This is a genomic window from Pseudomonas sp. P9_2 (assembly GCF_034008255.1).
GTDB lineage: Bacteria > Pseudomonadota > Gammaproteobacteria > Pseudomonadales > Pseudomonadaceae > Aquipseudomonas > Aquipseudomonas synxantha_A.
The window spans coordinates 2411244-2466692 of sequence record NZ_CP125376.1; the positions used below are offsets into that span (position 1 = coordinate 2411244).

Consider the following 55449-nt stretch of genomic DNA (forward strand, 5'->3'; position numbering starts at 1 on the left):
TACCGCGCGAAGCACCGTATTCGAGTATTCACCTGGAACACATGCTCAAGTTGTCGAACATGGGCGTGACCATCTTGCCGGCGTCGCCAGGTTTCTATCACCAGCCGCAGACCATCGATGACCTGGTGGACTTCGTGGTGGCGCGCATTCTCAACCTGCTGAACATTCCCCAGGACATGCTGCCGCGTTGGGGCGAGCACCATTCGGGCGGTGATGAATAAAACGCTGCTGCTATTACTGGCGCTGCAACTGACGGGCTGCGCCACGGCGCGCACCCTGGACGCCGCGCAACCTGGCGCGCCTGTGGTGTATGCCGGTACGCGCCTGGATTTGTATGCGATCAATGGCGGCTGCTGTGCCAAGGACAGGTTTGGGGCCGAGGCGCCGGGCTATCCCCATCTCGACCTGCCGGCCAGCGCGCTGCTCGATACGCTGCTGTTGCCACTGTCGTTGTTGACCGTGCTGGGTGTGGGCTTCAACGCCACTGGCGGACTCTGAGAACTACACGAACCCAGTGTGGGAGGGGGCTTGCTCCCGATGGCGCCGTGTCAGGCAACTACCTTGTTGCTGACCCACCGTCATCGGGAGCAAGCCCCCTCCCACATTTGGATTGGTGTTCTTACTTGCCGAGCTTGCGCAGCTCATCCGACTCCACCACCCGCACGCCATCCTGTTCTTCCAGCGCCAGGCGCCACATGGCGCGAGCCAGTTCGCAGACTTCGATGCCGTGGTACTTGCCCGGAATCAAGCGCGACAACGGCCCGGCAAGCTGTTCGGCCAGACGCGGTTCCAGCCGGTCCCCCAGCAGCAAGGAAGGTCGCACGATGGTCAGTTGCGGCCAGTCCTGGGCTTTGAGTGCCTGCTCCATTTCGCCCTTGACTCGGTTGTAGAACACTGAGGATTTCGGGTCGGCGCCGATCGCACTGATCACGATCAGATGCCGCGCACCCAGTTCCCGAGCGCGCTTGGCGAAGGCCACCACCATGTCCAGATCGACCGCACGGAACGCCGCTTCCGAGCCGGCTTTCTTGATCGTGGTGCCCAGGCAGCAAAAGGCAATGTCCACCCGGCCGCTCAGTTGCGGCAGGAACACCGCAGGGTCGCCCACCGGGTTTTCCAGGCGTGGGTGTTCAGCCAGCGGCTTGCGGCTCGGCGCCAGTACACGGGTCACGGTGGGTTCGTTGAGCAGACGATCAAGCAGGTGTTCGCCGGTGAGGCCGGAGGCCCCCGCCAGCAGGATATGCTGAGGTGTCAGGTACATGATGTTTCCCCCTTGTTACACGTTACAGCTTAGTTGCCTTTGGCTTCCTTGCTATTCATTGAGACGCTTTCGAGCGCCTTTCGTGCCTGCTGTTTGCGTAATAGTTGCCAATGGGCGATCACGCCTTTGGGCGCCCAGATCTGCGGTTCTGAGGCTTCGAAGTTGTCCGCCTGCTCGCGTTCGGCCACATGCAGTTGTGCCAGTTTGAACGCGTGTTGCAAATCGTCCGTTTGGTTGAAGGCTTGTGCGAAAAGGGCATCGCCAAAGTAGGTAAAGTCCGCCTCTTCTGAACAGCCAAAGGACACGCGATCTGCACGGGAAGCCGTCATGATCAGCGTGCGCTCATCTTTCAGGGCCGGAATGAAACCGCCGGAGTAGCAGGCGGAAATCACGATGATCTTGTCGCGGTTTTTCAACGGCGTCAGCACGGCGGCCAGTTCATCGGCGGGCAGGTCGGCCAGTTCCATGCGCGGCTGGTCGAGCACCAACTCATGTTCATGGGTGCCGTGGCTGGTCAAGTAGATAAATACCAGGTCTTCGGGCCCGGTACGTTCGGCCAGGGTTTGCACGGAACGCCGCAGGCTTTCACGGGTGGCCAGTGGACGGTCGGCGATGTGGTCACGATGGTTGACCAGGCGGACCTGCCCGCGTGCGCCGAAGCGTGTGGTGAGCAGGTTGCTGACGTAATCGGCTTCGCGCAGGAACACGCTTTGCTTGCCGTCACCTGCCAACGCCAACGTATAAAGCTCGACGGCAGGTGTCGAGGCCGGCACGGCGGCCAGGGCCTCGTCGAGCAAGCGGCCTTGGGCCAATAGGCCGGTTTCCAGTGGGTCGGGCAGTAACTTGCCATCGGCATCGCGCACGCGCAGGCCATTGACCCAGGTGCCGGCCTGCACGGTGCCGTCGGTGAGCACGAGGGTGCCACGCCCCTGATAGTTGTCGCTGTCGAAGCCACCGATATAGAAGCTGCCATCGGTGAGGTTCAGGCGCCCCTCACCGGTAAAGCGCCAGTCACTGAACTGACCGACGTAGTGGCTGCCATCGGCGCCAATCAACTCGCCTTTGCCACTGAGGGCGCCTTCCTTGAACTGGCCGATCCATACGTCGCCGTCGGCGTTTTCATAGCGGCCTTTGCCGTTGAGTTGGTTCTGCTTGAATTGGCCGATATAGATATCGCCCTCAGCGCTATTGAAGGTGCCATTGCCCTCCAGTTGGCCATCGACAAAGTGGCCGCTGAACTGATTGCCGCTGTCGTCATTGCGCTGGCCTTCGCCATTGGGCTTGCCGTGGGCAAATTGGCCCTGGTACTGGCTGCCATCGGCCAATTCCAGGCGACCGAGGCCTGCATACTGGTCGTCCTTGAACTCGCCGCGATAGGTCATCTGCCCTTCTTTGAGGGTGCCTTCGCCATTGCGTCGACCGTTCTTGAAGCTGCCGACATAGCTGCTGCCCGTGGTAGTCAAGCTGCCCTGGCCATCAAACAGGCCCTGCTGGAACTGGCCTTTATAGACTTCGCCATTGCTGCCATGCCATTCGCCCTGGCCGTGCCACTGGCCTTTATCGAACTGGCCGGCGTACCAACTGCCGTTGGGGTAGTCCACGCGGCCCTGGCCTTGCAGCAGGCCGTTGACCACATCGCCACGGTAGCGGCCGCCATCGGGCAGGCGCGCATCGGGCGGCAACAGCGATTCGCCGTCTCCGCAAGCGGTCAGCAACAGGGCAAGGGCAAGGGGAGCGAGTGGGCGCATAGCGGGATCCGGATAATTGAGCGCCGAGTATGCCGCAGCCGCGAGATTCATACATAAATTTACATACACTGTGGCAAGGTTTATTGCCTCGCCACAGGGTCGGCCTTACACGAAGCAGAGTGACAGCGACTCGGCAATATAGGCAGGTTTCTCCTGGCCTTCGATTTCCAGGGTGGCGGTGGCCTTGAACAGCCATTGGCCGGGTTTTTTCTCGGTGACGTCGGTGAGCGTGACGTTCAGGCGTACCTTGGAGTCGACCTTCACCGGCTGGATGAAGCGCACACTGTCCAGGCCGTAGTTGACGGCCATTTTCAAGCCCTCGGGCATGATCAGGATGTCTTCCATCAGCTTGGGCATCAGTGACAGCGACAGGAAACCGTGGGCGATGGTGCTGCCGAACGGGGTTTGTGCGGCCTTGACCGGGTCGACGTGGATGAACTGATGATCGCCGGTGGCCTCTGCGAACAGGTTGATGCGCGCCTGGTCGATGGTGAGCCATTCGGAACGTCCCAGTTCCTTGCCGACATAATCTTTGAGCTGCGCTACGGGTACATAGGGCATTGCGTCTCTCCTGGGTTCATCATTTTTATCCCCCGTTGATAAGGGGTTTTATATGGGATACAGAGAACCAATGTAGATCATCATGGGCAAATGGCCCGGTCAACCCAACATGCTTTTGGCGAATGCCTGGGCATAGGGCGGGCGTGCTTATAATGTGCATGGGCTTTGAGGGGGGAGAGAGCGGGATGCTGTTACGTGGCCTGACTTGGCTGGTGCTGTTTCAATTGATCGGTACGGCGATCAATCATTTGCTGTTGCCGGTACTGCCGGGGCCGATCATCGGGCTGCTGCTGATGCTGGGCTTTCTGGTCTGGCGCGGTGAAGTCGGCGAGCCGCTGAGCCTGGCGGCTGGCAGCCTGTTGCGTTATCTGCCGTTGCTGTTGGTGCCGCCTGCCGTGGGAGTGATGGTCTACGCCAAGGACATTGTCGCGGACTTCTGGGCTATCGTCGGGGCGCTGGTGTTGTCGCTGGTGATCGCCATGGGCTTTGTCGGTGTGCTGATGCAGCAGATGGTCAGGCGCAAGGAGAAGGACCAATGATGCTTGACTGGCAGGGCGCCTGGACGGCGGTCATTCATCACCCGTTGTTTGGCATCGGTATCACCCTGGGCGCCTATCAGTTGGTGCTGGCGGGGTACGAGAAAACCCGCTGGATCTTCCTGCAGCCGGTGCTGGTGTCGATGTTGCTGGTGATCGGTGTGTTGCTTGCCTGTGGCCTGAGTTACGCCGAGTACCGCGAAAGCACCGAGATCATGGGGATCCTGCTGGGGCCTGCAACGGTGGCATTGGCGGTACCGCTTTATCTTAACCTGCGGCGGATTCGCCAATTGTTCTGGCCGATTTTTACTACGCTGGTGGTAGGCGGGGTGTTGGCTACCGGCTTGTGTGTGCTGTTGGGGTGGTGGTTTGGTGCCGAACACAGGGTGCTGATGACCATGGCACCCAAGTCGGTAACGTCGCCGATTGCCATGCTGGTCGCCGAACAGATTGGTGGCGTGGCGGCATTGGCGGCAGTGTTTGTACTGATCACCGGGGTGGTCGGCGCGATGATCGGCCCGGCGTATCTGTCGCGGCTGGGTGTGCACAGCCCTGAAGCGCGGGGCATGGCGCTGGGCATGACCGCTCATGCGGTCGGCACCTCGGTGGCCCTGCAGGAAAGCGAAGAGTGCGGCGCTTTTGCGGCGCTGGCCATGAGCCTGATGGGCGTGGCGACGGCGGTGTTTCTGCCGTTGGCCGTGTCGGTAATTGTTTAACCCGGGTTTTAAGGAAACCGTTATGAGTCTGGCGCTGTTCCCACTCAACACTGTGCTGTTCCCAGGCTGCACCCTCGACCTGCAGATATTCGAGGCGCGCTACCTGGACATGATCAGCCGCTGCATGAAAAAGGGCGAAAGCTTTGGTGTGGTGTGCATCTTCAATGGCCTGGAAGTGGGCATAGCCCCGGACGGCTACGCGCTGATCGGCTGCGAAGCGTTTATTCGCGACTTCAAACAGCAGGACAACGGCCTGCTGGGGATTCGTGTGGAAGGTGGCCGGCGTTTCCGCGTACTAGACGTCACGGTGCAGAAAGATCAATTGCTGGTGGCCGAGGTTAAATGGTTGGAGGAGGTGCCGGATCGGCCTCTGGAAGAAGAGGACGCCGACTTGCTGGCGCTGCTGGAGGCTCTGGCGGAGCACCCGATGGTAGCTTCGCTGGAGATGAACGCCCATGCCGAAGGCCAGCAGGCCCTCGGCAACCAACTGGCGTACCTGCTGCCGTTTACCGACGCCGATAAGGTCGACTTGCTGCAAATTGACGATCCGCAGCAGCGGCTGGATGCCATTCAGATGTTGCTGGATGAATTGCAGGGTGAGTTGTTCACCTGAGATACGGAATTTTCTGCGGTTGCTTTCGGATTTTGCTACGTCATTTCAGGCGCGACGCCTGCAATATTTTCCGATCACACCATAATGATCGGGGATGACCATGATTCGTCTGACACCATCGGAACAAGTCGCCTGGGACACGTATTTTGTCAGCGTGACCACGCAATTGCTCCAGCAGGACGCCACCCGGGGCGCGGAGTACATCGCCGAGCGCGCCGCCGAGATTGCCGACGAGATGCTGCTGGAGCGACGCGAACGTTGCGTGGAGCGTCGCTCTGCTTCAGTCGACTGGATTGGCCCGGCCAAGGGTCAGTAGGCGTACCTGAGCAATGCATGGGAGGTGCCGGTGAATGCAATGAAGCCGAGCACCGCCACCACCGCCGGCAATACCAGCCACCAGGCTTTTTGCGTCATTGCCGGCAGCGGGCTGCGGTACTGGATCACGGTCAGGCTGAATGCGCATACCGTCATGGCCAGTAGCGTGCCTGCGAGGATGTCGCTGGGCCAGTGAGCGCCCAGGTACACCCGCGACAGAGCAATGAATGCGGCGGGTATGCAGCCCAGCAGCATCCAGGTCAGGCGCAACCGCGTGGGTTGGCCGCGACCGGCCAATACCGCGAGCGCCAGGAAGAACGCAAAAGCGCCGGAGGCATGGCCGCTGGGCATGCTGAAACTGGTCAACGGGTCGGTCAGAATCTCCGGGCGGCCACGGGCAAAGAACAGCTTGGTGCCGGTGTTGATCACCGCCGCGCCTGCCAGGGTCGCTCCTACAAACAGCGCGTGTCGCCATTGCCGGGCCACAAACAACAGGGCGGTGAACACCGCGCTGGCGACGAACATTTTCTTGAACTCGCCCAATTGCGTGATCCGCACCATCACCTCATCCAGCCACGGGCTGCGATGCTCCTGCACCAGGGCGCTCAGGCCCTGATCGAAGTCATTGAGATGCGGGTAGCCGATAAACAGCGCGATCAGCAGGGTCAGGCTGGCACAACCGATCCACAACGTTGCGCGACGATGGGCGCGCAGGCTGCTGTTCAAACTTAATCCCAATAGCGCCGCCAGGCACGCCGCAACAATCGCCGCTTCCGGCCAGAAACCTTCCGGCAAGGGCAGGCGGAACGCGGCACCGGCTGCCCAGCCCGGCAGCAGATACGCCACTGACCAACCGGCGGCGGCGATCACGCTGACGATCGCAAAGCGCGGGAGCGGCATGTCGCACATACCGGCGACCATCGGCAGCATGGGCCGCAATGGCCCGATGAAGCGCCCGACCAGCAAGCTGGCGATTCCGTACTTGTGGAAGTAGGTTTCTGCGCCATTCATCCATTCCGGATGATGGCGCAGGCCCGGCAAGCGCCGGATGTTCTGATGGAAGTGTCGGCCCAGGTAGTAGGAAACCCCGTCGCCCAATAGTCCGCCGAGGAAGCCCAGCAGCAGGGTTTCACTCAGTGACAACGCACCGCTGCCGGCCAGTGCGGCAATCGCAAACAGCAATACCGTGCCCGGCACGATCAGCCCGGCAATGGCCAGGCACTCCACGCACGCGACAATAAACACCGCGGCTGCCAGCCATTGCGGGTTCAGGGTCAGCCAGCCGGTGATGCTATCGAGCCATTGGCCCATACAATCCACTCCATAATGAGACGGTGAATTTCCACTGTGGGAGCTGGCTTGCCTGCGATGGCTGCGGCATGGCCAGCATGGAAGTTGCCTGGCCCACCGCTATCGCAAGCAAGCCAGCTCCCACATGGGATGTGTCGCCCGTTAGATCAAAAAATAATCGCGGCCTTCGACCTGCCCGCGACGCAGCGGGTTCCGCGTGCAGTACGGCGCATAGCCGGCATCGACGAAGCGATACATCAAGTGTTCATCGCGCCCGCTGGGAATGCCCAGCCGGGTGGTCTGGATAATCTGCGTGGGCACCTGGCCCACATCTTCGACATACAGCAGTTCCTGATCGAAGCGCTTGGCGTCCCACATCGGCACTTTCAGGCCCAGCGCCTTGCACAGCAGGGTCTGCCCGGCGCACAGCTTCTGCGCCGGGCGCGGGCTGCCGTCGGGGTTGGGGTTGTTCAACAGCATTTGCGCCAGGCTTGCCGGCCCGCAGATTTCATCGACCCACGGGTAAGCCGACTTGATCAGCACGGCATTCCCCGGGCCGTGGGCGCTGAAGTTCAGGGAATCACCGCCCCTGGCGTAGTACATATAGATATGACCGCCATCCAGAAACAAAGCCTTACGCTTTTCTGTGTAACCCAGCGACGCATGGCTGCCTTTTTCGGCCACGTAATAGGCTTCGGTTTCAATAATTCGCGCCGAAAGCCAGAGATCACCAACACGGTGGCGAATGATTTTCCCCAACAGCTCTTGCGCGAGCAGTTGTGCATCGCGGTCGAAGAAGCCGTCGGGCAGGGCGCTTGCGGGGAGTGGGGCGGTAAGTCCGGGCATGGCGTTCAGGGTTATTACGGCTAAATGTGACGGAATAATAACAACTCTCACCTTAATTACCGCTGAACCCCGGGTTTTTACAGTTCATTTCGACCATCCGCCCCTCACCGCTGTCAGTCGAGCGGCGTCACAGCTATAATCTGCCGCTTTCCTCTTTGCCAAGACTCCCTGACCATGACTGAGTCCGTTCTTGACTACATGACCCGCCTGGGTCGCGCTGCCCGTCAGGCCTCGCGGTTGATCGCCCGTGCGAGCACTGCGCAGAAGAACCGTGCGCTGCTGGCGGCTGCCGATGCTCTGGATGCTTCGCGCTCCGAGTTGACCGCTGCCAATGAACTGGACTTGGCCAATGGTCGCGCCAATGGCCTGGAACCGGCCTTGCTGGATCGCCTGGCACTGACCCCGGCACGTATCGACGACATGATCGAAGGCCTGCGTCAGGTGGCCAAGCTGCCTGACCCCATCGGTGAAATCCGCGACATGCGTTACCTGCCGTCCGGTATCCAGGTAGGCAAGATGCGCGTGCCGCTGGGTGTGATCGGCATCATCTACGAGTCGCGTCCGAACGTGACCATCGACGCCGCGAGCCTGTGCCTGAAGTCGGGCAACGCCACCATCCTGCGAGGCGGCTCCGAGGCGATCAATTCCAACCGTGCTATCGCCGCCTGCATCCAGCAAGGCCTGGCCGTGGCCGAGTTGCCAGCCGAAGTGGTGCAAGTGGTGGAAACCACCGACCGCGCGGCTGTGGGCGCGTTGATCACCATGCCGGAATTCGTCGACGTGATTGTGCCCCGTGGCGGCAAGAGCCTGATCGAGCGCGTCAGCCGCGATGCCAAGGTGCCAGTCATCAAGCACCTGGACGGCGTGTGCCACGTCTTCATCGACATCGCCGCCGACCTCGACAAGGCGATTCGCATTGCCGACAACGCCAAGACCCACCGCTACGCGCCGTGCAACACCATGGAAACCCTGCTGGTGCACGCCGGCATTGCCGAGCGCGTGCTGCCGCCGCTGGCTGCCATCTACCGTGACAAGGGCGTGGAGCTGCGTGGCTGCGAGCGTACCCGTGCACTGCTCGGCAGCGATGTGATCGAGGCGACTGAACAAGACTGGTACACCGAATACACGGCGCCGATCCTGTCGATTCGCATCGTCGACGACCTGGACCAGGCCATCGAGCACATCAATAAATACGGCTCCAAGCACACCGACGCCATTGTTTCCGAGCACTTCAGCGATGCCCGGCGTTTCCTCAATGAAGTGGACTCCGCTTCGGTGATGATCAACGCCTCGACACGTTTTGCCGACGGCTTCGAGTATGGCCTGGGGGCGGAGATCGGTATCTCCACCGACAAGCTCCATGCACGTGGCCCGGTTGGCCTTGAAGGGCTGACCAGCGAGAAGTACGTAGTGTTCGGCGACGGTCATGTGCGCACTTGATGGCTAAACGCATCGGGCTGCTCGGCGGTACTTTCGACCCCGTGCACATCGGCCATTTGCGCAGTGCCCTGGAAGTCGCCGATGCCCTGGCGCTGGACGAGGTGCGGCTGCTGCCCAATTTTCGGCCGCCGCATCGCGATACGCCGCAGGTGTCTGCGCAACAGCGCCTGGAAATGGTGCAGGTGGCCGTAGAGGGCATACAGCCGTTGATGGTGGACGACCGCGAGCTCAAGCGCGATAAACCGTCCTACACTGTCGACACCCTGGAATTGATGCGCGCCGAGATGGGCGCAGATGACCAGTTGTTTCTGCTTTTGGGCTGGGACGCATTTTGCGGCCTGCCCTCTTGGCACCGCTGGGAGGAGCTCCTCCAGCATTGCCACATCCTGGTTTTGCAACGCCCGGATGCCGACAGCGAACCGCCGGATGCCTTGCGCAACCTGCTGGCCGCGCGGTCGGTAAGTGACCCCTTGGCCCTGACCGGGCCGAACGGGAATATTGCATTCGTCTGGCAGACCCCGCTTGCGGTGTCCGCCACCCAGATCCGTCAACTGCTGGCCAGCGGTAAGTCGGTACGTTTCCTGGTGCCTGACGCGGTCCTGGCCTACATCGATGCGCACGGGCTTTACCGTGCGTCGAACTGAAAAGGCGCGCTTGAACGCACGAACCGTGCAGCAAGCGCCCGAACATACGAGCAAAACGAGTTTTATATGACGAACAAAGACGTAAGCAAAGTTAAGCGCAAAGGCACCTTCAAAAGCGCACCGCTGCCGGTTGAAGCCCACGTGGGCCCGGAATTGGCTGGCGAAGAGCTGGTGAAAGTGGCCGTGGCCGCCCTGGAAGACGTTAAGGCCCAGGACATCCAGGTGCTGGACGTACGCGACAAGCAAAGCATCACCGACTTCATGATCATCGCTACCGGTACTTCCAACCGTCAGATCGGCGCGATGCTCGACAAGGTTCGTGAAGCCGTCAAAGCCCAGGGCGTGAAGCCTCTGGGTGAAGAAGGCAAGGGCGACAGCGACTGGGTACTGCTGGACATGGACGATGTGATCGTTCACATGATGACCTCCAACGCCCGCCAGTTCTACGACCTGGAGCGTCTGTGGAAAGGCGCCGAGCAGAGCCGTGCCGCCGATGGCAAGCACCACAGCCCGGAAGTGGGCCACGCGCACTTCGACAAGCTCAACAAAGACCAGGAATAAGGAACGGCTGTGCGCCTGCGTCTGATCGCTGTCGGTTCACGCATGCCCAAGTGGGTGGAAGAAGGCTGGCACGAGTATGCCAAGCGTCTGCCCGCTGAGCTGTCGCTTGAACTGGTGGAAATACCGCTCAATACCCGGGGCAAGAACGCCGATGTGGCGCGCTTTATCCGCCAGGAAGGCGAAGCCATGCTGGCCAAGGTCGGCCCCAACGAGCGTATCGTCACTCTCGAAGTGCACGGCAAGCCCTGGAGCACCGAGCAGTTGGCGGTGGAACTGGATCGCTGGCGCCTGGATTCGCGTACGGTCAACTTCATGGTCGGTGGCCCCGAGGGGCTGGCGCCGGAAGTCTGTGCGCGAGCCGATCAGCGCTGGTCGTTGTCGGCGCTGACATTGCCGCACCCGTTGGTAAGGATTCTGATCGGTGAACAGCTGTATCGCGCCTGGACAGTCCTGTCCGGGCACCCTTACCACAAATAGTCTGCGCCGCCCCCGATGACCCAGCCGATCCGCATCAAGGACCACGAGAAAGACGCACGTCTGGTACGCGCGCGGGTGGTGTTCGGTGCGATTTTGGTGGTGGTGCTGATGTGTGTGCTGATTGCGCGTCTGTATTTCCTGCAGGTGATCCAGTACGACTATCACTCCACGCTGTCGGAAAACAACCGGGTGCATGTGCAGCCGATTCCGCCGACCCGTGGGCTGATCTTCGACCGCAATGGCGTGGTGGTCGCGGATAACCGCCCCAGCTTCAGCCTGAGCATGACCCGTGAGCGTTCCGGCGACTGGCAGCAGGTGCTCGATGTGATTGTCGAGGTGCTGCAACTGACGCCGGAAGACCGGGTGATCTTCGAGAAACGCATGAAGCAGGGGCGCCGGCCGTTCGAGCCGGTGCCGATCCTGTTCGAGCTGACCGAAGAGCAGATCGCCCGAATCGCCGTGAACCAGTTCCGTCTGCCGGGTGTGGAAGTGGTGGCGCAGTTGGTGCGCCACTATCCGCAAGGGGCGCACTTTGCCCACTCGGTCGGCTATATGGGGCGGATCAACGAGAAAGAGCTTAAAACCCTCGACCCGGTCAATTACAGCGGCACCCATCATATCGGCAAGACCGGCATCGAGCGGTTCTACGAGCCCGAGCTGCACGGCCAGGTGGGTTACGAAGAAGTCGAGACCAACGCCCGCGGCCGCGTCTTGCGCGTGCTCAAGCGTACCGACCCGATACCGGGCAAGGACATTGTGCTGAGCCTGGACATCAAGTTGCAGGAAGCTGCCGAGATGGCCCTGGGGGGCCGGCGTGGTGCCGTGGTGGCGCTGGACCCGAAGACCGGCGAAGTGCTGGCGATGGTCAGTCAGCCGAGTTTCGACCCTAACCTGTTCGTCACCGGCATCAGCTTCAAGGCCTACGCCGAGTTGCGCGACTCCATCGATCGACCGCTGTTCAACCGTGTATTGCGCGGCCTGTATCCACCGGGTTCGACCATCAAGCCGGCGGTGGCGATCGCCGGCCTGGACTCCGGTGTAGTCACGGCCTCCAGTCGGGTCTATGACCCCGGCTACTACATGCTGCCCAACTATGATCACAAATACCGCAACTGGAACCGCTCCGGTGACGGCTATGTCGACCTGGACACCGCGATCATGCGCTCCAACGACACCTATTTTTACGACCTGGCCCACAAGCTGGGGATCGATCGCCTGTCTGCCTACATGGGCAAGTTCGGCCTCGGTCAGAAAGTCTCTCTGGACATGTTCGAAGAGTCTCCCGGCCTGATGCCGTCGCGGGAATGGAAGCGTGCGACGCGCCGTCAGGCATGGTTCCCGGGTGAAACCCTGATCCTGGGGATCGGCCAGGGCTATATGCAGGCCACGCCGCTGCAACTGGCCCAGGCCACGGCGCTGGTGGCCAATAAAGGCATCTGGAACCGGCCGCACCTGGCCAGGACCATCGAAGGCGAAAAGCCGGTAGACGACAACCCGATTCCCGACATTGTGCTGCGCGACCCGTCCGACTGGGCCAAGGTCAACCACGGCATGCAGCAAGTCATGCACGGCGCACGGGGTACCGCACGCAAGGCGGCAGCCGGCGCGCAATACCGCATCGCCGGCAAGAGTGGTACGGCCCAGGTGGTCGCGATCAAGCAGGGCGAAAAATATGACCGTTCCAAGGTTCAGGAGCGTCACCGCGACCACGCCTTGTTTGTCGGCTTCGCCCCGGCTGACGACCCGAAAATCGTGGTCTCGGTGATGGTCGAGAACGGTGAGTCCGGCTCTGGCGTCGCGGCGCCCGTGGTGCGGCAGATCATGGATGCCTGGCTGTTGGCCGAGGATGGCAAGCTCAAGCCCGAGTATGGCGGCCCCCCATCAAGCCCCGAGGTTACGGCCCGTGAAGAGTAATTTTGACCGCATCCTCTCCAGCGAGGATGTGATGCGTCGCCGTGCGACGTTGCTGCAACGCATGCACATTGATGGGCCGCTGCTGATCCTGCTGCTGACCTTGGCGGCCGGCAGCCTGTTCGTGCTGTATTCGGCCAGCGGCAAGAACTGGGACCTGTTGATCAAGCAAGCGTCCTCGTTTGGCCTGGGCCTGTTGTCGATGGTGGTGATCGCCCAGCTTGAACCGCGCTTCATGGCGCGTTGGGTGCCGCTGGGGTATGTCGCCGGCGTGTTGCTGCTGGTGGTGGTGGATGTCATGGGCCATAACGCCATGGGGGCCACGCGCTGGATCAACATTCCCGGGGTGATTCGCTTCCAGCCGTCGGAATTCATGAAGATCCTGATGCCGGCTACCATCGCCTGGTACTTGTCCAAGCGCACCTTGCCGCCACAGCTCAAGCACGTGGTGATCAGCCTGCTTCTAATCGGCGTGCCGTTTATTCTGATCGTGCGCCAGCCTGACCTTGGCACCTCATTGCTGATTTTGGCCGGTGGCGCGTTCGTGCTGTTTATGGGCGGCTTGCGCTGGCGCTGGATCCTCAGCGTGCTGGCCGCTGCCGTCCCCGTGGCCGTGGCCATGTGGTTCTTCTTCATGCACGACTATCAGAAGCAACGGATCCTGACGTTCCTCGACCCGGAGAGCGACCCGCTGGGCACCGGCTGGAACATCATCCAGTCCAAGGCAGCCATCGGTTCCGGCGGCGTATTCGGCAAAGGCTGGTTGCTGGGCACCCAGTCCCATCTGGACTTCTTGCCCGAGAGTCATACCGACTTCATCATCGCGGTGATGGGCGAAGAGTTCGGCCTGGTGGGCATTTGCGCCTTGTTGTTGATCTATCTGCTGTTGATTGGTCGCGGCCTGGTGATTACCGCCCAGGCGCAGACGCTGTTCGGTAAATTGCTTGCCGGCAGCCTGACCATGACTTTTTTTGTTTACGTTTTCGTCAACATCGGTATGGTCAGTGGCCTGCTGCCGGTGGTTGGGGTGCCGTTGCCATTCATTAGCTACGGCGGAACTTCGCTGGTGACATTGCTGTCAGCGTTTGGGGTTTTGATGTCGATTCATACGCATCGCAAGTGGATCGCACAGGTTTGAATAAGGTGAAGATGTCAATGCAAGTAATGCGCGGCTGGGCGACTCGGCATGCGACCTGGATGGGCCTGATTGGGCTGCTGGGGGCAACGCAAGAGGCGCAGGCCGGTGACTACGATGGTTCACCCCAGGTCGCCGAATTTGTCGGTGAGATGACCCGCGACTACGGTTTTGCCGGCGAGCAACTGATGGGCGTGTTCCGCGAAGCCCAGAAAAAGCAGGCGATCCTCGACGCCATTTCCCGCCCCGCCGAACGCGTGAAGCAGTGGAAGGAATATCGCCCGATGTTCCTTACTGACGCACGTATTGCCCGCGGCGTGGACTTCTGGCGTCAGCATGAAGCCGTCCTGGCCCGCGCCGAGCAGGAATACGGCGTGCCGGCCCAGGTCATCGTCTCGATCATCGGCATTGAAACGTTCTACGGCCGCAATACCGGCAGCTATCGGGTGATCGACGCCTTGTCGACCCTGGGCTTCGATTACCCGCCGCGTGCCGAATTCTTCCGCAAGGAGCTGCGCGAATTCCTGCTGCTGGCCCGCGAAGAACAGGTCGACCCGATGACACTCAAGGGCTCGTACGCCGGTGCGATGGGCTTGCCGCAGTTCATGCCGAGCAGCTTTCGCGCCTATGCGGTGGACTTTGACGGCGACGGCCATATCAATATCTGGAGCAACCCCGACGATGCCATCGGCAGCGTGGCCAGCTACTTCAAGCGTCACGGCTGGGTTGGCGGCGAACCGGTGGTTATCCGCGCCGATGTCACAGGTGAGCGCGCCGATGAAGGCTTGACCCAGGGTATCGAGCCGGTCAAGACCGTCGGGGAGTTGCGAGCGCTGGGCTGGTCGAGTCAGAATGCGCCACGCGACGACATGCCGGTGACGGCATTCCGCCTGGAAGGTGCAAACGGCCCGGAATACTGGATGGGCCTGAAGAATTTCTACGCAATCACGCGTTATAACCGCAGTGTGATGTACGCCATGGCCGTGCATCAGCTGTCAGATGAGCTGGTTCAAGCACGGGGCAACAAGTAATGCGGGTATCGCCGTTCAAAAAACCGCTCAAGCTGGTGGCGTTCGCCGCGTTGTCCTTGCTGGTTGCCAGTTGCTCCACCACCCCTAACCGTGCGCCTGCCAAGAAGGCCGGCGGCGCGGTGGTGCGCGCCCAGCCGGGCCTGGACATCAACCGTGCGCACAAAGATGGCGCGCCGTGGTGGGATGTGGATGTCTCGAAAATCCCGGATGCCACGCCGACCCTGCATACCGGCCCCTACAAGGCCAACCCCTATACCGTGCTGGGCAAGAATTACTTCCCGCTGCAGGAATCCAAGACCTACGTGCAGTCCGGCACCGCGTCCTGGTACGGCACCAAGTTTCATGGCCAGAACACCGCCAACGGCGAAGTGTATGACCTGTACGGCATGAGCGCGGCCCACAAGACCCTGCCGTTGCCCAGCTATGTTCGCGTTACCAACCTCGACAACAACCGCACGGTGATCCTGCGGGTCAACGACCGCGGGCCGTTCTATTCGGACCGGATCATCGACTTGTCCTACGCTGCCGCCAAGAAGCTTGGCTACGCCGAAACCGGCACCGCACGGGTGAAAGTCGAAGGCATCGACCCGGCGCAGTACTGGGCCCAGCGCGGCAAGCCGGCGCCGTTGATGCTCAACGAACCGGCAACCCCGCAACCGCAAGTGACGGCCTCGACCGGCAAGATCGAGCAGTGGACGCCGCCGCCGGCGCAACATGCTCCGGATACCGTCGTCGTTCCTCATGCAGCACCGGGCGCCTCGATGGTGGGCGGGCAATACCTGCAGGTCGGCGCTTTCGCCAACCCGGATGCGGCAGAACTGTTAAGGTCCAAGCTCAGCGGTATGGTCAGCGCGCCGGTCTTCATCAGCTCCATCGTGCGTAACCAGCAAACGTTGCACCGTGTACGCATGGGCCCGATCGGTTCGCCAAGTGAAGTGGCGCAAGTGCAGAACAGCGTGCGCCTGGCCAACCTGGGGCAACCCAGTGTGGTCACCGCAGAATAAGTAACGGATTGATGGCTCAGGTGCGCCCGCGCGCTTGAGTCCAGGTTGTTGGCTCGTTGAACAATAAAAACCCAGGGGCAAGGGGTGAGCGGGCAACCGAACACGTGACAGTCTGGAAGCGGGCTGTCTGAATAGTTTTGCCCGCGAGGGCAAGTTTCCATAAGCAATTTCGAGAGACGGATGAACATCACCACCTTAGCCAAACGCACGTGCCTGCTTATCTCGCTGATCATCACCCCGGCCGCCTGGGCGGTTGAAATGGTGCCGGCCTCCCCGCAACTGGCCGCCAAGTCGTGGGTCCTCATGGACGCCGCCAGTGGCAACGTGCTGGTCGAAAACGGCGGTGATGTACGCCTGCCGCCAGCCAGCCTGACCAAGCTGATGACTGCCTATATCGCGACCCTGGAAATCCGTCGCGGCCAGATCGGCGAGAACGACCCGGTCACCGTCAGCGAAAACGCCTGGCGTACCGGTGGTTCGCGGATGTTCATCAAGGTCGGCTCGCAAGTCACCGTCAGTGACCTGTTGCACGGCATCATCATCCAGTCCGGCAACGACGCCAGCGTCGCCCTGGCCGAGCACATCGCCGGCAGCGAAGATGCGTTCGCCGACGTGATGAACAAGACTGCAGCCGACCTGGGCATGACCAACAGCCACTTCATGAACCCGACCGGCCTGCCGAACCCAGAGCATTATTCGTCGGCTCATGACATGGCAATCCTGGCGCGCGCGATCATCCGCGTTGACCCGGTGCACTACGCGATCTACTCCCAGAAGGAATTCTTCTGGAACAACATCAAGCAGCCTAACCGCAACCTGCTGCTGTGGCGCGACAAGACCGTCGACGGTCTGAAAACCGGCCACACCGACGAAGCCGGCTACTGCATGGTGTCGTCCGCTGTGCGTGATGGTCAGCGCCTGATCGCCGTGGTATTCGGCACCAACAGCGAGCAGGCCCGTGCGGCCGAGACGCAAAAACTTTTGACCTACGGTTTCCGCTTCTTCGAAACCCAGACCTTCTACCAGAAGGGTGCCGAGCTTGCGACCGCGCCGGTATGGAAAGGCGCCACCTCGCAAGTCAAGGCCGGCCTGGCCGACGACCTGACCCTGACCATGCCTAAAGGCCAGCTGAAAAAGCTCGCCGCCAGCATGACCCTGAACCCGCAATTGGTTGCCCCAATCGCCAAGGGCGACGTGATCGGTAAAGTCGAAGTCAAGCTGGACGACAAGGTGGTGCACAGCGCCGACCTGATCGCGCTGGACGCTGTCGAGGAAGGTGGTATCTTCCGCCGCGTATGGGATAGCATCCGTCTATTCTTCTACGGCTTGTTCAACTGATTGTGTGCACCTGCAAAGCCCCGCGTTGATCCAGCGCGGGGCTTTGCCCGTCGCCACGGCTTAGCGCTTACGAGGCTGTTCTGCCATGACCGATAAAGACGTAGAAGTAAAGGCGCCAAAGATCGAATTTCCAGTGACGGATTATCCCGTCAAGGTGATCAGCGATACCGGTGTCGGCCGCAAGGACAAGATTCTCGAAATCGTCAGGAAACACGCGACGATCAACGACAACCGCGTGGACGAGCGTCAAAGCTCCACCGGCAAGTACACCACGATTCAGTTGCACATCGTTGCGACCGATCAGGACCAGCTCTACAACATCAACAGCGAACTGCGGGCCACCGGCTTCGTGCACATGGTGCTGTGATGTCGCACGTTCTGGGCTTTCGCGAGCTCGGCCAGATGGCCTACGAGCCGGTCTGGCATGCCATGCAGCGCTTTACCAACGAGCGCGGCACCTCGGCCCCGGATGAAATCTGGCTGGTGGAACATCCGCCGGTATTCACCCAGGGGCAGGCCGGCAAGGCCGAGCATTTGTTGCTTCCGGGTGATATTCCGGTGGTGCAGGTCGACCGGGGTGGCCAAGTGACTTACCATGGCCCAGGGCAATTGGTGGCTTACCTGTTGCTGGATGTGCGCAAACTGGGTTTTGGCGTGCGCGATCTGGTCAGCCGCATGGAGGCTTGCCTGATCGAGCTGCTGGCCAGTTACGGCGTAACCGCCGCGGCCAAGCCCGATGCACCCGGTGTGTATGTAGACGGCGCGAAAATCGCCTCTCTGGGGCTGCGTATTCGCCACGGTTGTTCCTTTCACGGCCTGGCCTTGAACGTGGACATGGACCTGGCGCCGTTCCGACGGATCAACCCGTGCGGTTATGCCGGGCTGGCGATGACCCAACTGAGCGATCATGCCACACCGATTAAATTTGCCGAGGTTAGTGCCCGGCTGCGCGCGCAGCTCGTCAAACACCTCGACTATGCAGAGCAGACGACCCTGACGGGCGGAATCGATTGATATGACTACTGATGTTGTGCAAACCATGATCCCGACGCTGGACATCACTGAGCGTCCAGCCCCGGCCCCGCGTGCCAAGGTGGAAGCCGGCGTCAAGCTGCGCGGCGCCGAGAAGGTTGCACGCATCCCGGTCAAGATCATCCCGACCACCGAACTGCCGAAGAAACCCGACTGGATTCGCGTGCGCATCCCGGTTTCGCCGGAAGTCGACCGTATCAAGTCCCTGCTGCGCAAACACAAACTGCACAGCGTATGCGAAGAAGCGTCCTGCCCGAACCTGGGTGAATGCTTCTCCGGCGGCACCGCCACGTTCATGATCATGGGCGACATCTGCACCCGTCGTTGCCCGTTCTGCGACGTCGGCCACGGCCGTCCGAAACCTCTGGACGTCAACGAGCCGGAAAGCCTGGCCATCGCCATTGCCGACCTGAAACTCAAGTATGTGGTGATCACCTCGGTTGACCGTGACGACCTGCGTGACGGCGGTGCCCAGCACTTTGCCGACTGCATCCGCGAAATCCGCAAGCTGTCGCCGAACGTGATGCTCGAAACCCTGGTGCCGGACTACCGTGGCCGTATGGACGTGGCGCTGGAAATCACCGCCGCCGAGCCGCCGGATGTGTTCAACCACAACCTGGAAACCGTACCGCGCCTGTACAAGGCTGCGCGTCCGGGTTCGGACTACCAGTGGTCGCTGACCCTGCTGCAGAAATTCAAGCAGATGATGCCGCACATCCCGACCAAGTCCGGCTTGATGCTGGGCCTGGGCGAGACTGACGAAGAAGTCATCGAAGTCATGAAGCGTATGCGCGAACACGACATCGACATGCTGACCCTGGGCCAGTACCTGCAACCATCGCGCAGCCACTTGCCGGTGCAGCGTTTCGTGCACCCGGACACCTTCGCCTGGTTCGCCGAGGAAGGTTACAAGATGGGCTTCAAGAACGTGGCGTCGGGCCCGTTGGTGCGTTCTTCGTACCACGCCGATGAGCAGGCCAAGCTGGTCAAGGCGAGCCTGGTTTCGTAAGCCGCCCCCAGAATCAATGTGAAATGCTGGCTTGTGTGGGAGCTGGCTTGCCTGCGATAGCATCACCTCGGTGTCACTGATACACCGAGGCGCTTGCATCGCAGGCAAGCCAGCTCCCACATTTCGTTCTGCGTCATATAGGGAGAACCATGGATGACCGCCGCCGTACCTGCACTGCGCCCCGAAGGCACCTTCGGCCTGATCGCCCCCGCCGGCCCCGCCGCGCTGGATGTTGAAAAAGCCGGGCAATGGATGCGTGCCCGTGGCTACCAATTGCACATTTTCCCTGGTGTGTACGAGCGCGACGGCTACCTGGCCGGCAGCGATGAAGTGCGTCTGCGCGATTTGCATGCCGCCTTCGCCAACCCGGATATCGATGCCATCCTCTGCCTGCGTGGCGGCTATGGCACACCCCGCTTGCTCGACGCGCTGGACTTCGACCTGCTGCGCGCCAACCCCAAACCATTCGTGGGTTACAGCGATATCACCGCGTTGCACCTGGCGATCAACCGTTACGCCGGCTTTGTCACATTCCACGGGCCGATGCTCAATGCCGACCTGCTGGGCGACAAGCAACAGCCAACCGAATCCTCCCTGTTCAGCCTGCTGCGTGGCCAACTGGGCGCCGGCAGCCTGCTTGCGCACCCTGCGGCCTACCAATTGACCACGATCGAGCCAGGCATTGCCTGTGGGCGCTTGCTGGGCGGTAATCTGTCGATGATTGCCGCGACAATGGGCACGCCGTATGAGATAGACGCCGAAGGCATCATCCTGTTTATCGAGGACGTCAACGAGCCGCTTTATCGTATCGACCGCCTGCTGACTCACCTGCGCCTGGCCGGCAAGCTGGCCCAGGTCGCCGGTGTGCTGGTAGGGGATGTGGCGGGTGTGGATAACGGTGCGCTGGAGCGGTTGCTGAAGCAGACCTTCGAACCACTGTGCGTTCCGGTGCTGGCTGGCTGGCGCAGTGGGCATTGCGACCCCAACCTGACGTTGCCAATGGGCGCTTTGGTGCGCTTGGATGCGGGGGAGCAACGGGTGGTGTTGGAGCAGGATGTAGTGTTCAACCCCTGAGTTTTTTACAGTCTGCTAAACCGCAATCGGGGGCTTGCCCCCGATGGCGGTAGTTGCCCTAAGCAGATCTATCGGTCCTGCAGTGATTCCAGCAACTTCACCGTCGGATACCCATCCGCTGGCCAGCCCAACGCCTGCTGCGCCGAGCGAATCGCCTTGCGCGTATTGGCGCCGATAATCCCGTCCGGGTTACCGGCGTCATAGCCCTTGGCGCTGAGCGCCGTTTGCAGGTCGATACGCTGTGAGCGGCTCAGCGGCAGTTCATCTTTGGGCCAACTGCCACGAATCACACCGCCGCCGCCAAATCGCTCCGATAGCAAGCCAACCGCCAATGCATAGGACGACGAATTGTTGTACTTGAGGATGGCGCGGAAGTTATCCAGTACCAGGAATGCCGGGCCACGGTAGCCAGCCGGTAACAGCAGGGCGGCGGACAACTGGTCGACATTGGCCGGCAGGCTCACGCCAGGGGGGAGTTGGATGCCCAGTTGCAGCCATTGCGCCACGGTCTTGCGCACGCCGCCATCGGCCAGGCTGTAGTCGAAGCCCGATGGCAGCGGCTGCACTTCAACGCCCCATGGCTGGCCTTTCTGCCACCCGGAGCTTTGCAGGTAATGCGCCGTGGAGGCGAGGGCGTCGGATGGGCTGTTCCAGATATCGCGACGACCATCACCGTCAAAGTCCACTGCATGGGTGTTATAGGTGGTCGGGATAAACTGCGTCTGGCCCATCGCACCAGCCCAGGAACCTTTCATCTGGTCGGCTTGAATATCACCATGCTGGATGATCTGCAGCGCTGCCAGCAGCTGCGCCTGGGCAAAGGCCGGGCGACGGCCTTCATAGGCCAGGGTGGCCAGGGAGCGGATCACCGAATTATTGCCCTGGAACGCGCCGAAGTTGCTCTCCATGCCCCACACCGAGACCAGTGCCTGGCGGTCGACGCCATAGCGCTGTTCGATGCTTTGCAGAATATCGGCGTACTTGACCAGCAGCGCCTGACCATTGCGCACACGCACCGGTGACAGGGCGCCGTCGAGGTATTCCCACACCGGGCGGGAAAATTCCGGTTGGCTGCGGTCGGCGCGAATCACCGCCATATCAGGGGTAACGCCGGCAAAAGCGTTATCGAACACAGCCGCAGTGATCCCGGCTTGCAGCGCTTGCGCACGGAAGCCAGCCTGCCATTCGGCAAAGGTCTGGGTCGGCTGGATATCAAGATTATCCACTGCCAAGGGGGCAACCACAGCCGGTGCGATAGCCGGTGCCGTCTGGAGCTTGGGCAGGGGCTGAGCGTCCGCGGCGGTAGGTTTTTCCGCGCAGGCGACAAGCAGAATGAGGCTGGAGGCAGCGATCAATTGGCGTAGGTGCCAACGACGAGAAAGACTAGAGGGCATGCACAGGTCCAGGGGGTTACAAATCAGGTACAGACCTTATCATGCCAGAGGGGCGCTTGCCTTCAGGCAGCCAGAAAGTAAGAAGCCTCCCAGCTATTAGACTGGAAGGCTTCGCGGCGGTAGCTGCCTTTGCCCTTGCCGGCGCGTTCCTGACGGCTGCGGAACAGTGGCTGGGCGATGATGGATTTGGCCTTGTTGGGGCCATGCTTGGATGGCTTTTTGCTCATGGTGTCTAGTCTCTGTGGGTGGTGGAGCGGGCAAATAATCTGCCTAAGTTGAGCGGCTGTAAAGCCCCGCGAAGTGTAGGAAAGGTACGCAGGTCAAATGTGGGAGGCGGCTTGCTCCCGATAGCGGTACATCAGTGAAACATAAATTCCTGACACACTGCCATCGGGAGCAAGCCCCCTCCCACATTGGATCTATGGTGTTTTCAAGAGAGGGTTATTCGGCTGGCAGGGTGAGGCGCTGGCCGGCCATCAATAGCGACAAACGGCTCAGGCTCATCCACGGCGAGCCGGCGGCCTGGCCCTTGATCTGCGCATCGATGCGTTGCGCTTCCAGCAACAGTTGCGCCCAGCGTTGCGCCGAGTGCCGTTGCAGGGCTTTGCTCATCAGCGGTTTGCGCTTGTCCCACACCGGTGGCCTGGCCTGGCTGAAGCATTTGTCCAGCGGTGTGCCCTGGCTGTATTGCAAGGCGATATTCGCCAGTACTCGCAGCTCCCGGGCCAGGGCCCAGAGGATCACCGGCGGTTCCACCCCTTCGCCACGCAAGCCTTCAAGCATACGCAGCGCGTGGGCAGGCTCACCGTTGAGGATCGCATCGACCAGGCCGAACACATCAAAGCGAGCGCTATCGGCCACTGCGCCTTGTACGGTTTCGACGGTGATCTGCCCATCCTCGGCCATCAGCTTGAGCTTTTCGATCTCCTGGGCGGCGGCAAGCAGGTTGCCCTCGACCCGGGCGGCGATCAGCTCCACGGCATCTTGTGTCGCCGCCAACCCCGATTGTGACAGGCGCTGACGAATCCACTGCGGCAACTGGTTGCTGTCCACTGGCCAGATCTGGATGAACTGGGTTTGCGCACCTTCTACCAGTGCCTTGCCCCACTTGGTTTTCTGCGCGCTGCCGTCGAGCTTGGGCAGGCTGATCAGCAGTACGGTGTCTTCGGCAGGGCGCGAGCAGTACTCCATCAAGGCCGCGGCGCCTTTGTCGCCCGGCTTGCCCGAAGGCAGGCGCAGTTCCAGCAGACGCTTTTCGGCAAACAGCGACATGCTCGCGCCAGCTTGCAGCAGGGTACCCCAGTCGAAACTGGCGTCAGCACTGAACACCTGGCGTTCATCGAAACCTTGCTGGCGCGCGGCAGTGCGGATAGCGTCGGCCGCTTCCTGGCACAGCAACGGGTCATCACCGCTGACGATATAGACAGGCGCGAGGCCACCTTGCAGGTGTTTGGCGAGTTGGGCGGGGGCGAGTTTCATAGGCAGGGCGAACGGGGCGCCAGGGGCGCCCCGTCTGGCTTACTCGACAGGAACTTCAACAGGCGATTGTTTCGGCGTGTTGTCTTCATACTCTTGCGCGGCTTTCAGGGCATCGGCGTCAGCCTTGGCCTTGTTGTCGGCGGTTTGCTGCAGGGCGGCGAGTTTTTCCGGGGTCAGCATTTGCAGGCGAGTCATCATGCGCTGGATCAGCTCACGCCGCATTTCCTTGCGCACCTGGAGGGTCTCGGAGTCCGAACCCACCAGGTTATTGCCATCGTGGCTCACGACTTTCTGCACTTGGATCTTGTCACCCATCAGCGGCAACTGATCGCGACCCTGTACTTCGAAGTAGAGCGCAGTGTTCAACTCCACATCGGACGCACGGCCAGCACTGGCGTAGCTGATATTGCGCTGGGTTTCTCTCTCATCCGTCAGGATCAGTTTGTAGGTCGCACCGTTGTACACGTGCACGCCGCTGTTCTCCAGGGTCTGGCGCAGCTGGGTGACGGTTTCGCCATAGGCGTTGCGGGCGCTGACGTCGAGTTCCTTGAGCGACAGCTCGTTGGTGCCGGTGCCGCGCAGCTGGAAGCCGCAAGCGCTCAGCAGCACGGCAAGGCCCATAACCAGCAGATTGCGTTTGATCATTTTGTTGCTCCCCTTGAAACCAGGTGGGCCTTATCCAGGCCCTAAAGGTTTAGTTCGGCGCAGGGCCCAAGCCCCGCGCCCGATCCGATTTAGCTGGCGACGATGTTGACCAGTTTGCCGGGCACCACGATCACTTTGCGGATCGTCAAGCCTTCGGTAAAGCGCAGCACGTTTTCGTTGATGCGAGCAGCCGCTTCGACCTCTTCACGGCTGGCACTGGCCGGCATGTCGATCTGGCCGCGCAGTTTACCGTTAACCTGGATGACCAGTTGCAGCGTGTCCTGAACCAGGGCGCTGTCATCCTGTACCGGCCAGGCGGCATCGATGACGGCGCCGCTGTGGCCCAGGCGGTTCCACAGGTCGTGGCTGATATGCGGCGTGATCGGTGCGAGCAGCAGGGTAACCGTTTCCAGGCCCTCGTGAATCAGCGCGCGATCAAGTTCGGTGGCCTGCGGGGCTTTTTCCAGCACGTTCATCAGCGTCATCACCTGGGCGATGGCGGTGTTGAACTTGTGGTTCTGCCCTACGTCCAGGCTCGCCTGGCGGATGGCCAGGTGAGTGCTGCGGCGAATGGCTTTCTGCTCGTCGTTCAAGGCCGCGACGTCCAGCTTGCCCGGCAAGCCCTGGCTGACATGGGCATGGGCCAGGCGCCAGACGCGCTTGAGGAAGCGGTGCGAGCCTTCGACGCCGGAGTCGGACCATTCGGCGCTCATGTCGGGCGGCGAGGCGAACATCATGAACAGACGGCAGGTATCGGCGCCGAACTGGTCGATCATCGACTGTGGGTCGACCCCGTTGTTCTTGGACTTGGCCATCTTCTCGGTGCCACCGATTTCCACCGGCAGGCCGTCGGCTTTCAGTTTGGCGCTGATCACCTTGGCTTTGCTGTCACGCTCAAGTTCGACGTCCGCCGGGTTGAACCAGGTGTAGGCGCCATTGGCTTCGCGACGATAGTAGGTATCGGCGATCACCATGCCCTGGGTCAGCAGGTTCTTGAACGGCTCATCGGAGCTCACCAGGCCTTCGTCGCGCATCAGCTTGTGGAAGAAGCGCGCGTACAGCAGGTGGAGAATGGCGTGTTCGATACCGCCGATGTACTGATCCACCGGCAGCCAATGGTCGGCTGCGGATTTCTCCACAAGGCCACCTTCATAGTGCGGCGAAGCGTAACGGGCGTAGTACCAGGAGGACTCCACGAAGGTGTCCATGGTGTCGGTTTCACGCTTGGCCGGTGCGCCGCATTTCGGGCAGTTGCACTCGTAGAACTCGGGCATGCGCGCCAACGGCGAGCCAGCACCATCCGGCACTACATCTTCAGGCAGCACGACGGGCAGTTGGTCTTCCGGTACCGGTACATCGCCGCAGGTCTGGCAGTGAATGATCGGGATCGGGCAGCCCCAGTAGCGCTGGCGGCTGATACCCCAGTCGCGCAGGCGGAACTGGGTGCGCGAAGCACCGAGGTTCTTCTTGATCAGCGCGACTTCGATAGCGTCGAAGGCGCCCTGGAAGTCCAGGCCGTCAAATTCGCCGGAGTTGATCAGGGTGCCGTGCTCGCCGTAGGCGTCTTGCCACGGGGCTGGGTTGGTGTCGCCCGAGCTGGTACGTACTACCGACTTGATCGGCAGGCTGTATTTGGTGGCGAATTCGAAATCGCGCTCGTCGTGGGCCGGCACGGCCATGACGGCGCCGTCGCCGTAGTGCATCAGCACATAGTTGGCGACCCATACCGGCAGTTTCTCGCCGGTCAGCGGGTGCTCGACGAACAGGCCGGTCGGCAGGCCTTTTTTCTCCTGGGTGGCGACGTCGGCTTCCGCCACGCTGCCGCCCTTGCATTCGGCGATGAACGCCTGCAGCTCGGGGTTGTTCTGTGCAGCCTGGGTGGCCAGCGGGTGTTCGGCGGCGACCGCGACGTAAGTCGCGCCCATCAGCGTATCCGGACGGGTGGTGAAGACTTTCAGGGCGCCCGCTTCGCCGATGGAATCGACGTTATACGGGAACTGCACTTCCATGCCCTTGGATTTGCCGATCCAGTTGCGCTGCATGGTCTTGACCTGTTCAGGCCAGCCCGGCAGGTCGTCGAGGCTCGACAACAGTTCATCCGCGTAGGCGGTGATCTTGAAGTAGTACATCGGGATTTCGCGCTTTTCGATCAGCGCGCCGGAGCGCCAGCCGCGACCGTCGATGACCTGCTCGTTGGCCAGTACGGTCTGGTCGATCGGGTCCCAGTTCACGGTGCCGCTCTTTTTGTAGATCACACCTTTTTCGAACAGGCGCGTGAACAGCCATTGTTCCCAACGGTAGTAGTCCGGCTTGCAGGTGGTGACCTCGCGGGACCAGTCCACCGCCAGGCCCAGGCTGCGCAGCTGGGTCTTCATGTAGGCGATGTTTTCGTAGGTCCACTTGGCGGGCGCCACGTTGTTTTTCATCGCGGCGTTTTCCGCCGGCATACCGAAAGCGTCCCAACCCATGGGTTGCAGGACGTTTTTGCCGAGCATGCGCTGGTAGCGGGAAATCACGTCGCCGATGGTGTAGTTACGCACGTGCCCCATGTGTAGCTTGCCGCTGGGGTAAGGGAACATCGATAGGCAGTAGTAAGTCTCCTTGCCTGGCTGTTCGCTGACTTCAAAGGACTTTTGCTCGTCCCAGAAGGTTTGTGCGGCATTTTCTATTTCACGGGGCTGATATTGTTCGTGCATGGCTACTTTTGAACTGAATAGGGGTGGCCTAATCCTCTTCGGTGCATAGTCCGGGTTGTTCGACACCAGAAAGTGGCGCGTCCGTGCCCAAACCCTGCGGGAAGTGGAGTTACAGGAAGCGCCGTAGCATACATGACCCCACTCTATCGAGGGAAACCCTGATTGCGCGGCAAGGGCCGTCTGTCGCGGCACCGGGCAGGTGCAGCAACGGGGGCTACGCTGTTTATTGGGGAGCAAGTATTTCTTCAATGAGGTGAGGGGATGGTTGAATCGCAGCGAACTCTAACGAAACCGCAATTGTATGAAGGACTGATCGACCGTTTGGGTCGGGCATTGGATGCTGCAAGAACCGCAGGCCGATTGCGTGATGAGCGGCCTCTGGAGCTGGAGTTGCGAGGCTTGAGCCAGGCAGAGCTTGAATTGATCAGGACTTACCTGGAGTTGAATCAACACCGCGCCTCTCATGGGCAGGCCTCCCCGCCAGCCCAGGAGCCTCCTCGTTCGGCCAAGGTCATTTGGCTCAAAGACTTGGCGGCCGGTCGCGGCCCGGAAAGGTCCCGGTCCGTACGGTGCAAGTGAAGCACAGTACTATCCATTAACGTTGTCGAAACAGGCTGGTAAAGATTGTCGCTTGATCGCGTTGCATTTAGGCTTCGGGCATCTTTGGAGATGCCCGATGCCTTTTCGTTATTTCATCAAACAATTGCTGTTGCCGCCCGGCATTTTTTTGTTGTTGTTGGCGTGTGCCTGGTGGTTTCGCCGTAGCCGCCCGCGCCTGGCCGGGGTGTGCTTTGCCCTGGGGCTGGGCGGGATGTGGTTGATCAGCCTGCCGGTGATGGTGCAATGGGGCGCCCGTGCGCTTGAGACAGCGCCGCCATTGGCTCGCGAAGACTGGGCCACGCTCGCCCAGCGCGCCGATGCGATTGTGGTGTTGGGCTCCGGGCGCGAGCGTGGGGACATCGCCTGGGGCAGCGACCAGCCCACCGGCGTTGGTCTTGAGCGTGAGCGTTATGCGGCGCGACTGGCCAAGGCGTCAGGGTTGCCGGTGCTGACCAGCGGCGGTTTGCATTACGGCACGCCGCCCAGTGAAGCCGAACTGATGGCCGTTTCGATGCAGGATGACTTTGGCGTCAGCGTGCGCTGGAAGGAAGAGCGCAGCCGTACCACCTGGGAAAACGCCCAGATGAGCGCCGAAATTCTGCTGCCCCAAGGCATCAAGCGTGTGGTGGTGGTGACGCAGGCCTGGCATATGCCGCGTTCGGTGTGGAGTTTTGAGAAAGCCGGTTTCACCGTGGTGCCTGGGCCGGTGGGCTTTCTGGGTGTAGACCATGGCCGGCCGCTGGGCGGGTGGATGCCGGAGGTCAAGGCGGTGTGGCAGAGCGGGCAGTTGATCAATGAAGCGGTGGGGCAGGTGGGGTATCGGTTGTTCTACCGGTAGGTGCAACACAGGAAATCAATTGTGGGAGCTGGCTCCCACAGGTCAGAGCGTTTTGGACATCCGCCCAGCCAGCAGCGCCCAGCCAAACAACCCCAGGCACACGATGATCAACGGCCACGAACGCCACTGCAGGTACGGCGTGAGGTTGTGCATCGGTACCACTTCGCCGTAAAGAATGCCGCGCTCGAACTGCGGGATCTGTGCGGTGATCTGCCCAAACGGGTTGATCAGCCCGGTCACGCCGTTATTGGTGGCGCGGATCATCCAGCGCCCGGCTTCCAGTGCACGCATCTGCGCCATTTGCAGGTGCTGCAATGGGCCGATGGAGCGACCGAACCAGGTGTCGTTGCTGATGGTCAGCAGCAGGTCGCTCTGGGCCGACAGGCCGGCAGCGAATTCCGGGTACACCACTTCATAGCAAATGAACGGCGCAATCTGATAGCCCTTGGCCTGAAGCATGGCCTGATCTGAAGGGCCACGGGCGAAGTCCGACATCGGCAGGTCGAAGAACGCAATCAGCCCGCGCAGCATGTCCTGCAACGGCACGTATTCGCCAAACGGCACCAGCTTTTGCTTGAGATAGGTGCCGTCACCTTCGCCGACTACGGTAATGCCATTGAAGTAGCGCTTTTCATGGTGCACTTCCTGGCGAATCGGTACCCCGGTAATCAGCGCGGTGTTCCGGTCGGCGGCAAACTTGCCCATCATGCCCAGGTAGCCCTCGACCGACTCCTTGAGCACCGGCACGGCGGTTTCCGGCCATACCAGCAGGTCGACACGCTTGGAGCTCAGGCTCATGTCGCGGTACAGCGCCAATTGTGCATTGAGCTGCTCGGGGTCCCACTTCATGCTTTGCTCGACGTTGCCCTGGATGGCGGCGACGCTTAGCGGTTCGCCGGAGGGCGAGGTCCAGGCGTGGTGCTTGAGCGCCAGGCCGATGGCCCAGGGGGCGACCAGCAACACCAGGCCCGCACCAATGAAGGCGTTGCGCTTGCTTGCCAGCAGGCGCGGCAGGTTGCACAGCAGGGCTGCCGTGAGTGCCAGCGCGAAGGAAATCAGCCACATTCCGCCCAGCGGCGCGAGGCCGGTCAGCGGGCCGTCGAGTTGGCTGTAACCGGAGTACAACCAGGGGAAACCGGTGAGGAACCAGCCACGAAATGCTTCCTGGCCAACCCATAACGCGGCGAAGGTCAGGGCATCCGCCAATGGTGCTTCATTGCGGCGCAGCCAGCGCGCCCACAACCAGGCGGGCAGGGCAAAGAACCAGGCGATGGCGGCGGTAAACAGCAGCATCAGGAACCCCGCCAGCAACACCGAAGCGCCGCCGAAGTGGTGAATGCTGTAGTAGATCCAGCTGGTGCCGGCGCCAAACAGGCCGAAACCGAAACACCAGCCGCGGCCCAGGGCCTGGCGGGGTGTCAGCTCCCGCAGGCCGATATAGAACAGGCCGACCGCTACCAGAGCCAACGGCCAGATATCGAACGGCGCCAGCGCCAGGGTAGTGATGGCGCCGGCCACCACGGCCAGCAAGTTACCGGGCCAGCCGGGGCGGTTCAGGCGCTGCATGTAGGGGTGGGTCATCAGCTATTTCCTGTATCGCGCCGGGCCTGCTGCGGCACAGGGCAAGGCGCGAGGAGTGTGGTTTGGTTTTTCCAAATGAACGACGAGTAACGCAGCCCTGTGTCGCAGCAGGCCCGGCCCTTCGGGTTGTCCCTGAGAGCGGGCCATACTGCGTTGCAGGCCTTGAAAAGGGAATGCCATTCCCTGCGGCCTGCGCCTTGCCTGGCCCGCTCTCAGGGGCAACGCGACACAGGAAATAGCTGATGCCCCACCCCTTCCTTAGCGGGCAATAGGTGTCAAACGGATCAGATGGATACGACGACTATCGGCATTCAAAATGCGGAAGCGATAGGCGCCAATCTCGGTGGTTTCGTTACGCTTGGGCAGATGCCCGAACGCACTCATCACCAGGCCGCCGACCGTGTCGAACTCATCGTCGGAGAATTCGCTGTCGAAGAACTCGTTGAAGTTCTCGATCGGCGTCAGCGCCTTGACCAGGAAGTCACCGCTGGGCAGCGGCTTGATGTAGCTGTCTTCTTCGACGTCGTGCTCGTCTTCGATATCGCCGACGATCTGTTCCAGCACGTCTTCGATGGTCACCAGGCCAGCCACGCCGCCGTATTCGTCGATCACAATGGCCATGTGATTGTGGTTGGCGCGAAATTCGCGCAGCAGCACATTCAGGCGCTTGGATTCAGGTACGAAGGTGGCCGGACGCAGCAGGTCCTTGATGTTGAAGCTGTCGCCATTCTCCTTGAGGATCAGCGGCAACAGGTCCTTGGCCAGCAAAACACCCATGACATCATCATGGCTTTCACCGATCACCGGGTAGCGCGAGTGCGCCGAGTCGATCACGGCCGGGAGGAATTCCCGTGGGGTCTGGGTCGCCTTGATGCTGATCATCTGCGAGCGCGGGACCATGATGTCCCGTACTTGCAGGTCAGCCACCTGGATGGCGCCTTCGACGATGGCCAGCGCTTCGCTGTCCAGCAACTTGTTCTGGTGGGCCTCGCGCAGCAGCTCCAGCAGCTCCTGGCGGTTTTTCGGCTCGTGGGCAAAAGCCTGGGTCAGTTTACCCAGCCATGACTTCTGCCCGTTGCTCGATCGGTCTTCGCTCATAGCGATTACTCTAAATCCTTTGATATGACAGTTGAGTGTTGATCAGCTTTCGTCGTCTGCGTACGGGTCGCGGTGACCCAGTTCGGCAAGCAACGTTCGTTCCAGTGCTTCCATTTCCTCGGCTTCATCATCGTCTATATGGTCGTAACCCAAGAGATGCAAGCAGCCGTGGATGACTAGATGGGCCCAATGGGCCTCAAGTTCCTTGCCTTGTTCCTTTGCCTCGCGCTCGACCACCTCGACGCAGATCACCAGATCGCCCAGCAGTGGGATATCCAGCAACTCGTCGGGTACGTCGGCGGGGAAGGACAGCACGTTGGTCGCGTAGTCTTTTTGACGCCAGGTGTGGTTCAGCTCGCGGCCTTCGGGCTCATCCACCAGACGAATGGTCAGTTCCGAATCTGCGGTGCGCTGGCGCAGGGCCAGGGTGCACCAGTGCCGGAACTGTGCTTCGCTGGGGGCGGGCGCTTCGGTGGCAAGCTGCAGGTCTAGCTCAAGCATCGCCGCGAACATCCCTGGCCGGTGCGTCATCCTTGTGGTCGAAACGCTCATAGGCTTCTACGATGCGCTGCACCAGCGGGTGACGCACCACGTCCTTGGGCATGAAATGCGTGAAGCTGATGCCCGGCACATCCTTGAGTACCTCGATCACCTGCGCCAGCCCCGACTTGGTGCCCTTGGGCAGGTCGACCTGGGTGACGTCACCGGTGATCACGGCGGTAGAGCCGAAACCGATGCGGGTGAGGAACATCTTCATCTGCTCGACGGTGGTGTTCTGGCTTTCGTCGAGGATGATGAAGCTGTTGTTCAAGGTGCGGCCACGCATGTAGGCCAGCGGGGCGATTTCGATCACCTGGCGCTCGATCAGCTTGGCCACGTATTCAAAGCCGAGCATCTCGTACAGCGCGTCGTAGAGCGGGCGCAGGTACGGGTCGATCTTCTGGGCCAGGTCGCCGGGCAGGAAGCCGAGCTTTTCACCCGCTTCGACCGCCGGGCGCACCAGCAGGATGCGCCGCACTTGCTCGCGCTCCAGGGCATCCACCGCACAGGCGACGGCCAGGTAAGTCTTGCCGGTACCGGCTGGGCCGATGCCGAAGTTGATGTCGTTGCCGAGGATTTCCTTGACGTACTTCTGCTGATTCAAGCCGCGTGGGCGAATCATGCCTTTTTTGGTACGCAGGGCCACGCTGGCTTCGGCCACCGGGTTGTTGGCCAGGTCCTCCACGGCTGATTCCTGCAGGTACAGGTGCACCGTCTCCGGCGACAGCTCACTACCCTTGGTTTCGCGGTAGAGGCGACGCAGCAGGTTTTCTGCAGACGTGGTGTGTTGGGGTTCACCAATGAGCTCGAACTGATTGCCGCGGTTGCGGATCTCGATGCTCAGGCGTTGTTCGATCAGGCGCAGGTGCTCGTCGAACTGTCCGCACAGGTTGGCGAAACGGCGAGCCTCAAACGGCTCGAGGAGAAAACGATGGGGTTCTGCTATGGGTGCGTTCAAGGTTGCTTTTAGCCGCCCTTTGGCTGATGAGGTGAGAGAGAGAATAACGCCAGGCGCCGGTGTGCGAAAGCACTTAAATAGCCTGGCCCCACTCTCGATAACCATGAAGAACTCCTGTGGGAGCTGGCTTGCCTGCGATAGCGGTGGGTCAGTTGGCACATAGGGCACTGATACATCGCTATCGCAGGCAAGCCTGCTCCCACATTTTGATCTTCATCCGGCCCGCGAGATCAGTTGATCAGCGAGCCGCGCAACGAGTGTGGCTGCGCCGCATCGATGTGCACATCGGCAAATTGGCCGATCAGGGTCGGGTTGTCGCAGCGGAAGTTGACGATGCGGTTGTTCTCGGTGCGCCCCTGCAACTCACCCGGGTCTTTCTTCGAGTAATCGGTGACCAGGATGCGCTGGGTCGAGCCGACCATTTGTCGGCTGATTTCGAAACCCTGTTGGTTGAGGCGATGTTGCAGTGCGTTCAACCGCTCCTTTTTCAACGCCTCCGGGGTTTCGTCCAGCAGGTCCGCCGCCGGGGTGCCCGGGCGCTGGCTGTACACAAACGAGTAGGAAAAGTCGAAACCGACGTCTTCAATCAGCTTCATGGTCTGCTGGAAATCTTTCTCGGTTTCGCCCGGGAAGCCGACGATAAAGTCCGAACTGATGCAGATGCCCGGTACGGCGGCGCGCAATTTGCGCAGCTTGGATTTGTATTCCAGCGCCGTGTGGTTGCGCTTCATCGCCGACAGGATGCGGTCCGAGCCCGATTGCACCGGCAAGTGCAGGTGCTTGACCAGCTCCGGCACTTCGGCGTGGGCCTGGATCAGGCTGTCGGAAAATTCCAGCGGGTGCGAAGTGGTATAGCGGATACGTTCGATGCCATCGACGGCGGCGACCACGCGGATCAGCTCCGCCAGGTCGGCCAGGCGCCCGTCGTGGGTCAGGCCGCGGTAGCCGTTGACGTTCTGACCAAGTAGGGTCACTTCGCGCACGCCGTTTTCAGCCAGGTGGATGATTTCTGCCAGTACATCGTCAAACGGCCGGCTGACTTCTTCACCGCGTGTGTAGGGCACCACGCAGAAAGTGCAGTACTTGCTGCAACCTTCCATCACCGACACGTAGGCGCTCGGGCCGTCGATGCGCGGCTCGGGCAAATGGTCGAATTTCTCGATTTCCGGGAACGATACGTCCACCTGCGGCAGCTTGGTGACGCGTGCGGCGTCGATCATTTCCGGCAGGCGGTGCAAGGTCTGCGGGCCGAACACCACGTCGACATACGGGGCGCGGTCGCGGATCGCAGCACCTTCCTGGCTGGCCACGCAACCGCCGACGGCGATCACCATGTCCGGGTTGGCCAGTTTCAATTCACGCCAGCGGCCCAGCTGGGAGTACACACGGTCCTGGGCCCGTTCGCGGATCGAGCAGGTATTGAGCAGGATCACGTCGGCATCTTCGGCGCGGGCGGTGACTTCCAGGGCCTGGTGTTCGCCCAGCAGGTCGACCATGCGCGAGCTGTCGTACTCGTTCATCTGGCAACCGTGGGTTTCGATATAAAGCTTCTTGGCCATGGGAATCGTCAACTGGTGGTAAATAACCGCGCATTATAGGGGTCATGCCCATCGGTTCCTAGCGCTGTGCATCGGGTGCCATGCTATAGTTCGCGCCCTCTTTTATATCCCCATGTGTTCCCCGCCCACCATGACCAAACGTGAAGCTCCAATCTACAAGGTGATTTTCCTCAACCAGGGCCAGGTGTTCGAAATGTACGCCAAGCAGATCTATCAAAGTGATCTGTGGGGCTTCCTGGAAGTGGAAGAGTTCGTCTTTGGCGAGCGCACCCAGTTGGTCGTCGATCCGGGCGAAGAAAAGCTCAAGGCCCAGTTCGAAGGCGTGGTGCGCAGCTTTGTGCCGATGCATTCGATTGTGCGCATCGATGAGGTCGAACGCCTGGGTACGCCGAAGATCAGCGAAGCACGGGGCACGAGCAATGTGATGCCGTTTCCGATGCCGATGCCTGAGAAGTGATCTGCAATTAATTTGTAGGGCGTTTCCGAAACTGTCTCTCAGTGGATGGACATTTTGTTTGAAAGATAGCAAATTTTGTTTATTCAGAGAGGGCATCATGAATATACCAATAATAAGAAAACCTCGAAGTTTCCCCCGTTCAACTGCGTTTAATCACGCCACTCATTAGCGCCAAGTTCCATCACGCCGTCATTAACGAACTGACTTGTTCGGGAGTAGCCCTGTGCGCGATCCTCGCTATGACATTCTGTTTGAGCCGGTACAAATAGGCCCGGTCCGTACTCGCAATCGCTTTTATCAAGTTCCCCACTGTAATGGCATGGGCCATGTACATCCCTCGGCCATGGCCCGGATGCGCGCAGTGAAAGCCGAGGGCGGCTGGGGTGTGGTGTGCACTGAAGAGTGCGAAATCAGCCCGCTGAGCGAGTTCTCCCCTTATATAGAGGCGCGTTTGTGGGATGAGCGCGACATCCCTGCATTGGCCCGCATGTGTGAGGCGGTACACCAGCACGGGTCGTTAGCTGGGGTAGAGCTGGCATTCAACGGTTACTCGGCGCCCAACCGCTACAGTCGCGAAATTCCCTGGGCGCCTTCCAATACCCCGGTGCGCAGTTACGACCCGGTGCAGGCCCGGGCCATGAGCCATGCCGATATCCGGCAATTGCGCGCCCTGCATCGAGCCGCCGCATTGCGCGCCCGGGAGGCGGGTTTCGACATCATCTATGTGTACGCCGGCCACGACCTGAGCGTACCGTTCCATTTCCTCACGCCACGCAATAACCGGCGTACCGACGAATACGGCGGTACGCTGAAAAACCGTGTGCGCCTGTTGCGCGAGTTGATTGAAGACACTCGCGACGCAGTGGGCGATCGGTGTGCCGTAGCGGTCCGCCTGGCGGTGGACGAACAAATGGCCGACGGCCTGAGTCGCGAGGGCGAAGGTGCCGAAACCTTCTCGATGCTGGCGGACCTGCCGGACTTGTGGGACGTCAATGTCGCCGATTGGTCCAATGACAGCGTGACGGCGCGCTTTGCCGGGGAGGGTTACCAGGAGACATTCCTGCTGGGGCTCAAGGCGCTGACCAGCAAGCCCGTGGTGGGCGTCGGCCGCTTCACTTCGCCAGACACCATGGTGTCTTTGGTTCGTCGTGGCGTGCTGGACCTGATCGGCGCGGCCCGCCCTTCGATTGCCGATCCGTTCTTGCCCAAGAAGATTGAAGAGGGGCGCGCCGAGGAAATTCGCGAGTGTATCGGCTGCAATGTATGCGTCAGTGGCGATCACACCAGCACGCCCCTGCGCTGTACACAGAACCCGACCATGGGTGAGGAATGGCGACGTGGCTGGCATCCCGAGTCGGTCAACCATACGCAGCAACCCGGCCGGGCGCTGGTGGTCGGCGCCGGGCCATCCGGGCTTGAGTGTTCACGGATCCTGGGTGCGCGAGGGATGGAAGTGGCCCTGGTCGATAGCCTGCGCACCCTGGGCGGACGTGTAGCGCTGGAAGCCCGGCTGCCGGGGCTGGCGAGTTGGGCGCGGGTGATTGACTATCGACTGGATGCGTTGAGCCGTATGCCGTCGGTGGAGATCTATCGGGAAAGCCACTTGCAGGCTCAGGACGTGCTGGATTTAGCCGCTGAACATGTGTTCATTGCTACGGGTTCCCACTGGCGACGTGATGGCTTGGGACGCGCCTTGCGCCGATCCTTATCGGGCCTGGACAGCCTGCCCGTGCTGACGCCTGATGACCTGATGGCAGGGGCGTTGCCCGCTTCGCCGGTGCTGCTGTTCGATGACGATCACTATTACATGGGCAGCGTGCTGGCCGAACATCTGGTGGCGCGTGGCGTGGAGGTGATATTCGTCACCCCCGCGGCGGACGTGGCGGCCTGGACCCATAACACCCTTGAGCAGCATCGCATTCAGCGTCGTCTGATGCAGTTGAATGTCACGATCGTGCCGTCCCATACGCTGGTCAGCGTTAAGCAAGAGGGCGTTGTAGCGGGCTGCATCTACACCGAACGTACGCGGTTGATCCCAGCTGCAGCCTTGCTGCTGGTCACTTCCCGGGAGCCTGAGCAGGCGCTGTATCAGGCCTTGAACCACTCACCCGAACAGTTACAGGCGGCAGGCATCCGAACGCTCACGCTGATCGGCGACTGTGTGGCGCCCGGCACCATTGCGGCGGCGGTGTATTCAGGGCATCGCATCGCGCGTGAGTTCGATGCGCCGGAGGGCTCGCTGGTAGTGCGCAGAGAAATTCCATTTATAGAGGTGTAGTCAGTCCAACTGTTCAATCAATAACGAGGAATACAATAATGAAAAAAATACTCCTGATGTTATTCACCGCGCTCCTGATTAATACATCGTTGTTTGCCAACGATTACAACGTGATCCGTTTCGCTGCCGATCCCAACTATGCGCCCTTTGCTTATAAAGACAGCACGGGGACTTTGACCGGTTTTGAAATAGATATCGGCAATGCAATTTGTGCACGTTTGAATGTTCGCTGCCAATGGATCGAGAGTGACTTTGACGGCATGATTCCCAGCCTCAACGCCGGCAAGATCGACGCCATCCTCGCTTCAATGACCATCACTGCCGCTCGGCAAAAGGTCATCGACTTTTCCTCGGAGGTGTTTTCCAGCCCCACCGCCATGGTGATGCGTCCAGGCACTGAGCTTTCCACAGGCATGGCCGTCGGCTATTTGCAGGGCAGTACTCAGGAAGTTTATGCCCGGCAAGTGCTCGCTGGGCAGGGTATGAAGGTGGTGGCTTATGCCGATCAGGAGCAAGTGTACGCGGACCTGCTGACAGGGCGTTTGCAGGCATCGCTGCAGGATGCTCAGCAAGCACAGAGCGGATTTTTGCGTTCACCCCAAGGCGTCGGGTTTGTACTGGGGCCGCTGATTGACAGCGAGTTGATGCCGTCCAAAAGCGGCATCGGCGTCGCCAAGGGCAACCACACGTTGAAAGCGCTGCTGGATAAGGGGCTGGCTGCCTTGCACGCCGATGGCACCTACGCTCGCCTGCAAGAGCAGTACTTCCCCGGTGTGAACATGTTCAGCGGCCAATAACCGCCCTCAACGGCCAGCGAGGACACGATCATGCTACCTGCCTTCACTCAATTCGCCGCGTCCCTGGGCGGTTTTTTGCCGATGTTACTGCACGGGGTCTGGGTCACCCTGCAACTGGCACTGTTGTCATTGCTGCTGGGGCTGATCCTGGGCCTGCTGGGGGCAGGTGCCAAGCTGTCCAGGGTGAGGGCATGGCGCCTGTGCGCGCAGGTGTATACCACCTTGATTCGCGGGGTACCGGACCTGCTGTTAATGCTGTTGATTTTCTACGGGTTGCAGACAGGCCTGAGTCGTCTGACCAGCGAGTTGGGCTGGGCCTACATCGATATCGACCCTTTCAGCGCCGGCGTGATCACTCTGGGGTTTATCTACGGCGCTTATTTCACCGAAACCTTTCGCGGTGCGTTGCTGGCTGTGCCCCGAGGGCAGTTCCAGGCTGCCAAGGCCCTTGGCCTGAGCTTCAGGCAGAGCTTTTTGCATGTGATATTCCCGCAGATGATGCGATTCGCCCTGCCGGGTCTGGGCAATAACTGGATGGTCTTGCTCAAGGCTACGGCGCTGGTGTCGATCATCGGCCTGGCAGACCTGGTGAAAGTGGCGCAGATGGCGGGCAAGAGCAGTCAGCAATTACTGGCTTTTCTGCTGCTGGCGGCGCTGGTCTACCTGTTGCTCAGCAGTGTTTCAAACGCAGCGTTGCGCTGGCTGGAGCGTCGGTATGGTGAAGGTGTGCAGGGATCATCATCATGATCGAGCTTATCCAGGAGTATTGGCGGCCGTTTATCTATTCCGACGGTCAACAAATCACCGGTCTGGCCATGACCTTGTGGCTGACCAGCGCCTCTTTGTGCCTGGGCCTGCTGTTGGCGTTGCCACTGTCCATCGCCAGGACGTCCGGCCGACGCTGGCTGCGCTGGCCGGTGCAAAGCTTTACCTACGTGTTTCGCGGCACACCGTTGTATATCCAGTTGCTGATCTTCTACACCGGCATCTACAGCATTGGCGCTGTTCGCGAGCAACCGTTGCTGGATGCCTTTTTTCGCGAAGCGCTCAATTGCACGCTTCTGGCGTTTGCCCTCAATACCGCGGCCTACACCACGGAAATACTGGCGGGCGCAATTCGGGCAATGCCACGCGGTGAAATCGAGGCTGCTCGTTCCCTGGGCTTCGACGGCTGGAAGTTGTACGTGCACTTGATCATGCCCTCGGCCCTGCGCCGGTCGTTGCCCTATTACAGCAATGAAGTGATCTTCATGTTGCATTCCACCACCCTGGCGTTCACGGCAACGGTGCCGGATATCCTGAAAGTCGCACGGGATGCCAACGCTGCAACCTTCCTCACCTTCCAATCCTTTGGCCTGGCCGCGGCGCTTTACTTATGCATTACGTTCACGTTGGTCGGCTTGTTCCATCTGGCTGAACGACGTTGGCTGAGCTTTCTTGATTCGAGTCGATAGGGGGCAATATGCAGGCTCACAGGCATGAACTGTTAACGGCTGTGCCAGGTACCACGCGGCATATTCATAGTTTTCATTACGGTCCGGCCAATGCGCCGAGCAAGGTTTACATCCAGGCGTCCCTGCACGCCGATGAGCTGCCGGGGATGCTGGTGTTGTGGCATCTGAAACAGCGGCTGGCGGAACTGGAGGCTGCAGGGGCGTTGCGTTGGCAGGTGGTGCTGGTGCCGGTGGCCAATCCGCTGGGGTTGGAGCAGGTGCTGATGGACGTACCGCAGGGGCGTTTCGATAACGACAGTCGAGAGAACTTCAACCGCTTCTTCGTTGACGTCAGCGAGCAGGTCGGCGACCAGGTACAGGATGTTCTGACCGATGATCCTGCGCATAACCTGCATCTGATCCGTGCGGCCCTGCGGCGAAGCCTTGTCGGGCAGATACCGGCGACCCAGCTGCACTCTCTGCGTTTGGTCCTGCAAACGCTGGCCTGTGACGCCGACAGGGTGCTGGACCTGCATTGTGATTTCGAGGCAGTGCAGCACCTGTACCTGGCGCCCGATGCCTGGCCCCAGGTTGAGCCGCTGGCGCGGTACCTGGGCGCTCGGGCCTGCTTTATGAGCCCGGACGCGGGCGGGCATTCGTTCGACGATTGCTACACCTTGTTCTGGGCACGGATGCAGGCGCGTTTTCCGGGGGCCTTTTCGGCGCCGGGTTTTGCCGTGACCGTGGAGTTGCGCGGCGTGGCCGATGTGGACCACGGGCTGGCGCGGCAGGATTGTCAGGCGTTGATCAACTATCTGACGTTGCAGGGAGGCATTGAGGGGCAAGCGCCGCCACTGCCGGCGTTATTGAGCCCGCCAACACCCTTGGCGGGGGTCGAGCCGGTGGTGAGCCCGGTGGGAGGCTTGATGGTCTTTTGCGCGCAGGTGGGGGACTACCTCGAAGCAGGACAGATCGTGGCGCAAGTCATCGACCCGATCACGGACCGAGTGATTGAGGTAGCGTGTGAGCATGAAGGGCTGTTGTATGTGCGATCAGTACGCCGAATGGCAAGCGCCGGTATGACGATTGCCCATGTAGCGGGGCCCACGGCGTATCGACAGGGCGACCTGTTATCGCCGTGATCAGGGCAGGGGGGAGAAGGGCGAGCGCCCATCGGCGCTCTGCAATTCCTGCAGGTAATTACGGAAAATCTGCCCCAGTACCTGGGTCGCCACTTCCAGTTCATCGCGCTGCATGTGCTCGGCGACCTCATCGGCGGTGTCCAGCGCGTCTTCAGCACCGTTGACCGCAGCCATTTTCAGCACGATGTAGGCCTGCACGTTATTGGCCGGTACGCCTTCGCCCTTGAAGAACATATTGCCGAGCTGGAATTGCGCCTGGGCATGGCCTTGCAGCGAAGCCTTTTCGAAGTAGCTCAACGCTTTGTTGAGGTCGACGGCCGGGTTCTTGCTGTCGTGGTAGAACTCGCCCAACTCGTATTGCGCTTGCGCATCCCCTTCATCAGCCTGTTTCTGGCACGCGCTCAGGGCTTCGGCCTGGCTGTCTGGCTGGGTATTGAGGGTGCAACGACCCATCGCTGGGATTAACAACGAGTTGCCGCCTGCCTGGGCATGTGCCAGCAGCGGCTGAAGGAGCAACAGGCAGCCCAGAACCAGGGTGCGGCCGGTGCGTTTCATGGGAATCGACTTACCTCTGACGGGGCGCGCGGACCCTCGGGGAGTCCAATAAGCGCGCATTATGAAATAAGCAGGCCTCTGCTTACAAAGTCTTTACTCGTTTTTCTGCTGCTTGGGCAAGTTATCTGCCGGATTGCAGGGCAATTCTCGAAAAAACCAGGAAATTTCTGTAAGCAAAGTAGCAAATCTGACGCTGCCTGGGGGGCAACGTCAGAACGAGGGTCACTTATTTCAGGGCGGCAAAGGCGCGTTCGGCAGCATCCAGGGTCAGTTTCAGCTCGGCTTCGCCATGGGCGATCGAGGTGAAGCCGGCTTCGAAGGCGCTCGGCGCCAGGTACACGCCGCCTTCAAGCATCAGGTGGAAGAAGCGCTTGAACAGGTCGGCATCGCTGCCCATCACGTCATCAAAGGTGACGATGTCGTCGGCGCCGCTGAAGTACAGGCCGAACATGCCACCGGCCTGGGTGGTGACAAACGGGATACCGGCGGCGTCGGCGCGCTGTTGCAGGCCATCAAGCAGGCGGGTGGTGTAGTCGGTCAGCTCGGCGTGGAAGCCCGGGCGGCTGATCAGGCGCAGGGTGGTCAGGCCAGCGGCCATTGCCAGCGGGTTACCCGACAGGGTGCCAGCCTGGTAGACCGGGCCCAGCGGGGCGATGTGCTGCATGATTTCGCGCTTGCCGCCGAAGCAGCCTACTGGCATACCGCCACCGATGATCTTGCCGAAGGTGCTCAGGTCCGGCGTGACGCCATAGTGTGCCTGGGCGCCGCCGAGGGCGACGCGGAAACCGGTCATCACTTCGTCAAAGATCAGTACCACGCCGTGCTTGTCGCACTGCTCGCGCAGGCCTTCGAGGAAACCCGGCGCCGGCGGTACGCAGTTCATGTTGCCGGCCACCGGCTCGACGATGATGCAGGCCACGTCCTGGCCGACTTCGCTGAGCATTTGCTCGACGGCGGCGATGTCGTTGAACGGCAGGGTCAGGGTGTGCTTGGCGAATGCCGCCGGTACACCGGCAGAGTTGGGTACGCCCTGGGTCAGCGCGCCGGAGCCGGCCTTGACCAACAGGCTGTCGGAGTGGCCGTGGTAGCAACCCTCGAACTTGATGATGTTGTCGCGGCCGGTGAAACCACGGGCCAGGCGGATCGCGCTCATGGTGGCTTCGGTACCGGAGCTGACCATGCGCACCATTTCCATCGACGGAACGATAGAGCAAACCAGGTCGGCCATCTCGGTTTCCATGGCGGTCGGCGCGCCATAGGACAAGCCGTGTTGCAGCTGCTGGCGCACCGCGTCGAGTACGTCCGGGTGGCTGTGGCCGAGAATCATCGGGCCCCAGGAGCCTACGTAGTCGACGTAGCGCTTGTCATCTTCGTCGGTGACGTAGGCGCCTTCGGCATGTTTGAAGAACAACGGCGTGCCGCCCACGCTCTTGAACGCACGCACGGGGGAGTTCACACCGCCGGGGATGTGTTTCTGGGCATTGGCAAACAGGGTTTCGGAACGGGACATGATGGACGTCTCTCTGAAATCAGATTTTAAGAAGGGCATTGAAAGCACGGGCGCGTCGCGTGACTTCCTGAGTACTGTCGGCGCCGAACAAACCGTGCACCACGGCCAGCAGGTCGGCACCGTGGGTCACCAGCGGTTCGGCGTTGTCCAGGGTCACGCCGCCGATCACGCAGATCGGCAGCTGCACGCGCGTGCGGGCCTCGGCCAGCATTTCAACGGTGGCGGCAGGTGCGCCGGGCTTGGTGGTGGAATTGAAGAAGCGGCCGAAGGCGACATAGCTGGCGCCTTCCTTGGCAGCCTGTTCGGCCAGTTCGATCTGGCTGTGGCAGGTAGCACCGATGATCGCCTTGGAACCGAGCAGCGCACGGGCCGGGGTCAGCGGACCATCGGTCTGCCCCAGATGCACGCCCACGCCCAGGCGCGCGGCGAGTTCGGCATCATCGTTGATGATCAATTGAGTCTTGTAGCGCGAGCACAGTTCATGCAGCTTTTCGGCTTCACGCAGGCGCCGTGCCTCGTCGCTGCTTTTGTCGCGGTACTGCAACAGTGTCACGCCGCCGTCCAGCGCCGCTTGGACGTAGGCGAGGAACTTGCCGGCCAGGAGCTGGCTGTCGGTAATGGCGTAAAGGCCACGTAGTTTCATCGGGCAAGCCCCTTGCTGTGACAAGCGATAAGTTACGAGCAGAAATCCAGCGGCAGCCGGCGCGGCACGAACTGGCCATGGCCCAGTTGCTCGGCGTCACGCAGGGTGCGCCAGGTGTAGTTGAGGGCCGATTGCACCGCGCTGGTCAAACCTTCGCCCTGGGCGATGCGCCCGGCCAGGGCGCTGGCCAAGGTGCAGCCCGAACCGTGATAGCTGCCAGGCAAGCGCTGGCAGGTAAAGGTATGGCGCGTGCCGTCGCGGCTGTACAGGCGGTTGTGCACTTCATGTTCGTCGCCATGGCCGCCGGTGATCAGCAGGTGCTTGATGTACGGCAACAGTTTCTCGGCGCATTCATCGGCAGTGCCGTCTGGCAGTTCGGCCAGGATGCGCGCTTCCGGCAGGTTGGGCGTGGCGATCAGCGACAGGGGCAACAGCCGCTCGCGCATCGCATAGCCGACTTCGTCCTTGCCCAGGCTACCGCCGCCACCGGCGCGCAGCACCGGGTCGCAGACCACCGGCAGATGCGGGTGCGCCTGCAGCAGTTCGACCACCGTATCGACCATGGCGGTGGAACCGAGCATGCCCAGTTTGACGGCCGCGACTTCGCAGTCGCCGAGCACGGCATTGGCCTGGGCCATCACCCACTCACGGTCGAGCACGCGGAAGTCGCTGACATTGACGGTGTTCTGCACGGTCAACGCTGTGACGGCCGGGGCCGCGTGGCAGCCCTGGGCGAGCAGGGCTTCGATATCTGCCTGCAAGCCGGCGCCACCACTGGGATCGTGGCCGGAGAGACAGAGGACAACAGGGCGAGAGCTGTAGATATTCATGGTGCGCGAGCTTACCACCAAACGCTTTTTGCGTGGCCGTCTGACGATGGTTGAAGTGTGAGCGCTGAAGCAGCGCTTTTCTGGCGATTGAAACAGCATGAAAATCCTCTGAAGGCCGCGATGTAGAGCCTTTCAAAAAAATAGTTCAATGGTGTCCAATGGCCTCTAATGGCTATGCTAAAGTGCATTCAAACAACTTACTGTATCGCCGGTGTACGTCTTCTCAAAAGGATGGGGGGCTTTTGACATAACCGGACAGGCCACGCTGGGGCTCTATGCGCTATTTGCTGATCTTTATATTGTGCGGGCTACCCTTGCTCGCCGGCGCCGTCGAGTTCAACCAGGACACGCGAAGCCTGCCGCTGGGCCAGGTCATGCAAGTGCTCGAAGACCCAACCGATGCCCTCACCATCGCCGATGTCAGTTCCCCCGCCTACGCCGCCCAGTTCAAGACCCATGACAAAGCCACCCTCAACGCCGGCTATTCGCGCTCGGTGTTCTGGCTCAAGGTCAACCTGCATTACAGCGCAACAGATCCCCGTGCACCGCGCACCTGGTTTCTGGAGTTGGCTTATCCGCCGCTCAATCGCCTGGACCTGTATCAGAGCGACGGCACCGGTCACTACCGCCTGACCGCCCGCACCGGCAGTGCATTACCGTTTTCCAGCCGTGAGGTGAGCCAGAGCAATTACCTGTTCAAGCTCAACTTTGCGCCCGATCAGCAGCAGACCCTGTACCTGCGCTTGCAAAGCCAGGGCTCGATCCAGGCGCCACTGACCCTGTGGGCGGGCACGGCGTACCTGGAAGAACAACCGCTGCGCTTGTATGTGCTCGGGGCTATTTATGGTGTGTTGCTGGGCATGCTGATCTACAACCTGTTCATTTACCTCAGCGTGCGCGACACCAGCTACCTCTATTACATCCTCTATATTGCATCGTTCGGCTTGTACCAGCTGTCGGTCAATGGCGTCGCGGTGCAGTACTTCTGGCCGAACAACCCGTGGTGGGCGAATGCGGCGGTGCCGTTCCTGATCGGATCGGCGGCATTGTTCGGCAGCCTGTTTGCTCGCAGCTTCCTGCACACCGTGCAGCACAGCCGCTGGATCGACCGGATCCTGCTGGCGCTGGCAGCCTGCGGCGGCGTGGTAATGGCGCTGGCGCTGTTGACCAGCTACGCCGTGGCCCTGCGCCTGGCCACCGGCCTGGCGCTGGTGTTCACCGTGACCATCTTTGTCGCCGCGATCAAGGCCTGGTATTGCGGGCAGCGCATGGCGCGCTACTTCATCATCGCCTGGTCGGCGTTCCTGCTGGGCGGAGTGGTCAATACGCTGATGGTGCTGGGCTACCTGCCCAACGTGTTCCTGACCATGTACGCCAGCCAGCTCGGCTCGGCCATTGAAGTTGCACTGCTGTCCCTGGCCCTGGCCGACCGCATCAACGGTATGCGCGAACAGCAGGCGCAAATCCTCCTCGACGCCAGTCAGAAGCTCGAAGCGCTCAACCAGCAACTGGCCCGCAGTAATCGCCTCAAAGACGAGTTCCTCGCCACCCTGACCCACGAACTGCGCACGCCGATGAACGGGGTGATTGGTTCCCTGGAATTGATGCAGACCGTGCCGTTGGGCGAGGACCTGGCGCAGTACCAGCAAACCGCCGCGGGCTCGGCGCGGGACATGATGCGCATGGTCAACGGTATCCTCACCCTGACCGAGTTGCAGGCCGGTCGGATGGTGGCCCAGCCGCAAGCGTTCAGCCTGCGCGGTGTGCTCGACACCTTGCGCCAGCAGTTCACCCCCAGCGCGCAGAGCAAGGGCCTGGCGTTTTCCATTGATGTTGCCGATGAGTTGCCGGACCGGGTGATCGGCGATGCCGACAAACTGCTCCAATGCCTGGATTGCCTGCTGGACAACGCATTCAAATTTACCCAACTCGGCGCTGTGCGCTTGCGCGTGGTCGGGGTGCCCGAAGGGGAGGGTGCATTGCACCTGAGCTTTATTGTGACCGACACCGGTATCGGCTTCGCCTTTCTCGATGAAGCCACGCTGTACCAGCGCTTCTTCCAGCTTGATGGCTCGATGACTCGCGAATACGGCGGCCTGGGCATTGGTTTGGCGATTTGCCGGCAGTTGATCGAGCTGTTGGGTGGGCGCCTGACCCATCATTCGGAGCCGCGCAAGGGCAGCCGTTTTCAGTTGGAGGTGGACGTCAGCGTGGTGCCTGCGCAACCCAAGCCGAGCGGGCAAGCGCAGCCCAGGCAGCGTGCGCCCCAGGATTGCACTGTGTTGCTGGTGGACGACAACAGCGTCGGCCAGTTGGCGGTGCGTGGCATGTTGCTCAAACTCGGCTACCGGGTGAAAACCGTAGATAACGGCCCGGCGGCACTCGCGGCATTACAAGGCAATCGCTTCGATGCGGTGCTGCTCGATGTACCTGAGGGCGGCTTCTCATTGTGCTGTCAGATTCGTGCACTGCCCGACTGTGGTGAGTTGCCGGTGATCGCCTTGAGTAGCTCAAGTGATGGACCAGAGCGTGAACGCTGCCATGGCATCGGCATGACTGATCGCCTAGCTAAACCGGTGCGGTTCGAAGCCCTGCAAGGGGTGCTGGAGCGTCGCGTGTTGCGCTTGAGTGAGGGCGAAAGCGCCGGGCATTCGGCGGGTATGCCACTGTTTTAAGCGTGAGGTCGGTGCTTAACTGAATTCAAGGCCCCTCTTTCACGTGGCCTTTTTCCAGGAGGCCCGTCATGAACCTGCATCAGTTTGCCGAAACCCACGACGTCACCAATCAGCCACCGTCCCTGGACGGCACCAACCTGTATCGCATCGACTTGCCCCTGCAGCAATGGTCGCGTCGCTTTGGCGCCGGCTGGGCCGAATCGCGTATCGATGCTTACGGCGCGCTGGCCGGAGGGCCGTTGATGGCAGCCGGGTTCCTGGCCAACCAGAACAAACCGGTGTTCAGCAGCCATGACCGTTATGGTCATCGCATTGACCTGGTGGAGTTTCATCCGGCTTATCACGAACTGATGCGCACTGCCGTTGAGCATGGCCTGCCGTCGCTGCCCTGGGCTCACCCGCAGGCCGGCGCCCATGTGGCCCGTGCGGCAATGACCTACCTGCACAGCCAGGCCGAGGCCGGCACCGGTTGCCCGCTGACCATGACCTTCGCCTGCGTTCCGGCCTTGCGCCTGCAACCGGACCTGGCAGATCACTGGTTGCCGAAAATCCTTTCGACCCAATATGACCCACGCAACGTCGGCATTGCCCACAAGGCTGGTGCCACCATCGGCATGGCCATGACCGAGAAGCAGGGCGGCACCGACGTGCGGGCCAACACCACACGCGCTTATCCGGTGGGCGCGGGTGGGCCCGGCCAGGCCTATGAACTGGTGGGCCACAAGTGGTTCTGCTCGGCACCGATGTGCGATGGCTTCCTGACCCTGGCCCAGACCGACAAGGGCCTGACCTGTTTCCTGCTGCCCCGGCACCGCCCGGATGACACGCGCAACGAGTTCTATATCCAGCGCTTGAAGAACAAACTCGGCAACTGCTCCAACGCGTCCAGCGAAGTGGAGTTTCGCGGCGCCCTGGCCTGGATGGTCGGTGAAGAAGGCCGGGGTGTGCCGACCATCATCGAAATGGTCGCCATGACCCGCTTCGACTGCATGGTCGGCTCCAGCGCCTTGATGCGCCAGGCGCTGACCCAGGCCAGCCATCACTGCGCGCACCGCCTGGTCGGTGGCCGCGTGCTCAACCAGCAGCCGCTGATGCAGAACGTCCTGGCCGACCTGGCATTGGAGAGCGAAGCGGCCCTGGCCTTGAGCCTGCGCATGGGGCGCGCCCTGGATCATCTTGATGATGCGCAGGAAGCCAAGTTCGCTCGGCTGGTCACGGCGGTGGGCAAGTATTGGATCTGCAAGCGAGCGCCCGCGATGATCAACGAAGCCGCCGAATGCATGGGCGGCGCCGGGTATGTGGAGGACAGCATCCTGCCGCGTCTTTACCGTGAGGCGCCGGTAAACTCGACATGGGAAGGCTCCGGCAATGTGCAATGCCTGGACGTACTCCGCGCGTTGTCCAAAGAGCCGGGCGTGCTGGAGGTGCTGTTTGTTGAGTTGGGAGATGGCCATGGTGACAAGCAACTGGCGCGGCATATCGAGCAGTTGAAGTCGGCGTTTATGGACACCCAGGACATTCAGTACCGTGCGCGGCAGTTGACCGAGGATATTGCCGTGGCGTTGCAGGCCAAGTTATTGCTGGAGGCAGGAAATGCGGCGGTCAGCGACGGGTTTATCGCCAGCCGGTTGGGCGAATCGTCGGGGCGGGTATATGGCACCTTGCCGCGTGGGGTGGATGTAGAAGCCATAGTCGCGCGCTCAACCCCGGCATCTCCCATATTTTAAGGTGCATTCCAATCCGGCTGTTTCGGTGAGGCCGGGATACAGGCAAGATAAAGGCCTGCAAGTCCAGAACACAGGATGCTTACCGTGACCGAAGCTTTTGTTGTCGTTAAAACCGCCGAAGAAGCCGTGGACCGGCTGGCGGCTCTGCATGAGCAAGCCACCGGCGCGCTCAATCAAGCCCTCAAGCAATACCTCAAGGACCGCGTCGAGCCCGACGCCGCACAACGTGCACTGTTTCGCTACCCGGAACTGCGCCTGACCTACCACTGCCATGGCGAAGTCCCACAGACCACCCGTGCATATGCCAAGGTGCAACTGCCGGGTACCTACAGCGTCACCGTGACCCATCCCGCCGCGTTTCGGAAGTATCTGCTGGAGCAATTGGTGCCGCTGATGCACGACTTCACCGTCACGGTGGAAGTGGGCGTCAGCCAGCAGAACATTCCGTACCCGTACGTGGTGGAGCAGGGCGACGAACTGGCTGGCTCCGGCGTGACCGCCGCGACCCTGGCCCGCGTATTCCCCAGTACCGACTTGTCCGCCGCCACCGACGGCATTGCCGATGGCCTCTACGACTGGGAAAACACCGACCCGCTGCCCCTGGCATTGTTCGACGCGGCGCGCGTGGACTTTTCCCTGCGCCGCCTGGTGCATTACACCGGCAGCGATTGGCGCCATGTACAGCCGTGGATCCTGCTGACCAACTACCACCGCTACGTTGACCAGTTCATCCTGCACGGCCTGGAACAACTGCGCAGCGACCCGCGTTTTATCCGCATGGTGCTGCCGGGCAACGTGGTCATCGACAAGAGCATGGACCACGGCGAAGCCTCGGCGATTGCCGCCGGCGTGGTCTGGCATCGCTACCAGATGCCGGCGTATCACCTGCAAGCCAGTGACGGCCACGGCGTGACCCTGGTGAACATCGGCGTGGGCCCGTCCAACGCCAAGAACATCACCGACCACCTGGCCGTGTTGCGCCCGCACTGCTGGCTGATGATCGGCCACTGCGGCGGCTTGCGCCAATCCCAGACCATCGGCGACTACGTACTGGCCCACGCCTATATGCGCCGTGACGGGATTCTTGACCGCGTGGTACCGCCGAACATCCCGATCCCGGCCCTGGCCGAGGTGCAGTTGGCGCTCCAGCAAGCGGCGGCCCACGTCACTGGCGAAAAAGGCGAAGAGCTGAAAAAACGCCTGCGCACCGGTACCGTGCTGACCTATGACGACCGTAACTGGGAATTGCGCTGGGCTCAGGAACGGCCGCTGATCAACCTGTCCCGCGCCGTGGCCGTGGACATGGAAAGCGGCACCATCGCCGCCCAGGGTTACCGTTTGCGCGTGCCTTACGGCACCTTGTTATGCGTATCCGACAAACCCTTGCACAGCGAGATCAAGCTGCCGGGTTCGGCCAACGCGTTCTACGAGCGTGCGGTCAGCCAGCACTTGAAGATCGGCATAGAGGCGGTCGACCTGTTGCGCACCGAACTCAACTCGTTGCACTCGCGCAAACTGCGCAGCTTCGACGAGCCGCCGTTCCGCTAAGCGGTTGGGATGGTCATTTGGCGGTCAGGCCACTAGCATTGTCGGTCCTGACCGTTAGATGTTCCTTTGCCATGTCCCGTCCTACCCGTCCCGATTCGCGCCGCCCAGGCGTGAAACCTTCGCAGCCTGTTCGGCGTGTCGCCAAGGCGCCACCGGCCGAGCCGAAGCTGATCCTGTTCAATAAGCCGTTCGATGTGCTGACCCAGTTCAGCGACGAAGGCGGTCGCGCGACCCTCAAGGATTTTATCGACATTCCCGGTATTTACCCGGCCGGGCGCCTGGACCGTGACAGCGAAGGCTTGCTGCTGTTGACCAACGATGGCCAGCTTCAGGCGCGCATCGCCGACCCCAAGCACAAGCTGGCGAAAACCTACTGGGTGCAGGTGGAAGGCGAGCCGACCGAAGAACAGCTGCAACGCCTGCGCGATGGTGTCGAACTGAACGACGGCATGACCTTGCCTGCCGAGGCCCGTCAGTTGGATGAGCCGGCATTATGGCCGCGCAACCCGCCGGTACGTTTTCGTAAAAGCGTGCCCACCCATTGGCTGGAATTGGTGATTCGAGAAGGGCGCAACCGTCAGGTACGGCGCATGACCGCCGCGGTGGGCCTGCCGACGCTGCGCCTGGTGCGTGTGCGCATTGGTGACTGGTCTATCGACGGCCTGGATCAAGGCCAATGGAAAGCAGTACCGGCGCGCCTATAAAGCGCCGGACTCGATCAAGCCGATCACCACGCTCTTGATGATGAACGCGGCCACGCCCAGGCCCAGCACGAAAAACAGAATGAATGAGCCAAAGCGCCCGGCCTTGGATTTCTTCGCCAGGTCCCAGACGATGAAGCCCATGAAAATGATGAGGATAGTGACCAGGCCGGTCATCATCCATTCTTCAAACAGGGCGGGGTCGATGTTGTTCATGGGACTCTTCCAGCAAGACAAGCGAGCAGTATACGGCAGCGTTACAGACGCAACATTGACCTGAGTCGAAGCACAATCCAAATGTGGGAGGGGGCTTGCTCCCGATAGCGGTGGGTCAGTTGATAAATAACTGACTGACACTCAGTCATCGGGAGCAAGCCCCCTCCCACATTTGAATCTCTGTGTTCTCAGGTGCGCAGGTGAGTCAGGGGCAGTTCGGTGCTGTTGAGTACCTGGTTGAGCACAAAGCTGGAACGCACGCTGGTCACGCCTTCGATGCGGGTCAGATGGCCCAGCAGCAGTTTCTGATAGTGATCCATATCCGGTACCACGACCTTTAGCTGATAGTCCGCATCCATCCCGGTCACCAAACTGCACTCCAGCACTTGCGGCAGGGTGCGGATGGCGGCTTCAAAATTCTCGAAACGCTCCGGCGTGTGCCGGTCCATGCCGATCAATACGTAGGCCGTAAGGCTCAGGCCAAGCATCTTGCGATCCAGCAGGGCGACCTGGCGGGCGATATAGCCGTCGTCTTCCAATTGCTTGACCCGGCGCGAGCAGGGCGAAGGCGACAGGCCGATGCGTTCGGCCAGCTCCTGGTTGGAGATCCTCGCGTCGCGCTGCAATTCCGCCAAAATACTCAGGTCGTATCGGTCAAGCTTGCTCATTGGGTTAGCCTTTGTCGTAACTATTGCGGTGAATTATCCATGAAGGGTTAAAAATTGCGCAAGCACTGTTTATTGACGCAATCTTCGCAATCATCTGTCCGCCCGGCACGCCTATGATTACCAACAGAATCACCGCCTGGACAACAGTCCACAGCAGCGCGCCCAATCAGGCCCGCTGCGGCCGCCGCCCCAGCAGGGTTGAGCCGGCCTCCAGGCTGCACACTGTCCACAAGACGGCGTGAGGTGAGCCAACGTCAAAAGCGTTGAGCACGGACGAAATTCTCAAGGGGTGGCCGACGGGTCACCCCTTTTCTTTTGCCTTGAGAAAATAGTGCCCACGACTGATAACCTGCGTGAGAACCGGGTGAGGCTTTTCCAGTCTCATGTGTAGGCCCTAATCCGCAGTGAGGAAAAGCATGAAGCGCATCTGGCGTATGGCAGGTGTTGGTTTGCTGGTGGCAAGCGTCGGCACGCAGGTAATGGCCGACGAGCGCGATAACTCACCGGGCCCGGGTCAACGGCCTGAGCACAATCAGCCACGTCCACAAAACCCGCAGGATGATCGCGGCGGCCAGCACGAGGGTGGCCAATGGCAAGGTCGCCCGCAAGGTCATGAGCCAGGGCGACCTGCACCGCAACCTTCCAATAACCTGCCGATCCAGGGCCGGCCCGATACGGTGCGCCAGACCCAGGAACCGCGCCAGGGTTATTACCGTGATATCCCCAGGCGCCCCGATGACAATCGACATTGGGAGGCTGGCGGCCCCGGTTCGCGTCCGGGTAACGATCGCCCCGGTGATAACCGCTGGCCAGGCCGCCCCGACGGGCATGGCAACGGCTGGGGCCCGGGCCCGCAATATCGCCCTGGTTATGTCATCGACCGTTTTCCCGACCGCAATTACCGCGTGCCTTACCGTGGCCAGGACTATTTTTTCTCCGGCGGCTACTGGTATCGCCCCCAAGGCCCACGCTACGTGGTGGTGACGCCACCCTATGGCATCCGCGTGCATTACCTGCCGGACTATGCGCGTGAAGTATGGGTAGGGGGCTCGCTGTTGTTCCTCGCCGCTGGCGCGTACTACGCCTATGAGCAAAGCACCCAGCAATACGTGGTGGTGCAGCCTCCTGCGCAAGTGCCATCGCCCCAGCCGGCGCCGCAAGGCAACGGCTATGACGTAGTGGCCTACCCTGCCAACGGCCAATCGCCGGCGCAGGTGCAGCAGGACGGCTACGACTGTTATCGCTGGGCGGCGCAGCAAAGCGGCTTCGACCCGCGCACCGTCACCTACGCCCCGGACCCGGCGGTGGTGCAAACCTACCGCCAGGCCCAGGGCAACTGCCTGGGCAGTCGTGGGTATCAGGTGCAGTACTAGGTTTTGTTGCCGGTGACCACTTCCAGCGGGTCGGCGTGCACCAATACTTCGGCTTTCGGGTATTCCCGGTGAATGGCGTCGGCGGCCTGGTCGCTGATGCCGTGAGCTACCGACAGCGTCAATTCCCCCGGCAACTCCAGGTGCAGCTGCACAAACCAGTGGTTGCCGGAAACCCGCGTACGCAAGTCGTGGGCACCCAGCACGCCGGGTACGCCACGAGCCAGTTCCAGCATGTGCTGGCTGACATCTGGCGGTAACTCTTCGTCCATCAACACCGCAAAGCTTTCCCGGGCGATCTGGATCGCGCTCCACAGAATGTAGGCGGCGATACCCAGGCCAAACCAGGCGTCGACCTGATGAAAGCCAAAACCGGCCAACACCAGCGCAATCAGGATGCTGCCATTGAGCAGCAAGTCCGAGCGGTAGTGCAGCGAGTCGGCGCGCACCGCGTTGGAGCCGGTCTCGCGCACCACGCGGTGTTGCAGCATCAGCAGGGCCACGGTCAGCGCCAGCGACAGGATAATCACGCCAATGCTCAGCCACGGTGCGCCGACCGGCTCCGGATGCTTGAGCCGTTCAAAGGCCTGGAGTGCAATCAGCACCGCACTGCCGGCGATAAACAAGGCTTGCGCCATGCCCGCCAGCGACTCCGCCTTGCCATGCCCATAACGGTGATCGTCATCGGCCGGGCGCAAAGCGTAATGCACGGCCAGCAGATTCAACAGCGAGGTCACGCCGTCGAGCAGCGAGTCGGTCAGCCCGGCGAGCATACTCACCGAGCCGCTGAGCCACCAGGCGATGGCCTTGGTGATAATCAGCACACAGGCCACGCCCACCGAGGCGCGGGTGGCCAGGCGCAAAAGCCTGGCGTGTTCGGGGCTGCTGGTCATGGGCTGTCCTTACGCGGCGGGCTGCAGGCCCAGGGACGCGAGTTGTTGCACACTGCCCTTGAACTGGATCAGGCGCGGATCGTCCAGCGGCAAGCTGCGGCCGGTTTCCTTCTCAATGATGCTTTGCAGCTTGGCATTGTCGACCTTGCCGTCGGCGCCGATGGCTTCGTGCAATTTCTCGGGCGCGACCTGGGCGGTCTTGCCGGGTTCGTAGTAGATCGCGCCCGTGGCGAAGTCGACGCCAAACGCGATCAGGCCCGGGATCACGTAGAACAGCAGGCCGACGGCGTCGAGCACGGCAATGGCTGGGTCGATCTTGCCGTCGATCTGGCCACGGCGGTCGGGGTAGAAAATCGAGCCGCAGGCGGTGAGTTGGCTCAGCAGGGTGACGGCGAGGACACTGCCGATGACGCGGGAAGCGATACGCATGAAAAAGTCTCCTGAACACGATTTAAGGGTGACTATAAGCCAGATCTGCCAAACGCTTATGAACCAATGTGGGAGCTGGCTCGCCTGCGATAGCGTCGGTTCGGGGAATACAGCGGTGACTGTCACACCGCTATCGCAGGCAAGCCAGCTCCCACCTTTGACTGCATTCCCAGTCCAAAGAGTGGGTATTTTTGAGACCAGCATCGGCATCCGGCAGTTCGCCGTTATACTCGCCGTCCTGTCTGGACGCCAATGGTGTTCAAGCTTTTCTGTTTGCAGACGAAACACTGTGCAGTTTACAAAAATCAAGGAAGGATGATGACTGAAGAGCAGCAGGCAAACACACTTTATAACCGGACTTTTTGTGAAGATCTGAAAGCTTTTTTCGTCGAATACTCCAGTTTGTTCCTGGTGTATTTGTTGTTTTCCATGGCGTTGATTTACTGGGGCACTTGTCTGAAACCCGAAGTTGGCGAGCTCTTGAACAAAGCTTACGGTGAAGGACTGGCACCTATTTCTATCGCAGTACTAATGGTCATAACCTGTCTGATCATCGGTATCACCCGTCTTATTGCACCCGTTTCATATGCAGCAAAGGAGCATTGGCTGGTGATCATGGCCTTGGCCCTGACGAAATTCATGATCAGCTTGATGGTTACTTATTACGCTTACCTGTTGGGGTTTCTTGCTGCCTGCAGGTTGCTTGAATTTCCCGTCGACATTGTGCTGTGGAAAGGGGCTTTTATTTTTCCGCTCTTTATATTTTTCATCCACTGGGCTGCGCCGCGAGTGTTCTTTGACTCGTTTCATTCAAATGTCGATTTGGATATTGTTTTAAGTCTTGGGACCCTTGGCGTCGGGGCCATCGTGGTTTTTGTGTGTCTCTATCAAAAACCTGAAGAGAGCTCCGACGAAAAGCAGGACGTCAACTCGATGGTCATGTGTTGGTATGGACGACCCCTACATTAGGCAGTCGCCGGATCGGTTACGCCTCTTAACTGCGCGGATTGCCAGAGAACCCTTATGAATTCGTTGCCGATCGATGATGTTTTACCCGCCCTGCGTGACGCCTTGGCGCATCGCCATGAAGCCGTGCTGGAAGCGCCGCCCGGTGCCGGTAAAACCACCCGCGTGCCGTTGGCCTTGTTGCATGAGCCGTGGCTCGCCGGGCAAACCATCCTGATGCTCGAACCCCGGCGCCTGGCCGCACGGGCCGCCGCCGAAAGACTGGCCAGCGAACTGGGCGAAAAGGTCGGAGAGACCGTGGGCTACCGCATTCGTCTGGACAGCAAAGTCGGCCCCAACACGCGTATCGAGGTGGTGACCGAAGGCATCCTCACTCGCCGCCTGCAGGACGACCCGGCATTGGATGGCGTGGGCCTGTTGATCTTCGACGAATTCCACGAGCGCAGCCTCGACGCCGACCTCGCGCTGGCCCTGAGCCTTAACGGGCGCGAGCTGTTTCGCGACGACCAGCCGCTGAAAATCCTGCTGATGTCCGCCACCCTCGAAGGCGAGCGCCTGGCGGGCTTGCTGGATGACGCGCCGATTCTGCGCAGTGAAGGGCGCATGTTCCCGGTGCAGATGCGCTGGGGCCGGCCGTACCAGGCCGGTGAGTTTATCGAGCCGCGCGTGGTGCAAACCGTC

Annotated in this window: 57 protein-coding genes (2 of these 57 running past the window's edge); 34 read left to right on the forward strand and 23 right to left on the reverse strand. The window is 61.0% G+C overall.

The genetic code is table 11. The annotated features are described in order from the left end of the window. Nucleotides 1–221, forward strand: the final stretch of a protein-coding gene (gene ubiX, locus QMK52_RS10740) for a flavin prenyltransferase UbiX (protein WP_320404077.1). The gene continues 409 nt to the left of window position 1, outside the view; only the last 221 of its 630 coding nucleotides appear in the window; the start codon falls outside the window, past its left edge; the stop codon is at nt 219–221. Further along, entirely contained in the window at nt 214–498 is a 285-nt protein-coding gene (locus QMK52_RS10745) for a YceK/YidQ family lipoprotein (RefSeq protein ID WP_320404078.1), read from the forward strand. Before ubiX ends, QMK52_RS10745 begins: the two co-directional genes overlap by 8 nt. A gap of 121 nt (nt 499–619) precedes the next feature. Here QMK52_RS10745 and QMK52_RS10750 read toward each other — a convergent pair whose 3' ends face one another. The 3 genes from QMK52_RS10750 to QMK52_RS10760 form a co-directional block, all read right to left on the reverse strand. Continuing rightward, complete coding sequence (locus QMK52_RS10750; RefSeq protein ID WP_005791787.1) at nt 620–1261, reverse strand: oxidoreductase; 642 nt, start codon at nt 1259–1261, stop codon at nt 620–622. Nucleotides 1262–1290: 29 nt separating this feature from the next. After that, complete coding sequence (locus QMK52_RS10755) at nt 1291–3009, reverse strand: C13 family peptidase (protein WP_005791785.1); 1719 nt, start codon at nt 3007–3009, stop codon at nt 1291–1293. A gap of 105 nt (nt 3010–3114) precedes the next feature. Then, nucleotides 3115–3570: a MaoC family dehydratase gene (locus QMK52_RS10760; RefSeq protein ID WP_005791783.1), complete on the reverse strand. Its 456-nt coding sequence runs from the start codon at nt 3568–3570 to the stop codon at nt 3115–3117. A gap of 185 nt (nt 3571–3755) precedes the next feature. Between QMK52_RS10760 and QMK52_RS10765 the strand changes: the two genes are divergently transcribed. From QMK52_RS10765 to QMK52_RS10780, 4 genes are all read left to right on the forward strand, one after another. Beyond that, nucleotides 3756–4109: a CidA/LrgA family protein gene (locus QMK52_RS10765; protein ID WP_005791782.1), complete on the forward strand. Its 354-nt coding sequence runs from the start codon at nt 3756–3758 to the stop codon at nt 4107–4109. After that, on the forward strand, nt 4106–4822 hold the full coding sequence (locus QMK52_RS10770; RefSeq protein ID WP_005791780.1) for an LrgB family protein: 717 nt from the start codon (nt 4106–4108) through the stop codon (nt 4820–4822). The genes QMK52_RS10765 and QMK52_RS10770 overlap by 4 nt, the downstream gene beginning before the upstream one ends. A gap of 22 nt (nt 4823–4844) precedes the next feature. Continuing rightward, complete coding sequence (locus QMK52_RS10775) at nt 4845–5435, forward strand: LON peptidase substrate-binding domain-containing protein (protein ID WP_005791777.1); 591 nt, start codon at nt 4845–4847, stop codon at nt 5433–5435. Nucleotides 5436–5535: 100 nt separating this feature from the next. Next, the gene (locus tag QMK52_RS10780) at nt 5536–5751 is read left to right on the forward strand and encodes a hypothetical protein (protein ID WP_032803985.1); all 216 of its coding nucleotides are present in this window, start codon (nt 5536–5538) and stop codon (nt 5749–5751) included. Here the strand turns inward: QMK52_RS10780 and QMK52_RS10785 are convergent. Both QMK52_RS10785 and QMK52_RS10790 read right to left on the reverse strand, forming a co-directional pair. Beyond that, the gene (locus tag QMK52_RS10785; RefSeq protein WP_005791773.1) at nt 5745–7061 is read right to left on the reverse strand and encodes a bifunctional DedA family/phosphatase PAP2 family protein; all 1317 of its coding nucleotides are present in this window, start codon (nt 7059–7061) and stop codon (nt 5745–5747) included. The two genes, QMK52_RS10780 and QMK52_RS10785, sit on opposite strands and share 7 nt — an antisense overlap. A 141-nt stretch (nt 7062–7202) precedes the next feature. Beyond that, on the reverse strand, nt 7203–7886 hold the full coding sequence (locus QMK52_RS10790; protein ID WP_005791771.1) for a DNA-3-methyladenine glycosylase: 684 nt from the start codon (nt 7884–7886) through the stop codon (nt 7203–7205). A 174-nt stretch (nt 7887–8060) separates the two neighbouring features. Between QMK52_RS10790 and QMK52_RS10795 the strand changes: the two genes are divergently transcribed. The 13 genes from QMK52_RS10795 (at nt 8061) to QMK52_RS10855 (ending at nt 20542) form a co-directional block, all read left to right on the forward strand. Then, nucleotides 8061–9326: a glutamate-5-semialdehyde dehydrogenase gene (locus QMK52_RS10795; RefSeq protein WP_005791769.1), complete on the forward strand. Its 1266-nt coding sequence runs from the start codon at nt 8061–8063 to the stop codon at nt 9324–9326. Next, nucleotides 9326–9970: a nicotinate-nucleotide adenylyltransferase gene (gene nadD, locus QMK52_RS10800; RefSeq protein WP_005791767.1), complete on the forward strand. Its 645-nt coding sequence runs from the start codon at nt 9326–9328 to the stop codon at nt 9968–9970. Before QMK52_RS10795 ends, nadD begins: the two co-directional genes overlap by 1 nt. 66 nt (nt 9971–10036) lie before the next feature. Next, complete coding sequence (gene rsfS, locus QMK52_RS10805) at nt 10037–10531, forward strand: ribosome silencing factor (protein ID WP_003176298.1); 495 nt, start codon at nt 10037–10039, stop codon at nt 10529–10531. Between the two features lie 9 nt (nt 10532–10540). Then, on the forward strand, nt 10541–11008 hold the full coding sequence (gene rlmH / locus QMK52_RS10810) for a 23S rRNA (pseudouridine(1915)-N(3))-methyltransferase RlmH (protein ID WP_003176297.1): 468 nt from the start codon (nt 10541–10543) through the stop codon (nt 11006–11008). A gap of 15 nt (nt 11009–11023) precedes the next feature. Beyond that, nucleotides 11024–12922, forward strand: a complete 1899-nt coding sequence (gene mrdA / locus QMK52_RS10815; protein ID WP_005791763.1) for a penicillin-binding protein 2 — start codon at nt 11024–11026, stop codon at nt 12920–12922. A 31-nt stretch (nt 12923–12953) separates the two neighbouring features. Beyond that, nucleotides 12954–14057: a rod shape-determining protein RodA gene (gene rodA / locus QMK52_RS10820; protein ID WP_050549432.1), complete on the forward strand. Its 1104-nt coding sequence runs from the start codon at nt 12954–12956 to the stop codon at nt 14055–14057. A gap of 17 nt (nt 14058–14074) precedes the next feature. Then, nucleotides 14075–15085, forward strand: a complete 1011-nt coding sequence (gene mltB / locus QMK52_RS10825; RefSeq protein WP_005791758.1) for a lytic murein transglycosylase B — start codon at nt 14075–14077, stop codon at nt 15083–15085. Continuing rightward, nucleotides 15085–16089 carry a septal ring lytic transglycosylase RlpA family protein gene (locus tag QMK52_RS10830; RefSeq protein ID WP_005791756.1) on the forward strand — a complete coding sequence of 335 codons (1005 nt, stop codon included), beginning with the start codon at nt 15085–15087 and terminating at the stop codon, nt 16087–16089. Before mltB ends, QMK52_RS10830 begins: the two co-directional genes overlap by 1 nt. Before the next feature lie 180 nt (nt 16090–16269). Beyond that, nucleotides 16270–17427, forward strand: coding sequence for a D-alanyl-D-alanine carboxypeptidase family protein (locus QMK52_RS10835; RefSeq protein ID WP_005791754.1), 1158 nt, complete (start codon nt 16270–16272; stop codon nt 17425–17427). A gap of 85 nt (nt 17428–17512) precedes the next feature. Then, entirely contained in the window at nt 17513–17794 is a 282-nt protein-coding gene (locus tag QMK52_RS10840; RefSeq protein ID WP_005791752.1) for a DUF493 domain-containing protein, read from the forward strand. Further along, nucleotides 17794–18441, forward strand: a complete 648-nt coding sequence (gene lipB, locus QMK52_RS10845) for a lipoyl(octanoyl) transferase LipB (RefSeq protein ID WP_032879294.1) — start codon at nt 17794–17796, stop codon at nt 18439–18441. Before QMK52_RS10840 ends, lipB begins: the two co-directional genes overlap by 1 nt. A 25-nt stretch (nt 18442–18466) precedes the next feature. Next, nucleotides 18467–19468, forward strand: coding sequence for a lipoyl synthase (gene lipA / locus QMK52_RS10850; protein WP_161794304.1), 1002 nt, complete (start codon nt 18467–18469; stop codon nt 19466–19468). A gap of 153 nt (nt 19469–19621) precedes the next feature. Then, entirely contained in the window at nt 19622–20542 is a 921-nt protein-coding gene (locus tag QMK52_RS10855) for an LD-carboxypeptidase (protein WP_320404079.1), read from the forward strand. Between the two features lie 68 nt (nt 20543–20610). Here QMK52_RS10855 and QMK52_RS10860 read toward each other — a convergent pair whose 3' ends face one another. The 5 genes from QMK52_RS10860 to leuS all read right to left on the reverse strand — a co-directional run bounded on the left by QMK52_RS10860 (nt 20611) and on the right by leuS (nt 26756). Beyond that, nucleotides 20611–21936 (reverse strand): lytic murein transglycosylase, encoded by a 1326-nt coding sequence (locus tag QMK52_RS10860; protein ID WP_320404080.1) that lies wholly within the window; start codon nt 21934–21936, stop codon nt 20611–20613. A 62-nt stretch (nt 21937–21998) separates the two neighbouring features. Then, entirely contained in the window at nt 21999–22163 is a 165-nt protein-coding gene (gene arfA, locus QMK52_RS10865; RefSeq protein WP_003176285.1) for an alternative ribosome rescue factor ArfA, read from the reverse strand. A gap of 214 nt (nt 22164–22377) precedes the next feature. Beyond that, entirely contained in the window at nt 22378–23415 is a 1038-nt protein-coding gene (gene holA / locus QMK52_RS10870; RefSeq protein WP_005791737.1) for a DNA polymerase III subunit delta, read from the reverse strand. A 39-nt stretch (nt 23416–23454) separates the two neighbouring features. Continuing rightward, entirely contained in the window at nt 23455–24060 is a 606-nt protein-coding gene (gene lptE, locus QMK52_RS10875; RefSeq protein WP_005791734.1) for an LPS assembly lipoprotein LptE, read from the reverse strand. Nucleotides 24061–24149: 89 nt separating this feature from the next. Continuing rightward, nucleotides 24150–26756, reverse strand: a complete 2607-nt coding sequence (gene leuS, locus QMK52_RS10880; protein ID WP_005791732.1) for a leucine--tRNA ligase — start codon at nt 26754–26756, stop codon at nt 24150–24152. Nucleotides 26757–27017: 261 nt separating this feature from the next. On the opposite strand from leuS, the gene QMK52_RS10885 reads away from it, so the two are divergent. Both QMK52_RS10885 and QMK52_RS10890 read left to right on the forward strand, forming a co-directional pair. Then, nucleotides 27018–27335 carry a hypothetical protein gene (locus tag QMK52_RS10885; protein WP_005791730.1) on the forward strand — a complete coding sequence of 106 codons (318 nt, stop codon included), beginning with the start codon at nt 27018–27020 and terminating at the stop codon, nt 27333–27335. Between the two features lie 97 nt (nt 27336–27432). Further along, nucleotides 27433–28194, forward strand: a complete 762-nt coding sequence (locus QMK52_RS10890; RefSeq protein ID WP_005791728.1) for a YdcF family protein — start codon at nt 27433–27435, stop codon at nt 28192–28194. 42 nt (nt 28195–28236) lie between these two features. Here QMK52_RS10890 and lnt read toward each other — a convergent pair whose 3' ends face one another. The 5 genes from lnt to miaB all read right to left on the reverse strand — a co-directional run bounded on the left by lnt (nt 28237) and on the right by miaB (nt 33930). Next, a complete protein-coding gene (lnt, locus tag QMK52_RS10895) occupies nt 28237–29760 on the reverse strand; it encodes an apolipoprotein N-acyltransferase (RefSeq protein WP_320404194.1) in 1524 nt (507 codons plus the stop codon). A gap of 273 nt (nt 29761–30033) precedes the next feature. Continuing rightward, entirely contained in the window at nt 30034–30873 is an 840-nt protein-coding gene (locus QMK52_RS10900; RefSeq protein WP_005791724.1) for an HlyC/CorC family transporter, read from the reverse strand. Between the two features lie 42 nt (nt 30874–30915). Continuing rightward, nucleotides 30916–31374 carry an rRNA maturation RNase YbeY gene (ybeY, locus tag QMK52_RS10905; protein ID WP_005791722.1) on the reverse strand — a complete coding sequence of 153 codons (459 nt, stop codon included), beginning with the start codon at nt 31372–31374 and terminating at the stop codon, nt 30916–30918. After that, a complete protein-coding gene (locus QMK52_RS10910) occupies nt 31367–32371 on the reverse strand; it encodes a PhoH family protein (protein ID WP_005791720.1) in 1005 nt (334 codons plus the stop codon). The genes ybeY and QMK52_RS10910 overlap by 8 nt, the downstream gene beginning before the upstream one ends. Before the next feature lie 230 nt (nt 32372–32601). Further along, nucleotides 32602–33930 (reverse strand): tRNA (N6-isopentenyl adenosine(37)-C2)-methylthiotransferase MiaB, encoded by a 1329-nt coding sequence (gene miaB, locus QMK52_RS10915; protein ID WP_005791718.1) that lies wholly within the window; start codon nt 33928–33930, stop codon nt 32602–32604. 130 nt (nt 33931–34060) lie between these two features. Between miaB and QMK52_RS10920 the strand changes: the two genes are divergently transcribed. The 6 genes from QMK52_RS10920 to QMK52_RS10945 all read left to right on the forward strand — a co-directional run bounded on the left by QMK52_RS10920 (nt 34061) and on the right by QMK52_RS10945 (nt 40037). Then, the gene (locus QMK52_RS10920) at nt 34061–34387 is read left to right on the forward strand and encodes a DUF1820 family protein (RefSeq protein ID WP_003194436.1); all 327 of its coding nucleotides are present in this window, start codon (nt 34061–34063) and stop codon (nt 34385–34387) included. Between the two features lie 223 nt (nt 34388–34610). Beyond that, nucleotides 34611–36665: an NAD(P)-binding protein gene (locus tag QMK52_RS10925; protein ID WP_320404081.1), complete on the forward strand. Its 2055-nt coding sequence runs from the start codon at nt 34611–34613 to the stop codon at nt 36663–36665. Between the two features lie 38 nt (nt 36666–36703). After that, nucleotides 36704–37462: a transporter substrate-binding domain-containing protein gene (locus tag QMK52_RS10930; protein ID WP_032803725.1), complete on the forward strand. Its 759-nt coding sequence runs from the start codon at nt 36704–36706 to the stop codon at nt 37460–37462. 30 nt (nt 37463–37492) lie between these two features. Further along, nucleotides 37493–38209 carry an ABC transporter permease gene (locus QMK52_RS10935; RefSeq protein WP_005791712.1) on the forward strand — a complete coding sequence of 239 codons (717 nt, stop codon included), beginning with the start codon at nt 37493–37495 and terminating at the stop codon, nt 38207–38209. Then, the gene (locus QMK52_RS10940) at nt 38206–38916 is read left to right on the forward strand and encodes an ABC transporter permease (RefSeq protein ID WP_005791709.1); all 711 of its coding nucleotides are present in this window, start codon (nt 38206–38208) and stop codon (nt 38914–38916) included. Before QMK52_RS10935 ends, QMK52_RS10940 begins: the two co-directional genes overlap by 4 nt. An 8-nt stretch (nt 38917–38924) precedes the next feature. After that, nucleotides 38925–40037, forward strand: a complete 1113-nt coding sequence (locus QMK52_RS10945; RefSeq protein ID WP_005791707.1) for a succinylglutamate desuccinylase/aspartoacylase family protein — start codon at nt 38925–38927, stop codon at nt 40035–40037. On the opposite strand, the gene QMK52_RS10950 is transcribed toward QMK52_RS10945, so the two are convergent. The 4 genes from QMK52_RS10950 to QMK52_RS10965 all read right to left on the reverse strand — a co-directional run bounded on the left by QMK52_RS10950 (nt 40038) and on the right by QMK52_RS10965 (nt 43575). Next, nucleotides 40038–40592, reverse strand: coding sequence for a tetratricopeptide repeat protein (locus QMK52_RS10950; RefSeq protein WP_005791705.1), 555 nt, complete (start codon nt 40590–40592; stop codon nt 40038–40040). It abuts the gene before it with no gap. 226 nt (nt 40593–40818) lie between these two features. Continuing rightward, the gene (hemL, locus tag QMK52_RS10955; protein WP_005791703.1) at nt 40819–42102 is read right to left on the reverse strand and encodes a glutamate-1-semialdehyde 2,1-aminomutase; all 1284 of its coding nucleotides are present in this window, start codon (nt 42100–42102) and stop codon (nt 40819–40821) included. A gap of 19 nt (nt 42103–42121) precedes the next feature. Further along, on the reverse strand, nt 42122–42745 hold the full coding sequence (gene thiE, locus QMK52_RS10960; protein WP_005791702.1) for a thiamine phosphate synthase: 624 nt from the start codon (nt 42743–42745) through the stop codon (nt 42122–42124). Nucleotides 42746–42777: 32 nt separating this feature from the next. After that, nucleotides 42778–43575, reverse strand: coding sequence for a hydroxymethylpyrimidine/phosphomethylpyrimidine kinase (locus QMK52_RS10965; RefSeq protein ID WP_194439315.1), 798 nt, complete (start codon nt 43573–43575; stop codon nt 42778–42780). A gap of 275 nt (nt 43576–43850) precedes the next feature. Between QMK52_RS10965 and QMK52_RS10970 the strand changes: the two genes are divergently transcribed. The 4 genes from QMK52_RS10970 (at nt 43851) to QMK52_RS10985 (ending at nt 50229) form a co-directional block, all read left to right on the forward strand. After that, a complete protein-coding gene (locus tag QMK52_RS10970; RefSeq protein WP_005791698.1) occupies nt 43851–46250 on the forward strand; it encodes a hybrid sensor histidine kinase/response regulator in 2400 nt (799 codons plus the stop codon). Between the two features lie 68 nt (nt 46251–46318). Continuing rightward, a complete protein-coding gene (locus QMK52_RS10975) occupies nt 46319–47977 on the forward strand; it encodes an acyl-CoA dehydrogenase family protein (protein ID WP_005791696.1) in 1659 nt (552 codons plus the stop codon). 75 nt (nt 47978–48052) lie between these two features. After that, a complete protein-coding gene (gene amn, locus QMK52_RS10980; protein WP_164699529.1) occupies nt 48053–49525 on the forward strand; it encodes an AMP nucleosidase in 1473 nt (490 codons plus the stop codon). A 71-nt stretch (nt 49526–49596) separates the two neighbouring features. Next, nucleotides 49597–50229: a pseudouridine synthase gene (locus QMK52_RS10985; RefSeq protein ID WP_005791693.1), complete on the forward strand. Its 633-nt coding sequence runs from the start codon at nt 49597–49599 to the stop codon at nt 50227–50229. Here the strand turns inward: QMK52_RS10985 and QMK52_RS10990 are convergent. Next, entirely contained in the window at nt 50224–50433 is a 210-nt protein-coding gene (locus QMK52_RS10990) for a DUF2788 domain-containing protein (protein WP_025999909.1), read from the reverse strand. The two genes, QMK52_RS10985 and QMK52_RS10990, sit on opposite strands and share 6 nt — an antisense overlap. A gap of 197 nt (nt 50434–50630) precedes the next feature. Then, nucleotides 50631–51110, reverse strand: a complete 480-nt coding sequence (locus tag QMK52_RS10995) for an Lrp/AsnC family transcriptional regulator (RefSeq protein ID WP_003194418.1) — start codon at nt 51108–51110, stop codon at nt 50631–50633. Nucleotides 51111–51526: 416 nt separating this feature from the next. Between QMK52_RS10995 and QMK52_RS11000 the strand changes: the two genes are divergently transcribed. Next, nucleotides 51527–52483, forward strand: coding sequence for a DUF6515 family protein (locus QMK52_RS11000; protein ID WP_194439313.1), 957 nt, complete (start codon nt 51527–51529; stop codon nt 52481–52483). Here the strand turns inward: QMK52_RS11000 and QMK52_RS11005 are convergent. Together QMK52_RS11005 and QMK52_RS11010 are read right to left on the reverse strand one after the other, a co-directional pair. Continuing rightward, on the reverse strand, nt 52480–53373 hold the full coding sequence (locus QMK52_RS11005; protein WP_005791687.1) for a cation diffusion facilitator family transporter: 894 nt from the start codon (nt 53371–53373) through the stop codon (nt 52480–52482). The two genes, QMK52_RS11000 and QMK52_RS11005, sit on opposite strands and share 4 nt — an antisense overlap. A gap of 9 nt (nt 53374–53382) precedes the next feature. Continuing rightward, nucleotides 53383–53802 (reverse strand): polyribonucleotide nucleotidyltransferase, encoded by a 420-nt coding sequence (locus QMK52_RS11010; protein ID WP_320404082.1) that lies wholly within the window; start codon nt 53800–53802, stop codon nt 53383–53385. 318 nt (nt 53803–54120) lie between these two features. Here QMK52_RS11010 and QMK52_RS11015 point away from each other — a divergent pair, with 318 nt between their 5' ends. Beyond that, entirely contained in the window at nt 54121–54771 is a 651-nt protein-coding gene (locus tag QMK52_RS11015) for a hypothetical protein (protein ID WP_005791684.1), read from the forward strand. Between the two features lie 54 nt (nt 54772–54825). Then, a protein-coding gene (hrpB, locus tag QMK52_RS11020; protein WP_194439311.1) for an ATP-dependent helicase HrpB crosses the window boundary here: on the forward strand, nt 54826–55449 show its beginning. The gene runs 1887 nt beyond the window's last position; only the first 624 of its 2511 coding nucleotides appear in the window; it begins with the start codon at nt 54826–54828; its stop codon lies beyond the right edge, outside the window.

Bases quoted from the DNA above. Each gene is read 5' to 3' on its own strand.
- QMK52_RS10745 (WP_320404078.1), top strand. From the start codon at position 214: ATGAATAAAACGCTGCTGCTATTACTGGCGCTGCAACTGACGGGCTGC.
- QMK52_RS10750 (WP_005791787.1), bottom strand. From the start codon at position 1,261: ATGTACCTGACACCTCAGCATATCCTGCTGGCGGGGGCCTCCGGCCTC.
- QMK52_RS10755 (WP_005791785.1), bottom strand. From the start codon at position 3,009: ATGCGCCCACTCGCTCCCCTTGCCCTTGCCCTGTTGCTGACCGCTTGC.
- QMK52_RS10760 (WP_005791783.1), bottom strand. From the start codon at position 3,570: ATGCCCTATGTACCCGTAGCGCAGCTCAAAGATTATGTCGGCAAGGAA.
- QMK52_RS10765 (WP_005791782.1), top strand. From the start codon at position 3,756: ATGCTGTTACGTGGCCTGACTTGGCTGGTGCTGTTTCAATTGATCGGT.
- QMK52_RS10770 (WP_005791780.1), top strand. From the start codon at position 4,106: ATGATGCTTGACTGGCAGGGCGCCTGGACGGCGGTCATTCATCACCCG.
- QMK52_RS10775 (WP_005791777.1), top strand. From the start codon at position 4,845: ATGAGTCTGGCGCTGTTCCCACTCAACACTGTGCTGTTCCCAGGCTGC.
- QMK52_RS10780 (WP_032803985.1), top strand. From the start codon at position 5,536: ATGATTCGTCTGACACCATCGGAACAAGTCGCCTGGGACACGTATTTT.
- QMK52_RS10785 (WP_005791773.1), bottom strand. From the start codon at position 7,061: ATGGGCCAATGGCTCGATAGCATCACCGGCTGGCTGACCCTGAACCCG.
- QMK52_RS10790 (WP_005791771.1), bottom strand. From the start codon at position 7,886: ATGCCCGGACTTACCGCCCCACTCCCCGCAAGCGCCCTGCCCGACGGC.
- QMK52_RS10795 (WP_005791769.1), top strand. From the start codon at position 8,061: ATGACTGAGTCCGTTCTTGACTACATGACCCGCCTGGGTCGCGCTGCC.
- nadD (WP_005791767.1), top strand. From the start codon at position 9,326: ATGGCTAAACGCATCGGGCTGCTCGGCGGTACTTTCGACCCCGTGCAC.
- rsfS (WP_003176298.1), top strand. From the start codon at position 10,037: ATGACGAACAAAGACGTAAGCAAAGTTAAGCGCAAAGGCACCTTCAAA.
- mrdA (WP_005791763.1), top strand. From the start codon at position 11,024: ATGACCCAGCCGATCCGCATCAAGGACCACGAGAAAGACGCACGTCTG.
- rodA (WP_050549432.1), top strand. From the start codon at position 12,954: ATGCGTCGCCGTGCGACGTTGCTGCAACGCATGCACATTGATGGGCCG.
- mltB (WP_005791758.1), top strand. From the start codon at position 14,075: ATGCAAGTAATGCGCGGCTGGGCGACTCGGCATGCGACCTGGATGGGC.
- QMK52_RS10830 (WP_005791756.1), top strand. From the start codon at position 15,085: ATGCGGGTATCGCCGTTCAAAAAACCGCTCAAGCTGGTGGCGTTCGCC.
- QMK52_RS10835 (WP_005791754.1), top strand. From the start codon at position 16,270: ATGAACATCACCACCTTAGCCAAACGCACGTGCCTGCTTATCTCGCTG.
- QMK52_RS10840 (WP_005791752.1), top strand. From the start codon at position 17,513: ATGACCGATAAAGACGTAGAAGTAAAGGCGCCAAAGATCGAATTTCCA.
- lipB (WP_032879294.1), top strand. From the start codon at position 17,794: ATGTCGCACGTTCTGGGCTTTCGCGAGCTCGGCCAGATGGCCTACGAG.
- lipA (WP_161794304.1), top strand. From the start codon at position 18,467: ATGATCCCGACGCTGGACATCACTGAGCGTCCAGCCCCGGCCCCGCGT.
- QMK52_RS10855 (WP_320404079.1), top strand. From the start codon at position 19,622: ATGACCGCCGCCGTACCTGCACTGCGCCCCGAAGGCACCTTCGGCCTG.
- QMK52_RS10860 (WP_320404080.1), bottom strand. From the start codon at position 21,936: ATGCCCTCTAGTCTTTCTCGTCGTTGGCACCTACGCCAATTGATCGCT.
- arfA (WP_003176285.1), bottom strand. From the start codon at position 22,163: ATGAGCAAAAAGCCATCCAAGCATGGCCCCAACAAGGCCAAATCCATC.
- holA (WP_005791737.1), bottom strand. From the start codon at position 23,415: ATGAAACTCGCCCCCGCCCAACTCGCCAAACACCTGCAAGGTGGCCTC.
- lptE (WP_005791734.1), bottom strand. From the start codon at position 24,060: ATGATCAAACGCAATCTGCTGGTTATGGGCCTTGCCGTGCTGCTGAGC.
- leuS (WP_005791732.1), bottom strand. From the start codon at position 26,756: ATGCACGAACAATATCAGCCCCGTGAAATAGAAAATGCCGCACAAACC.
- QMK52_RS10885 (WP_005791730.1), top strand. From the start codon at position 27,018: ATGGTTGAATCGCAGCGAACTCTAACGAAACCGCAATTGTATGAAGGA.
- QMK52_RS10890 (WP_005791728.1), top strand. From the start codon at position 27,433: ATGCCTTTTCGTTATTTCATCAAACAATTGCTGTTGCCGCCCGGCATT.
- lnt (WP_320404194.1), bottom strand. From the start codon at position 29,760: ATGCAGCGCCTGAACCGCCCCGGCTGGCCCGGTAACTTGCTGGCCGTG.
- QMK52_RS10900 (WP_005791724.1), bottom strand. From the start codon at position 30,873: ATGAGCGAAGACCGATCGAGCAACGGGCAGAAGTCATGGCTGGGTAAA.
- ybeY (WP_005791722.1), bottom strand. From the start codon at position 31,374: ATGCTTGAGCTAGACCTGCAGCTTGCCACCGAAGCGCCCGCCCCCAGC.
- miaB (WP_005791718.1), bottom strand. From the start codon at position 33,930: ATGGCCAAGAAGCTTTATATCGAAACCCACGGTTGCCAGATGAACGAG.
- QMK52_RS10920 (WP_003194436.1), top strand. From the start codon at position 34,061: ATGACCAAACGTGAAGCTCCAATCTACAAGGTGATTTTCCTCAACCAG.
- QMK52_RS10930 (WP_032803725.1), top strand. From the start codon at position 36,704: ATGAAAAAAATACTCCTGATGTTATTCACCGCGCTCCTGATTAATACA.
- QMK52_RS10935 (WP_005791712.1), top strand. From the start codon at position 37,493: ATGCTACCTGCCTTCACTCAATTCGCCGCGTCCCTGGGCGGTTTTTTG.
- QMK52_RS10940 (WP_005791709.1), top strand. From the start codon at position 38,206: ATGATCGAGCTTATCCAGGAGTATTGGCGGCCGTTTATCTATTCCGAC.
- QMK52_RS10945 (WP_005791707.1), top strand. From the start codon at position 38,925: ATGCAGGCTCACAGGCATGAACTGTTAACGGCTGTGCCAGGTACCACG.
- QMK52_RS10950 (WP_005791705.1), bottom strand. From the start codon at position 40,592: ATGAAACGCACCGGCCGCACCCTGGTTCTGGGCTGCCTGTTGCTCCTT.
- hemL (WP_005791703.1), bottom strand. From the start codon at position 42,102: ATGTCCCGTTCCGAAACCCTGTTTGCCAATGCCCAGAAACACATCCCC.
- thiE (WP_005791702.1), bottom strand. From the start codon at position 42,745: ATGAAACTACGTGGCCTTTACGCCATTACCGACAGCCAGCTCCTGGCC.
- QMK52_RS10965 (WP_194439315.1), bottom strand. From the start codon at position 43,575: ATGAATATCTACAGCTCTCGCCCTGTTGTCCTCTGTCTCTCCGGCCAC.
- QMK52_RS10970 (WP_005791698.1), top strand. From the start codon at position 43,851: ATGCGCTATTTGCTGATCTTTATATTGTGCGGGCTACCCTTGCTCGCC.
- QMK52_RS10975 (WP_005791696.1), top strand. From the start codon at position 46,319: ATGAACCTGCATCAGTTTGCCGAAACCCACGACGTCACCAATCAGCCA.
- amn (WP_164699529.1), top strand. From the start codon at position 48,053: ATGCTTACCGTGACCGAAGCTTTTGTTGTCGTTAAAACCGCCGAAGAA.
- QMK52_RS10985 (WP_005791693.1), top strand. From the start codon at position 49,597: ATGTCCCGTCCTACCCGTCCCGATTCGCGCCGCCCAGGCGTGAAACCT.
- QMK52_RS10995 (WP_003194418.1), bottom strand. From the start codon at position 51,110: ATGAGCAAGCTTGACCGATACGACCTGAGTATTTTGGCGGAATTGCAG.
- QMK52_RS11000 (WP_194439313.1), top strand. From the start codon at position 51,527: ATGAAGCGCATCTGGCGTATGGCAGGTGTTGGTTTGCTGGTGGCAAGC.
- QMK52_RS11005 (WP_005791687.1), bottom strand. From the start codon at position 53,373: ATGACCAGCAGCCCCGAACACGCCAGGCTTTTGCGCCTGGCCACCCGC.
- QMK52_RS11010 (WP_320404082.1), bottom strand. From the start codon at position 53,802: ATGCGTATCGCTTCCCGCGTCATCGGCAGTGTCCTCGCCGTCACCCTG.
- QMK52_RS11015 (WP_005791684.1), top strand. From the start codon at position 54,121: ATGACTGAAGAGCAGCAGGCAAACACACTTTATAACCGGACTTTTTGT.